The organism is Streptomyces sp. NPDC003379, assembly GCF_053589195.1.
Genome location: NZ_JBSFRK010000032.1, coordinates 1 through 55,845, shown reverse-complemented (window position 1 = coordinate 55,845; position 55,845 = coordinate 1). Strand labels below are relative to the sequence as shown.

The following is a 55,845-nucleotide window of genomic DNA, read 5'->3' as shown; positions in this document are numbered from 1 at the left end:
CGCGGCGCAAGATACGGGCCCTGAACAATGGGTTGGCCGCCGCGTACGGGAAGAGTGAGACCAGCGCCGATCCGGTTCGGTGTCGGCCGGTGGATCAGATGCTGTCGTACAGCTCCAGCCCCAAGCCGAAGGCCTTCCACCCGTACTCGGTCATCGAGAAGGGCTCCACGTACGACGAACCGAAGGGCAAGGAGCTCGTCATCGGCATCGCCGCGCACGACGAAGCCGGTGCCAAGAAGGTGCTGGCCGGACTGCGGACCGCGGTGGCCAAGTGCGGCAAGGGATTCGAGAGCGTCGAGGGTACGTACAACGAGGTCCGGCGCCGGCCCGACGGTGGCCTCGGCGACGAGGCCGTCTCGTACGTGGTGTACGGCGGCATACACGGCGAGGACGCGAGCGCCCGGTTCACCGTGGTCCGCAGCGGCTCGACCGTCGTCACCTTCAGGGCCGAGAACCAGGAGGCCCCCTGGGAGGCCACGGACCCCGACAATGCCTTGGTCAAGGCCCAGTTGGCGAAGGTGGCGAGGGTAGCGAAGGTGGCGAAGGCGGAAGCCAAGGCCTGAGCGCACCCGGCATGCCCGCGCGCATGCCCGCCGCGCTCAGCGTCCCGCCCGCCGCGCCTTCCCCAACCAGAAGATCGCCGTGATCGGCAGGATGACCGGGATGAACAGATACCCCATCCCGAAGTCCGACCACACCGTCGCGTCGGGGAAGGCGGACGGCTCCGCCAGCGTCCAGGCGCCCACGGCCAGCACGCCCACCAGCTCCGCGGCGCAGCACACCAGCGCCGCCTTGCGGGCCGTGTCCCCGCCGCGGACCAGCGAGTACGTGATGAAGCCGTAGACGAGGCCCGCGAGTGCCGACAGGGAGTACGCGAGCGGGGCCTTGTGGAAGTCCGTCGAGATCTGTACCGCCGAGCGCGACACCGCGCCGACGACCATCACGCCGTACAGCCACAGCAGCAGGATGCCCGGGCCGGTGATCAGCTTCTGGCGGGGGCCGCCGCCCGCGCTCTTCTCGGTCTCCGTCATCTCAACCACCCCAGATGTCGTAGAGCCGCACTTCGAGCACGGCGAGGACCACGCCGCCCGCGGCGACCGTCAAGGAGCCCCAGCGGGTGCGCTCGGCGAGCGACATGAAGCCCGCCGCCGGGACGCACGCGAAGGAGCCGAGCAGATACGCCACGAAGATGGTCGTGCCCTGTTCAGGGTCCTCGCCGCGCGCGAGCTGGACGATGCCGACGATCAGCTGGACCAGGGCGAGGAGGGTCACCACGCCCATGCCGATGAAGTGCCAGTCCTTGGTCGGCTGGTCGCGGTAGGCGGCGAAACCGCACCAGGCGGCGAGGGCGAGCGCGGCCACGGCGGTCGCGATCGTCAGGGCAACAAGCATGCCCGTGACTTTATTACGGGCCCTTTGACCCGATGCGCCTGCCCCTTGGTCGGACCCCTCCATGGAGTCGGTGGAGTTCCCCCGGGTCGAACCGCACGGCCGCCCCGCCGCCGAGACGGCCGCCGACCCGGCGCGCCGCGTCGTCTTCGAGGACGCGCCGGCGGGTCTCCAGGCCGGACGGGCCGCGGGCATGACGACCGTGGCGTTGGCCACAACCCACGACGCCTCCCAGCTGGTGGCGGACGTGCTCGTCAAGGACCTCTCCGCCGTGTCCGCGCAGGCCACGGCGGGCGCTGTGGAGATCACCGTCGCCGGCTGAGCGCCGCGTCCATGGCGCCCGGCCCCGTCCCACCGCTGTCCGCTATACGGACAGCGGTGGCGGACGGCGACCTCACGCGTGTTTTACTTGGGCCCATGACCACGACGAGCAGCCGCACCCTTGCGACCGAGGCGACGATGACGCCCGGTGCTCGTTGTATGTGTCGAATGTGCGCCTTCTGAGGGCCCCCGCACCACTGAAGAGCCTCGCGCCCCGAAGCGAAGCCGCTGTGCCGCGCCCCTGCACGACGTACGCGACGAAAGCCGTACTGACGCAGGAAGCGAGCCCGCCCCGCGCACACGTCCTCCGGTTCCTTTCGCCACCGCGAGAACCGTGCCGCGTTCCGAACGAATGCCCCGTGCCCGGCCACACCCGCGCCGCGCACTCGACAGTGACGGAATCCCCTGTGATCACCACTTCCGGCCTCACCAAGGTCTACCGCTCACGCGGTCGTGAAGTAACCGCCCTCGACGGAGTCGACCTGCACGTCCGCGAGGGCGAGGTGTACGGCGTCATCGGCCAGTCCGGCGCCGGCAAGTCCTCCCTGATCCGCTGCGTCAACCTCCTGGAGCGCCCCACCTCCGGCACCGTGAGCGTCGCCGGACAGGACCTCACCGCCCTGGCCGGACGCGGCCCCCGCGCGGGCAAGGAATTGCGCCGGGCGCGCAACCGCATCGGCATGGTCTTCCAGCACTTCAACCTGCTCTCCTCGCGCACCGTGCAGGACAACGTCGAACTGCCGCTCGAAATCCTCGGCCTCTCCGGCCAGGAGCGCTCCCGCAAGGCACTCGACCTGCTCGACCTGGTCGGCCTCGCCGACAAGGCCCGGTCCTACCCCGCGCAGCTCTCCGGCGGCCAGAAGCAGCGCGTCGGCATCGCCCGCGCCCTCGCCGGTGACCCGAAGGTGCTGCTCTCCGACGAGGCGACCAGCGCGCTGGACCCGGAGACCACCCGCTCCATCCTCCAGCTCCTGCGCGACCTCAACCGGCAGCTCGGCCTGACCGTCCTGCTCATCACGCACGAGATGGACGTCGTCAAGAGCGTCTGCGACTCCGCCGCCCTCATGGAGCGCGGCCGGATCGTCGAGTCCGGCACCGTCAGCGAACTCCTCGCGACGCCCGGCTCCGAGCTCGCCGCCGCGCTCTTCCCCGTCAGCGGCGACGCCACGGGCGAGGACCGCACCGTCGTCGACGTGACCTTCCACGGCGAGGCCGCGACCCAGCCGGTCATCTCCCAGCTGTCGCGCACGTACAACATCGACATCTCGATCCTGGGCGCCGCGATGGACACCGTCGCGGGCAGGCAGGTCGGCCGCATGCGCATCGAACTGCCCGGCCGCTTCGAGGAGAACGTCGTCCCGATCGGGTTCCTGCGCGAGCAGGGCCTCCAGGTGGAGATCGCGGGCCAGGACCCCGTGATCACGCCGAAGAACGCCACGCCGCTGGTCAAGGAAGGTGCCAAGTGACCTGGTCGGAGATGCAGCCCCTGCTGGAGCAGGCCTGTTGGGACACCCTCTACATGGTGGGCTGGTCGACGCTGATAGCCGTCGTCGCCGGACTGCCGCTCGGCATCCTGCTCGTCCTCACCGAGCGCGGCGGACTCCTGCAGAACTCCGTGCTCAACAAGGTCATCGGGCAGATCGTGAACATCGCCCGCTCGATGCCCTTCATCATCCTTATGGTCGCCCTGATGGGCTTCACGCGCTGGATCACCGGCACCACGATCGGCCGTGAGGCCGCCCTCGTGCCGCTCGCCGTCGGCGCCATCCCGTTCTTCGCCCGCCTGGTGGAGACCTCGATCCGCGAGGTCGACGGCGGGCTCGTCGAGGCCGTGCAGTCGATGGGCGGCTCCACCTGGACCGTCGTACGCAAGGTCCTCGTCCCGGAGTCGCTGCCCTCGCTGATCTCCGGCGCCACCACCACGATCGTCGCGCTCATCGGCTACTCCGCGATGGCCGGCACGGTCGGCGGCGGCGGCCTCGGCGACCTCGCGCTGCGCTACGGCTACCAGCGCTTCGAGACGGAGCTGATGTGGATCACCGTGGCGATCCTCGCCGTGGTCATCTCGATCATCCAGTTCGCGGGCGACTACGCGGCCCGCAGGCTGCACAAGCGCGGCGGCGGCTCTGGTCCGCTGCTGCTGTTCCGGCCGCTGCGCGGGGCGCTGCCCGCGCCCGTCGCCGCCGAGTCGACCACCAAGACCGGCTGACCGGCCCGCCCGGCCCACCCGGGCCGCACCGCAGACTTCCCCGCAGAGCACCGCGGGGCCGCACCACCCATGGAGAAAGGCACTTTTCGTGCGTAACACCGCCAAGATCACCACCGCTGTCCTCGCCGCCGGAGCCCTCACCCTCGGGCTCTCCGCCTGCGGCTCCGAGAAGGGCTCCGCGGGAGACAAGGACGGCGCGCTCGTCGTCGCCGCCACCCCGACGCCGCAGGGCCAGATCCTGGACTACGTCCAGAAGAACCTCGCCAAGAAGGCCGGCCTGGACCTCGAAGTCCGCGAGTTCACCGACTACGTCACGCCGAACACCGCCGTCCAGCAGGGCGAGGTCTTCGCGAACTACTTCCAGCACAAGCCGTACCTCGACGACTTCAACAAGAAGAACGGCACGGACATCGTGCCCGTCCCGAACGGCACCGTGCACCTGGAGCCCCTCGGCGTCTACTCCAAGGGCGTCAAGAAGCTCGGCGACCTGAAGGACGGCGCCACCGTCGCCGTCCCGAACGACACCACGAACGAGGCGCGCGCCCTCAGGCTCCTCGCGGACAACGGCGTCATCGAGCTCAAGAAGGGCGTCGGCTACGACGCCACCCCCAAGGACGTCGCCAAGAATCCGAAGAACCTCAAGTTCAAGGAGCTGGAGGCCGCGCAGCTGCCCCGCTCCCTCAGCGACGTCGACGCCGCGGTGATCAACGGCAACTACGCCCTTGAGGCCAAGCTCAGCCCCGCCAAGGACGCCCTCGTCGCCGAGAAGGCCAAGGGCAACCCCTACGGCAACTTCCTCGCCGTCAAGAAGGGCGACGAGAAGGACCCGCGCGTGAAGAAGCTCGCCAAGCTCCTCACCTCGCCCGAGGTCAAGAAGTTCATCGACGACGAGTACGACGGTGCCGTCGTCGCGGCGTTCTGATCATGCGTACGTCCGTCATCGCAGCCTGCGCGGGCGCCCTCGCCCTCACGCTGGGGCTCACCGCGTGCGGTGCCGGCTCGGACAAGGGCTCCGACGGCGACGAGCTCGTCGTCGGGGCCACCCCGACCCCGGCCGGCGAAGTCCTCACGTACATCAAGGAGAACCTCGCGAAGAAGGCGGGACTGGACCTGCGGATCACGGAGTTCACGGACTACGTCACGCCGAACACCGCGCTCCAAGTAGGCTCCCTCGACGCCAACCTGTACCAGCACACCCCGTACCTCAAGGACTTCAACGCGTCCAAGAAGACGGAGCTGGTGCCGGTCACCGAGGTGTACCTGCCGCCGATGGGCGTATACGCGAAGAACGACGAGAAGCTGAAGGACATCGGGAAGCTGCGGACGGGTGCGACCGTCGCCGTCCCCAACGACACGACCAACGAGGGCCGGGCGCTCCAACTCCTCGCCTCCAGGGGTGTCATCGGGCTCAAGAAGGGCGCCGGCTCCACCGCGACGCCCGGGGACATCACGTCCAACCCGAAGAAGCTGACCATCAAGCCGCTCGACCCGGCGCAGCTGCCGCGCTCGCTGGAGGACCTCGACGCGGCCGTCATCAACAACAACTACGCGCTCGACGCCGGGCTCAGCCCCAAGAAGGACGCCATCCTTCTGGAGTCGCCGAAGAGCAACCCGTACAACAACGTGCTCGCCGTCAAGAAGGGCGACGAGGACGACCCGCGGGTGAGGAAGCTGGCGAAGCTGCTCACCTCGCCCGAGGTGAAGCGGTTCATCGAGGACAAGTACAAGGGCTCCGTCCTGCCCGTCCAAGGGAACTGACGCACAGTCCGTTTCCGCCCGCGCACCGGGGTCCTCTCCTGCTGAAGGAGCGGACCCCGTGGTGCGTCCACGCGCCGACATGCTGCATGCTGGGCACTTCAGCAGGCCCGAGGGTTCCAGGTTACGGAGCAGCGCATGACAACCACCTTCCCGGACATCTCCATCAGCACGGAGCGGTTGGTGCTGCGCCCGTTCGAGGACGCCGACGTCCCCGCGTACGCGGAGATGATGAACGACGAGATGGTCACCGCCTGGACCTCCGTACCCCAGCCCTACACCGAGGCCGACGCCCGCGACTGGATCACCCGGATCGCCCCGGCCGAGCGCACCGAGGGCCGCGGGATCGCCCTCGCCGTCACGGAGTTCCTCACCCAGCGCCTGGTCGGCGTCGTCCACCTGCGCAACACCGACTGGCGGGTGCGCGCCAGCGAACTCAGCTACGTCGTCGCCCCCTGGGCCCGCGGCGAGGGCTACGCCTCGGAGGCGTCGCTCGCCACCGCCCAGTGGCTCTTCAACGACCAGGCGTTCGAGCGCATCGAGCTGCGCACCGCCGCCGACAACACCGCCGCCCAGCAGGTCGCCCAGAAGATCGGCTGCATCAGCGAGGGCGTCCTGCGCGGCGCCTGGATAGCACGTACGAGAAACGGCGGCGACCCGTTCGGCGGCTGGCTGGAGGTGCGCACCGACCTCATCGTGTGGAGCCTCCTCCCCGAAGACCTCGAAGGCGTGTCCGAAAGCTTCGCCGAGAGCGGCTTCTCCGCCTTCTCCGACTGGAACTGAGCCGGAGCCGCCGGGCCCGGCACGGCCCCGGCACCCCCCGACTTCCACCAGGTACGCTCGCCCCTGGCCGCGTGCGCGGTCGCTCACCGCAGCCACCGGCCCAGCACTGACGACCCGCGAGAACCCAGGAGACAGACGACGATGGCCGACCGGGTCACGGTGATCGGCTGGGACGGTACGCCGCTGACCGACGCGGCACGCTCCGCGCTCCGCGCCGCCACGCTCGTGGCGGGCGCCGCCCACCACCTGGCGCTGGACGAGCTGCCCGCCCGCGCCGAACGGATCCGCCTCGGCAGCGTCGGCCTCGCCGCCCGCCGCATCGCCGCCCACCGCGGCACCGCCGTCGTCCTCGCCGACGGCGACCCGGGCTTCTTCGGTGTCGTACGCACTCTGCGCGCCCCCGAATTCGGCCTGGAGGTCGAAGTGGTGCCCGCCGTCTCCTCGGTCGCCCAGGCGTTCGCCCGCGCGGGCATGCCGTGGGACGACGCCGAGGTGGTGGTCGCCCACCGCCGCAGCCTGCGCCGCGCCGTGAACGTCTGCCGCGCCCACACCAAGGTCGCCGTCCTCACCTCGCCCGGCGCGGGACCCGCCGAGCTGAGCCTGCTGCTCCAGGGCGTCCACCGCACCTTCGTCATCTGCGAGGAACTCGGCACCGAGCGCGAGCGGGTCTCCGTGGTCACCTCCGACAAGGCCGCCGACCACACGTGGCGCGACCCGAACGTCGTCATCGTCATCGGCGGCACCGCCGCCTCCTCCGACACCGGCTGGATCGCCGGGCGCGAGCCGTCCGTCGCGCCGCGCGGCTGGGCGCTGCCCGCCGCGGAGTACGGCGGCGACGTCTGGCTCGGCGAGGGCGAGAGCGACCGGCTGCGGGCGGCGCAACTCTCCCGTCTCGGGCCGCGCGTGGGCGACCTCGTCTGGGACATCGGCTGCGGCAGCGGGGCCTTCACCGCGGAGGCGGCCCGCTTCGGCGCCGCCGTGATCGCCGTCGACCACGACGCCGACGCCCTCGGCCGTACGACCGCCGCCGTGCGCCGCTTCGGAGTCCAGGCACAGACCGTGCACGGCGTCGCCCCGCACGTCCTGGAAGACCTTCCCGAACCCGATGTCGTACGCGTGGGGGGCGGGGGAGCGGCGGTCGTCTCCGCGGTCGCCGACCGCCGCCCGGAGCGCATCGTGACGCACGCCGCGACACGCGACGCGGCCGAACTCATCGGCAGGGGTCTGTCCGAGCACGGATACGCCGTCGAATGCGCCCTCCTGCAGTCCGTGGAGCTCGACACCCGCGCCTGGCGGGAGGAGAAGCGGACCGTGGCATTCCTGCTCTCCGGGCGGTTGCCGGTCCGTTCCCCCTGACCCTGTCGCGGCACGGCGCGGGGTAGGCTGGCCGATCGTTGTACCGCACCCGGATACCCGGCAATTCGTTGGTCAAGGTCCGGAAAGTCCGCCCGTTTTGGGGGTCAGTGTGGTACGGCAGGACCGGAGGACGCGCAACGTGGCGCAGTCCACAGCGGGCCGTGGCCGATCAAGCTGCCGCGGTGGCGGGCCGACGGGGACAATGCCTGTTGTCCGGTAAGCGGTTCGTGCCGCGCGGCGCGCACGCTCGTTGAGGATGACGGGCGGTTGGTGCGCCGCTCCGGTCAATGGGGCCTCCCCGGCCGAAGGGTGAGGGGCGGTCGAAGAAGCACTAACCGATGGGCGAGGGGTTACGCATGACCGACACCGGCCAGGTCCCGGGCGAGGGGCTGCCGGAGGGCGCAGGCAATGGTGTACCTTCCGGGCCCGTGCAGGGCATGGGGGCACAGCAGCCGGGCGTTCCCGCTCCGGGTGCGTATACCTTCGTGGACGCCGCCGACCCCTCCGACTCCTCCGACCCCTTCGAGAACCCCACCGACGACGATCTGCTGCTGATGCCGGGCGCCCAGGGGGCGTGGAGCGAGGCGCAGTCGGTGGCGGGCCAGGGTCAGGCTCCCGGGCACAGACCGCGTCCGGACCGGGCCGCTGAGGCCGTCCAGATGGCCCACTCGGCCGCCCAGTCCGCCCACTCGGCCCAGTCCGCCCACCCCACCCACCCCGTCCATCCCGTCCAGGCCGCTCATCAGCCGGGCCCGCACGAGACCTCGGGCCGCGACAGCGGCTCCGTCGACCTGACCGGCGTCCGCATGCCCGGCGCCGCGCCCGCCGCGTCCCACCCGGGCCCCGCCCGCCGCCCGCTGCACCATGGCCCCTCGGGGCCCGCGGTGCCCGACAGCTCGGGCAGCCCCGTGCGTTCGCTCGCCGACCGGGGCCCCGCCGGGGCGACGCCTGCGCGTCAGGCCGGGCCGCCGACGGCCGGGCCCGAGTACCTCGACATCCCGCACGACGAGGCGCCGCTGCCCGGACCGCAGCTCGGTGAGATTCCGCCGCAGGCGGGGGAGCCGTGGACGACCCCGGAGGCGCAGCCTCAGCCGCAGGCTCAGCAGGAGACCTCTCCCGCAGCAGCAGAAACGGTCGTCCCGGACGGCGCAGTAGCCACAGACGCCTCTGGCGTCACGCCTGCGTCGCAGCCGGGGGAGACCGAGGCTGCGGCGGAGGAGCCGCAGGGCGCGGAGGCGGCTCAGGTTGCGGGGGCCGTCGAGACAGCGGGGGCTCCCCAGGACGCGGAGGCTGCGGAGGCTGTTGATGCGGCGGAGCCGCGCCAGGCCGACGAGGTCGCCGACGGGGGTGGGGCTGCTCCCGCCACTGAGGCTACTCACGCCGCCGAAGCGGCCCACGCTGCCGGGGCGGTTGGGACTGCTCACGCCGCCGGAGCCGCTGGGGCTGCCGACGCGGCCCACGCCGGCCAGGGCGATCACGCGGCGGAGGTTCTTGAGGCGACTGAGCTTCTCCATGCTGCGGAGGTCGCTGAGACGGCGGAGTCTCTGCACGCTGGGGAGGCCCTCCAGGGCGCGGAAGCCGTCGACGCGGCGGAGCCCCTGCATGCCGCCGAGCCGCTCCAGGCCGCCGAGGTCGCCGACTCCGCCGAGGCCACTCATGCCGCTGGGGCCAGCCAGGGGGACCAGAGGGTCCGCGTCGCCGGGGCTGTTGGTGCCGACCAGGTGGCTCACGCTGCCGGGGCTGCTGACATCGACCAGGTGGTCCATGCCGCTGGGGCTATTGGCGCCGACCAGGTGGTTCACGCCGCTGGGGCTGTTGGCGCTGCTGGGGCCAGCCACGGGGACCAGGTGGTACACGCCGCCGGGGCTGTCGGCGCCGACCAGGCTGCGCACGCCGCTGAGGTTGCTCTTGCCGCCGAAGCCGCTCGCGCCGACCAGGATGCTCATGCCGCGGAAGTCCTTGAGGCGGCCGAGCCCTTCCATGCTGCCGAGGCCCCTGAGACGGCGGAGCCGCTGCACGCTGCGGAGTCCCTCCAGGTGGCGGAGGCCGCTGAGACGGCGGAGTCCCCGCAGGATGCTGAGGCCCTTCACACCGCTGAGGCCGCTCACGCCGGTGCCGAGCCCTTTCCCGCAGCGCACGTCGCCGAGGCTGCTCAGGCCGCCGGGCCTCTCCCTGCGACCCACGCCGCTCACGCCGATGCCGAGCCCCTTCCCGCAGCGCACGTCGCCCACGTCGCCGAGGCTGCTCAGGCCGCCGGACTTTTCCCTGCGGTCCACGCTGCTCAAGCCGGTGCCGGGCCTCTCTCCGCAGCCGAGGCCGCTCAGGCCGCCGGGCCCTCGTCGGCGGCTCACGCTGCTCACGCGGGTGCCGAGCCCCTCCCCACCGCTCAGGCTGCCCACGTCGCCGAGCCCCTCCCCACCGCTCACGCTGCCGAGCCCCTCCGCGCCACCCCAGCGCCGACAAGCGACGCCCCCTCCGAGCTGCCGATAGAGGCGCCGGAGCAGGCGCTCCACATCGTCCCGGACGCACCGCTCGCCGAAGCGGCACACACGGCCGCGCCGCACACGCAACCTGCCTCGGCCCCCGGCACCCCGGAGGCCACCCCGTTCCCGCACGCCGCAGGCGCCGCCGCCGTCCCCAACGCACAGCCCGGCGTCGAGGCCGACGCCAGACCGTTCCCGATGGCGGAGCAGCCCGCGTTCGCCGAGGCCATGCCCGCCGCCGTCGGGCAGTCCCCGTTCGTCGTCGCCTCCGCCCAGCCGTGGGGAAACGCGCACGCCCCGCACGCCGAGGGAGCGAGGCAGCTCGGTTTCGCCCCCGGCACCGCCCAGGGCGCGTACGCCGCAGCCATCGCCGCCCAGTCGGGCCACGCGCCGGACGGCGGTTTTCCGGCCGAGGCCCGGCACGCCGCGCCGGGTCCGCACCACCCCGAGCACCAGCACCCGCAGGACGCCGACGCGCCCGAGTACGCGCCGCTCCCCGGCGGGCTCGGCGGGGCCCAAATGGACACGCCCATCGGCCAGTTCGTACCGGTCGAGGGCTCGGTGCCGACCACGCCCCACCTCGCGCCGACGCCCCTGCGTCCCATGACCGTCCCGCAGGGCGACCAGGCCGCCGAGCCCGAGCCCACCCCGGAGGCGGAGCAGCAGGCCCCCGCCGCACCCGCCGAGCCCACGCAGCTCGGCGGCGCCCCCCTCCCCGTACCGCCGGTCGAACCGACAGAGGCGGAGACGGAGACGGAGACGGAGGCGACGGCAATCGAGACCGCTCCCGTCGAGGGCCGGGCTGTCACCGACGCGGCCCCCGACGCCACGCCGCAGCCCGCCGCCACCGTCCCCGCCCCGCGCGACGGCGCCGAGCCCGTCGCCCACGGCACGGCGCTGCCTCAGCAGCAGGCGCAGTCGCAGGCGCAGGCGCAGGCGGGCGCGGATTCCCCTGTACCCCCGGTGGTGGTCCCGGCCGAGTTCCCGGCCGCCCCCGGAATGGCCGACCTGGCCGAAGAGTTGGACGAGGCAGACGAAGTCATCTCGTTCGAACCGATCGAAGCGAACGAAGTGACCGAAGTGGCCGAAGTGACCGAAGTGGCCGAAGTGGTGGAAGCACCCGAGATGGCCGAAGCGCCTCAAGCACCCGACACGGCACAGGGCCCCGAAGCCCTCGCCCCCCAAAACGCCCCCGGCCTCCTCATCATCGAGGAGGACGCCGATCCCGCCGAGCCCGCGGAGCCCGCCGAGCCCGTGACATCCCCCGGCACCGCCGCCCCCGGCTACGACGACGCCGAGCGCGAGGCCGTCCTGCGCGTCATGCGCGAGCGCCGCGACATCCGCAACGGCTTCCGCTCGGACGCCATCCCGCACGAGGTGCTGCTCCGCGTTCTGGAGGCGGCCCACACGGCACCCTCCGTGGGCCACTCCCAGCCCTGGGACTTCGTCGTCATCAAGTCCGCGGAGACCCGGCGCACCATGCACGAACTGGCCGTGCGCCAGCGCGACGCGTACGCCAAGTCCCTCCCCAAGGGCCGCGCGAAGCAGTTCAAGGAACTGAAGATCGAGGCCATCCTCGACACCCCGGTGAACATCGTCGTCACCGCCGACCCCACCCGCGGCGGCCGCCACACCCTCGGGCGGCACACCCAGCCGCAGATGGCCCCGTACTCCTCGGCGCTCGCCGTCGAGAACCTCTGGCTCGCTGCCCGCGCCGAAGGCCTCGGCGTCGGCTGGGTCAGCTTCTTCGACGAGCGCGAGATGGTCCGCGCCCTCGGCCTGCCCGAGCACCTCGAAGTGGTCGCGTACCTCTGCGTCGGCTACGTCGACGAGTTCCCGGACGAGCCCGAGCTGATGCAGGCCGGCTGGTCCAAGCGCCGCCCGCTCTCCTGGGTCGTCCACGAGGAGACGTACGGCCGACGCGCGCTGCCCGGGGAGGACCCGCACGACCTGCTCGCCGAGACCGTGACCAACATCCGCCCGCTGGACGCCAAGGCGCTCGGCGAGGCGTGGGAACGCCAGAAGCGCATGACCAAGCCGCCGGGCGCCCTCGGCATGCTGGAGATCATCTCCGCCCAGCTGTCGGGTCTGTCCCGGATGTGCCCGCCGCCGATCCCGGAGCCCGCGGCCGTCGCGATCTTCGCGGGCGACCACGGCGTGCACGCCCAGGGCGTCACCGCCTGGCCCCAGGAGGTGACCGCGCAGATGGTCGCCAACTTCCTCGGCGGCGGCGCGGTCTGCAACGCCTTCGCCAACCAGGTGGGCGCCGAGGTCTGCGTCATCGACGTGGGCGTGGCGAGCGAACTCCCGGCCACACCGGGGCTGCTGCCCCGCAAGGTCCGCGCGGGCACGGCCGACATGACGACCGGCCCCGCCCTGACCCGCGAAGAGGTCAAGGCGGCCATCGAGGTGGGCATCGAGACGGCCCGAGACCTGGTGGCGGCGGGCAACAAGGCGCTGCTCACCGGCGAGATGGGAATCGCGAACACCACCGCGTCCGCGGCCCTGATCTCCGTCTACACGGACACGGACCCCGGCGAGGTCACCGGCCGCGGCACGGGCATCAACGACGAGATGCACGCCCGCAAGGTCGAGGTGGTCCGCCGCGCCCTGGACCTCCACCAGCCGGACCCGGCGGACCCGGTCGGCGTCCTCGCGGCGGTCGGCGGCCTGGAGCACGCGGCGATGGTGGGCCTCCTCCTCGGCGGCGCGTCCCTGCGTACGCCGGTGATCCTGGACGGCGTGAGCGCCGGCGCGGCCGCTCTGGTCGCCCGCGCCATCGCCCCCGAGGTCCTCGCGGCCTGCATCGCCGGCCACCGCAGCGCGGAGCCCGGCCACGTCGCGGCCCTGAACAAGCTGGGCCTGCGCCCCCTGGTCGACCTGGACCTCCGCCTCGGCGAAGGCACCGGTGCGCTGCTGGCGCTGCCGATCGTCCAGAGCGCGGCCCGCGCGATGCACGAGGTGGCCACGTTCGACTCGGCGGGCGTCACCGAGAAGTAACCGAGCCGGGGCGAAGTCCCAGCATTCGGGAAGGGGCGGGGCTCGGGGGAGAACCCCGACCCCGCCCCAGCCATACTGAACCAGCAAGTCGGTACGTCAAGGCGAACCGGCAAGTCGGTACGTCGAGACGAACCGGCAAGTCGGTACGCCGAGACGAATCAGCAAGTCGGTACGTCGAGACTGAACCGCACGTCAACGCAGCCGCTCCACCGCCGCAGCGGCCCGCACCCCTGAAACTCCCCCAACACTTCCGCCAAGACTCCGCCCGCACGAGGAGCCGCACAGCCATGGCCGAACACCCCGCCTACCCCGTAGGCCTCCGCCTCAACGGCCGCCGCGTCGTCGTCCTCGGCGGCGGCCAGGTGGCCCAGCGCCGCCTCCCCGCGCTGATCAAGGCAGGCGCCGACGTACTCCTCGTATCCCCCTCGGCGACGCCCTCCGTGGAGGCGATGGCGGACGCGGGCGAGATCAGCTGGGCCAGGCGCCGCTACGCGGACGGCGACCTCCAGAACGCCTGGTACGCCCTGATCGCCACCAGCGACGACGAGGCCAACACCCGGGCCTCCGCGGAGGCGGAGGCGAACCGCGTCTGGTGCGTACGCTCCGACGACGCCGAGGCGGCCACCGCCTGGACCCCGGCCACCGGTCGCTCCGAGGGCGTCACCGTCGCCGTGCTCAGCAGCGACGTACACGACCGGGACCCGCGCCGCACCGCCGCCATCCGCGACGCGGTCGTCGAGGGCCTGCGCGACGGCAGTCTCGTCGCCCCGCACCTGCGCACGCGCACCCCCGGCGTCGCCCTGGTCGGCGGCGGCCCCGGCGACCCGGACCTGATCACCGTCCGCGGGCGCCGGCTGCTCGCCGCCGCGGACGTCGTCATCGCCGACCGTCTCGGCCCCCGCGACCTCCTGGACGAACTTCCGCCGCACGTCGAGGTGATCGACGCGGCGAAGATCCCCTACGGCCGCTACATGGCCCAGGAAGCGATCAACAACGCCCTGATCGAGCACGCCAAGCAGGGCAAGGCCGTCGTCCGCCTCAAGGGCGGCGACCCCTACGTCTTCGGCCGCGGCATGGAGGAGGCCCAGGCGCTCGCCGAGGCGGGCATCGCCTGCACGGTCGTCCCCGGCATCTCCAGTTCGATCTCGGTCCCGTCGGCCGCGGGCATCCCGGTCACCCACCGGGGCGTCGCCCACGAGTTCACCGTCGTCAGCGGCCATGTGGCCCCCGACGACGAGCGCTCCCTCGTCGACTGGCCGTCCCTGGCCAAGCTCCGCGGCACGCTCGTGGTCCTGATGGGCGTCGACAAGATCGGCAAGATCGCCGAGGCGCTGATCGCCCACGGCCGTACGCCGGACACCCCGCTCGCCCTGATCCAGGAGGGCACGACGGCCGCCCAGCGCCGCGTCGACGCGACGCTCGGCACGGTCGCCGAGGCGGTCCGCGCCCACGAGGTGAGGCCCCCGGCGGTCATCGTCATCGGCGACGTCGTGAAGGTGGGCCCGGAGCCTCTCGCCCGGCCCGGCGAGCTCACAGACCATTCAAGTAACCAGCGGTAACGGAACACGCCCCCGACCGTTGGCACCACACCCAGGACAAGGCAGTATCACCCTGTGGCCGATCTCATCACCGTCGACGACCCCGACGACCCCCGCCTGCGCGACTACACGGGCCTGACCGACGTCGAGCTGCGCCGCCGACGCGAACCCGCCGAGGGCCTGTTCATCGCGGAGGGCGAGAAGGTCATCCGACGGGCCAAGGACGCCGGTTACGAGATGCGGTCGATGCTGCTCTCGGCCAAGTGGGTCGACGTCATGCGCGACGTCATCGACGAACTCCCGGCTCCCGTGTACGCGGTGACCCCGGAGCTCGCCGAGCGCGTCACCGGCTACCACGTGCACCGCGGCGCCCTCGCCTCGATGCAGCGCAAGCCGCTCCCCACGGCCGACGAACTCCTCGCGACGACTCGCCGCGTGGTCGTCATGGAAGCGGTAAATGACCATACAAATATCGGGGCGATTTTCAGATCCGCGGCGGCGCTCGGCATGGACGCGGTCCTGCTCTCCCCGGACTGCGCCGATCCGCTCTACCGCCGCTCGGTGAAGGTCTCGATGGGCGCGGTCTTCTCGGTCCCGTACGCCCGCCTGGAGTCCTGGCCCAAGGGCCTGGAGGGCGTGCGCGAGGCCGGTTTCAACCTCCTCGCCCTCACCCCCGACGAGAAGGCGAAGTCCCTGGACGAGACGGCCCCGCACCGTATGGACCGCGTCGCGCTGATGCTCGGCGCGGAGGGCGAGGGCCTCTCCACCCAGGCACTGGTCGCGGCCGACGAGTGGGTCCGCATCCCGATGGCCCACGGCGTGGACTCACTGAACGTGGGCGCGGCGGCAGCGGTCGCCTTCTACGCGGTGGCGACGGGCCGCCCGCAGTCCTGAGGAGCGGGCGCAGCCCTAGAGGGGGGCGCCCTCAGCTCCCGGCCACGGCCCCCGGCCCGGCGGACCGGCTCTGAGAGTGCTGGAATTGCTGCACTTCCTGCAATTGCTGGGAGTGCTGCGGCGGTACGTCCATGTCGCCGAGGCTCCGCGCGGGGCCCTGGCAGCCCTGCGCCGCGGCGATCCCCAGCGCCACGAGCAGCGTGACGACCACGAACACGAAGAGCCGCTGCCGCAGCAGCCGGGGATTGGCGGGCCCCCGCCGCCCCGTCCCCGTGGTGCGCGGCGCCTGCCGCCCGGTGCCGCTGCGCGGCGCGGGTCTGCGGCCGGAACGCGTCGTGTTCCGGGGCGCGGAGGGCCGTGCCCCGGAGCGTGGGGCGCTGGGCCTGGGCGGGGCAGGCCGGGACTGTCCGGGCCGCGGCGGGGGAGTGGCGCCGGGAGCGGGCCGCCGCTGGGTGCGCTGGTCCGCGTAGCTCTCGGCGAGCCGCCCCGTCGGCCGGTCGTGGTCCTGACGCGGCGCGGGCGGCCGCACCTCGCCGAGGCCCTGGGCCTCGCGGGCGGCGATCTCCTTGAGCCGGAGCGACAGTTGGAGCGTGCTGGGCCGCTCCTCCGGGTCCTTGGCGAGGCAGGCCCGGATCAGCGGGGCGAGGGCGTCCGGGACGCCGTGCAGCTGCGCCTCCTCGTGGACCACCCGGTAGAGCATGACCTCGGAACTGCCCTGCCCGAAGGGTGAATCCGCCATCCCCGCGTACGCGAGCGTGGCGCCGAGCGCGAAGACGTCGGTGGCCGGGGTGACGGCGGCGCCGCGCACCTGTTCGGGAGCGAGGAAGCCGGGGGAGCCCACGGCCGTCCCCACATGCGTCAGCGTCGAGGCGCCGGTCGCCCAGGCGATGCCGAAGTCGATGATGCGCGGCCCCTTCGGGGACAGCAGGATGTTCGACGGCTTCAGATCCCGGTGGACGACACCGGCCTCGTGCACGGCCACGAGCCCCTCGGCGAGCGCCGAGCCGACCACGGCCACGTCGGCCGCGGAGAGCGGCCCTTCGGCGGCGACCTTGTCGTGCAGCGAGGGCCCGGGAACGTACTGTGTCGCGAACCACGGCCGGTCCGCGTCGAGGTCGGCGGCGACGAGCCGCGCCGTGCAGCCGCCGCGGATGCGCCGGGCGGCCGAGACCTCCCGCGCGAACCGCGACCGGAACTCCTGATCCTCCGCCAGATCGGGCCGGATCACTTTCAGGGCGACGCGCTGCCCTCTCCGGTCCGACCCCAGATAGACGACCCCCATGCCGCCGGCGCCCAGGCGCCTGTGCAGCCTGAACGAGCCGACGACACGCGGGTCCTCGCGCCGGAGCCGCATCATCGCCATGTCCATCCCCGCTACCCGGTCCGTTTGACGAGCCACAGCTTACGTTTCCACGGGCGGGCACGTGCAGAGGCCGCGCCCTCGCGAGGCGACCGATTGTCAGTGCCGGGTGGGAAAATCGAAGGGTGGTCAGGGGACGTGGGGCCAGGGGCGGTTGACGCCACCCCGTTCTCCAACCATCCATCACTGAAGGGGGATTGATCCCGTGAAGGGTGATCGCGTGGAGATAGTCGTGGACGCGGGGGACACGACGAGGACGTACGAGGTGGTGGCGGGCCGGGCGGGCCGCCGGGTGGAGACGGCGGTGCGCAGGGGAGTGGTGGAAGTGAGCGAAGTCACCCGTACCGGCACAGCGGTGCGTACGGCCCGGTTCATGGCCACCCGCGTCCTGGCCCTGGTCGAACAACCGGTCCCCAGGGAGGACGCCTCCGAGGCCGCGGCCCGCCCCCTCCGGGAAGACCCTGAGTCCTAGGTCCCCGTCTCCACCCATGGGAGTACATGGGCGCGGGGCGGTCATCCTCCGGGAGGCCAGCCAATCGGTACGAGGGCATGACGCCCGGGGCCTTCCGCGCACCTAGATTTGAGGTCAAGCGGCGGGTGGCAGCACTCGTCCCCCGAGGTCAGACACCCGCCGCTGCCAGAACCACATCGAGATCGGTCAGGAGAGGAACCATGGCGGACACGGCACCGCGGACCATGGTCCGCACGCAAGGGCGCAGGTTCTCCGCGTTCGGCGCCCGCCCGTCCGGCACGCGCCATCCCTTGGTGGCGACGGCCATGGTCCTCCCCCTGGCAGCCCTGCTCGTGGTCGTCTTCGGCGGCTGGGAAGCAGTGGTCACACAAGCGTCGTCCGTGGGCGTGATGCTGGGGCGCTGAGCGGCGCCCCAGGCCCGGAAGAGCGGTCCGGGCGGGGACATCCGGCCAGGAAACCCCGTGGGGACGGGGGTGCGGCGGACGGCAAAATGCCCGCGCAGCTGGGGAGCTGCGCGGGCATTGCCATGCGGTCAGGCCCCCACGCCCGCAGGCCGGGCCCCACCAGCGGACCCCACCGCCCCCACGCTCGCGGCATCTTCCGAGGAGTCTGGGGCAAGCCCCGCCCAAGCCCAGCGGTTCCGTACGCTTCGTCCGTGCCGCCCATGGCCCGCAGGTGGGGATGGGGCCCGGGGGTTCCGAGGGGGTTCGGGGCGAGGTCCGGCCCTGCCCGAGCCGAGCGCGACGGTTGTGGATGCTTCTCCGTGCCGCCCATCGCCTGCGGATGGGGATGGGGCCCGGGGGCCCCGAGGGGGGTTCGGGGCGAAGTCCCGCGCACCCCACCCCGCCCAAGCCCAGTGCAGCGGTTCCGTACGCTTCGTCCGTGCCGCCCATCACCACACCCCCGGGGAGCCCGTGACCGCCCTCCTGCCCGCGCTCACCGCCAAGGCCCGCAGCGCGGCCCACCCGCCCGGAGGGCCCTGTGCCTGCGGCGAGGCCACCGGCGCCGTTCTAGCGGACCGGGCGGACGCCACCGTCATCCGCCACGGCGACATCGTCGCGAAGGCCCACGCCCAGGAGACGGACCCCGCAGAGCTGGCGGCACGCCTCACCGTGGCCGCCCGCCTCCCCCGCATCCTTCTCGCACCCCTGGACGCCACCCCGACCCCACTTCACGACCGCCTCGTCACCTTCTGGCCCCACGGCACGCCCGTGGACCGTGACGACCCGGACGCGGCCCCCTGGGAGGCCGCCGCCACCCTCCTGGCCCGCCTGCATGCCACCGACCGGGAGGCGATCCCGCAGCCGCTTCCGGCCATGCGTGGCCCGGCCAAGGCGGCCCGCGCCATCGAACGCCTCCGCGCGGCGGGCCCGCACCCCGCCGCGCCCCCGGTCCTGCGGGCCTGGCGGGACCTCCCGCCCTGGGCCCGCGCCGAGGCCCCCGCGCCGGGCCCGCCGCGCCTGTGCCACGGTGACCTCCACCTCGGCCAGCTCGTCCGCGCCCCGGACGGCACCTGGCTGCTGATCGACGTGGACGACCTCGGCGCGGGCGACCCCGCCTGGGACCTGGCCCGCCCCGCGGCCTGGTACGCGTGCGGCCTGCTCGCCCCCGAGGAGTGGTCCCGCTTCCTCGACGCCTACCGCGCGGCCGCGGGCCCGGCCGTCCCGCCCGACGGGGCCGACCCCTGGCCGGCCCTCGACGTCCCGGCCCGCGCCCTGACCGTGCAGACCGCCGCCCTGGCGATCACCAAGGCCGTCGCCGCCGACCGCCCCCTGGACGAGGTCGAGCAGGCGCTGATCGACGCCTGCGACCGGATGGGCCGGGTGTGAGCCGGGTCTGAGCCAGGTGTGCTCCGGTGCGCGCCCCGCCACCCGAGTCGGCCCCGCCACCACCCGAGTTGACCTGGGACGCGACGAAGTAGGGTGCAACGCACCGAAGCCGGGCAGAGATCCGGCGAAGCTTTCACCACCGGCGAGGAGTTGAGCCGTCCATGCAGTGCCCCAAGTGCCACGCACCGATGCACACGTACAACCGCAATGGCGTCCAGATCGAGCAGTGCAGTGGCTGCCGCGGGATATTCCTGGACTACGGCGAGCTGGAGTCCCTGACCCGCATGGAGGCCCAGTGGGGCGGCCCGCAGGCCCCGCCGCCGCCCGCACCCCCGGCCCCCCAGGCCTACCCCGCCGCGCCGGCTCCCGCCTGGGGCGCCCCGCACGGCGGTCACGGCGGTCACGGCAGCCACGGCGGTCACTACGGCCACGACAAGCGTCACAAGAGCTTCGGGCACATGCTCTTCTCCTCCTGAGAGACCCCGAACGAACGACGAAGCCCCCGACCGTGGGAACGGCCGGGGGCTTCGTGTGTGCGGTGCGCGATACTGGGATTGAACCAGTGACCTCTTCCGTGTCAGGGAAGCGCTCTCCCGCTGAGCTAATCGCGCGGGTCAACGTGCGTGACGTGTGCTGCTGCGTACTGCGTGCGCGATACTGGGATTGAACCAGTGACCTCTTCCGTGTCAGGGAAGCGCTCTCCCGCTGAGCTAATCGCGCGGGGTTCGACCCTCGTGGAGCAACCGCAAGGACGGCCGGTCTCCGTGAAGATCAGTGGACGATACTGGGATTGAACCAGTGACCTCTTCCGTGTCAGGGAAGCGCTCTCCCGCTGAGCTAATCGTCCTTGGAGGTGGAGACGGGATTTGAACCCGTGTAGACGGCTTTGCAGGCCGTTGCCTCGCCTCTCGGCCACTCCACCAGGAGTGCGGGGGTTCGGGAAGATCCCCCACTATCCTGCGAGCGGACGACCAGGTTCGAACTGGCGACCTCAACCTTGGCAAGGTTGCGCTCTACCAACTGAGCTACGTCCGCTTGTCTTTCCCGGGGTGCTTGCGCGTCCCGGCGACGTGTTGAACTCTAGCGGATTCCTGGGCCAGTACAAAAACGCGTTTGCGCAGCGTGCTGCCCTGTCGCCGGTCCGGGGCGCGGCCGGGACACCGGTCATAGACTCGCAGCCGTGCACAACCCCCCTCTGACGTCCTCACCGGCGCTCCCTCCCATGGCGCGCTTCGGCGGTCTTGTGGCCACCGGTCTACGCGACGTGACCAGCGACCCCGCGGCTCTGGACTCCACCGGCTTCTGGGCGGTGTCCGCGGACTTCGAGGGGGGCCTGGTCTGCGCCCGCTTCGACGACGTACACCGCGAGGCCGTGCCCGCTCCCGTACCCGGAAGGTGGCGGGGTCCGGCCGCCGGTGACTGGGTGTCGTCCCTGGATCGCGCCGCGTACACGGGGGGCGTGCGGCGGATACGCGCGTACATCGCGGCCGGTGAGGTGTACCAGGCCAACCTCTGCCGCGTCCTGTCCGCGCCCGTCCCCGCCGACGCCGACGTGGACGCCCTGACGGCCCTCCTCGCGCGCGGGAACCCCGCCCCGTACGCCGGAACGATTCGCCTGCCCGGGCACGGGGTGGAGGTGGCCACCGCTTCCCCGGAGCTGTTCCTGCGTCGCGGGGGCCGTGTCGTGGAGTCGGGGCCCATCAAGGGCACCGGGCGGACGGAGGCGGACCTCCTGGAGAAGGACTACGCCGAGAACGTCATGATCGTGGACCTCGTCCGCAACGACCTCGGACGCGTCTGTGCGACCGGCTCGGTGACCGTCCCCGACCTCTGCGTGGTCGAGAAGCACCCCGGCCTCGTCCACCTCGTCTCCACCGTCCACGGAGAGCTGCGTCCCGGCGCCGGCTGGCCGGAGCTGTTCGCGGCGACGTTCCCGCCCGGTTCCGTCACCGGAGCCCCCAAGTCCAGCGCCCTGCGGATCATCGGCGAGCTGGAGACGGTGCCCCGGGGCCCGTACTGCGGCGGCATCGGCTGGGTGGACGCCGACCGGGGCACCGGCGAGCTCGCCGTCGGCATCCGCACCTTCTGGATCGACCGCGCCGAGGGGATGCTGCGCTTCGGCACGGGGGCGGGCATCACCTGGGGCTCCGACCCCGAGGGGGAGTGGCGGGAGACCGAGCTGAAGGCCGCCCGACTGCTGGCGGTAGCGTCAGGGGCGTACGAAGCGAGCGGAGGAACCTCAACGTGAAGATATGGCTCAATGGCGGCCTGCGGGATGTCGACTCCGCACGCGTCTCCGTGTTCGACCACGGGCTGACGGTGGGCGACGGCGTCTTCGAGACGGTGAAGTCGACCGAGGGCAGGACCTTCGCCCTCACCCGGCACCTGGCCCGGCTCGCCCGCTCGGCGCGCGGTCTGGGGCTGCCCGAGCCCGACCTCGACGAGGTGCGCCGCGCCTGCGCCGCCGTCCTGGAGGCCAACCCGCTCCCGCTGGGACGCCTGCGGATCACTTACACCGGGGGCCTGTCGCCGCTCGGCTCGGACCGCGGCGACCAGGGCACCACGCTCGTCGTGGCCCTCGGCGAGGCCGTGCGGCGCCCCGACTCCACCGCCGTGATCACGGTGCCGTGGACCCGCAACGAGCGTGGCGCGCTGACCGGCCTGAAGACCACCTCGTACGCGGAGAACGTCGTCGCCCTCGCCCGCGCCCAGGAACAGGGCGCCTCGGAGGCCCTCTTCGCGAACACGGTCGGGCAGCTCTGCGAAGGCACCGGCTCCAACGTCTTCGTCGTGCTCGACGGCGAGATCCTCACCCCGCCGGTCGCCTCCGGATGTCTCGCCGGCATCACGCGCGAGCTGGCCGTCGAGTGGACCGGCGCCAGCGAGACCGATCTGCCGATGGACGTCCTGGACCGCGCCGACGAGGTCTTCCTGACGTCGACGCTGCGCGACGTCCAGGGCGTGCACCGCGTCGACGGGCGCCAACTGCCCGGAGCGCCGGGCCCGGTGACCACCAAGGCGATGCGGACCTTCGACGAGCGGGCCGGGGACGACCTGGATCCGTGAGCTCCAGGGCGGGTAGAACCCCTGTGATGACCACGACCCTGCGGCCGACCGGGCCGCTTCAGCGGAGCGCCGACGGCGCCAAGGCGCGCACGTACGACGTCTGTGTGAACAGCCGCCCCGTGGGTTCCATAGCGCTCGCCACCGACGAGGTCTTCGGCCCGGAGGTGTGCCGCGTCCACGACCTGCGGATCGCCGAGCCGGACCGCGGGCGCGGCCGCGGCACCGTGGCCGCGCTGGCCGCGGAGGAGGTCGCACGCGGCTGGCGCTGCCGGCGCATCGAGGCGGCCGTCCCCGCCGAGGCGGCCGGGGCGCTGCGCCTCGCGACGGCGCTCGGCTATGTGGAGCGCGGCCGCCGGCTGGCGAAGCCGGTGGCGGACGAGCCCGCCGCGCTTCCCGCGGGTGTCGCGGGGCGGCCGATGACCGGGGACGAGTACGAGGTGTGGCTGGCGCGGGCGAAGCGGGAGTACGCGCGCGACTGGATCGACCGCGGTGTGCCCGAGGCGCAGGCGTACGCCAAGTCGGAGGCAGACCACACCAAGGGCCTGCCCCAGGGCCTCGCCACCCCCGACGTCCTGCTGAGTGTGCTCACCCACGACGACGCGAAGGTCGGCGTCCTGTGGCTCGCGCTCGGCGACGACGACGCGTTCGTCTTCGACGTCGAGGTCGACCGGCTCCACCGGGGGCGCGGTCACGGCCGCTCCCTGATGCTCCTGGCCGAGGCGCAGACCCGCGCGGCGGGGCGCGGCCGCATCGGCCTCAACGTCTTCGCGGGCAACGCCCCGGCCCTGTGCCTGTACGACTCCCTCGGCTACGAGCCGGTCTCGTACTCCCTCTACAAGCCGCTGCTCTAGGAGCCCTCGCCCGCGAGAAGCCGGTCGGCGATCTCCTCGACGCGCTCCCGCAGGCCTTCCTGGCTCTTGCCGCCGTCCAGGCGCTCGCCGTCGATGACGTACGTCGGTGTGCCGGTGACGCCGATGGCCTTGCCCTCCGCCTGGTCGGCGTCGACGATCAGGATGTGCCGGCCGTCGATCAGGGCGGTGTCGAACTCCTCGGCGTCCAGGCCGAGTCCACGGGCGGCCTCCACCAGGAAGGGCTCGCCCTTACGGTCCAGCTCCTCGACCTCGGCGAGCACCGCCTCGACGTACGGCCAGCCCTTCCCCTGCTCGAAGGCCTCCTCGGCGGCCTGGGCGGCGGCGAAGGAGTGCTTGTGCTTTTCGAGGGGGAAGTGGCGCAGGCGCAGCTCGACGCGGTCGCCGTAGCGGGCGCGCAGGGCGCGCACGTCTTCCAGGGCGGTACGGCAGTCGGGGCACTGCAGCTCACACCAGACGTCGAGGACGACGGGGCGGGCAGGGCGGTCGGCAGGGGAGTCGCTCATGGGCCCAGTCTCCCAGGCCACGGGCCGGCCCCCCAACCGGACGCGAGGGCACCGACCGGCACCTGGGGAGGAGCCGGGACCCCGAGATGACCCGGATATGTCCCTGAGGTCCGCCCAGGACGTGGCTTCGCGGCACCCACCCGGTGCAGGATGGAAGGGACGACAGTGCCATTACGCTACGTACGGCTGTACGCCTGTATGCATGGAGGACCGGATGATTGCCGAGACCGTCTGTTCCGCCGTATCCGCGGCCGGGCTCGGCATCGCCGCGGTCACGGCCTACCGCAAGCGCTTCCTCGCGGGGGCCCGTCTCGCCGCGTACTCCCTGGTGCCGGTGGGCCTCGTGCTGACGGGCGTCGTCGGATGGGCCGCCGACACCGCGTTCAGCCTCAAGGCGTGGGTCGGCTTCGGCGTGCTCGGCGCGGCCTGGCTGATGTTCCTGGGCACGCGCGCGGTGGAGCGCCGCACGGGCGGCACCCGCAAGGAGCGCAGGGCCGCGAAGGCCGCACAGCGCGAGGCGGTGGCCCCCGCGGCGTCGGCGCCCTCGCTCGGCCAGGGCGCACACCCGGCCGCCGCGAAGCCCGCCGCCAAGCCGAAGGCGGCCGCGCCGACGGAGGACTTCAGCGACATCGAGGCGATATTGAAGAAGCACGGCATCTGAAAGGGGCTTCCCGCCGCCGGTTCCGGGGCGGAGACCGCGCGGGGTTCCGGGGTCAGGGGCCCAGCCGCACCTCGCCGAGCACGTTCACCCCCGTCCACCCACGTCACCGAGGCGTTCGCGCACCGCACCGTCCGCCCCGCCGCGATCACCTGGGCTACCGGCTGAAGGTGCGGGCGGCTCCCGGTGGACGGCGGCCAGTGCGCTCGCGCCGAGCGCGGTCGTCAACAGCCGTCTGCGTTCCATGAACCTGGCGGCTCCCTCGTTAGAGTGCGGACGGGGCCGCCGAGTGTCGCGAGGGTGTACGGCGGTGGGCCATGGACGGAACGTACCGGGCGCTGGACTTTTGCCTGTTCACGGGATCCGGCGAACTCCCGTCTCGTTCTCGCGTGTTGGTCGGCGGTGGCCGCTCGCCTGCGTCATCATCACCGCGAGATGCTGGACACCACCCCACAGGGCGACGCGGCGCCGTCGGACGACGGACGGCAAGCGGCACCGGCCCAAGAGCGACGACCTGCCGACGAAGAGCGGCACGCCACCGACGAAGAACCGCGAGGCTGCCTCTTCGCCCTCTCCCAGCCACCACTGATGATCTTCCTGACAGTGATCGGCATGCTGATCCTGCTGGCGTCGCTGCACGATCTGCTGCTGCTCTAGCCGGGCTCGCCCGGAGCTAGGCCGTGTCCGCGGCTTCCTTGCGGCGGGCGCGGTACGCGGCGACATGCAGACGGTTGCCGCAGGTGCGGCTGTCGCAGTAGCGGCGCGAGCGATTGCGGGACAGGTCGACGAAGGCACGCCGGCAGTCCGGTGCCTCGCAGCGCCGCAGCCGCTCCTGCTCCCCGGCGACCACGAAGAAGGCCAGCGCCATGCCGCAGTCGGCCGCCAGGTGGTCCGCGATGGACGCGCCCGGCGCGAAGTAGTGGATGTGCCAGTCGTAGCCGTCGTGGTCGGTGAGCCGGGGCGTGGTGCCCGCCGCCGCGATCAGCTCGTTGATGATCGTCGACGCGGCCTTGGGCTCGGGGTGGGCGAAGACCTCCGCGAAGCGGCCACGGATCCGGCGCACGTCGGCGAGGTCACGCTCCGAAAGCACGCCGACGTCGCTCACTTCGTGGGTTCGTACGAATTCACCGAGCGACGCCACGTCCGCGAGCCCGTCGGCCCCGTCATCCTCCGGTGCGGTGTTCACCAGATCGACCACGGCGTCGAGGGAACACCGGGTGTCGTGGGTGATCAGCACGATGCGCTCCCTGGGATGGGGGTCGGGCCGGTGCCCGCCGATGCTGGCCGATGCTAGCGGCTTCCCCACGGGACGCACCGGCGCCGTCGCCGCGGGGTTCCGCGGTGACGGCGCCGGTACCTGCTTTCTCTTCGCCTTGTGTCGTCGTGTCCTGCGTGTGTCCCGTGTGTCATGCCGTGACTGCCTGCGCCGTCGCCCCGAGTCGGACGGCGTGAGGGGATCTCGACACTCCCGCGCCGCTAACTTTCGGCCAGGATGTGTGACAGCTCCGTGTCGAGATCGAAGTGGCGGTGTTCCGTGCCGGGGGGCACGGCCGCGTCGGTTCGCTTCAGGAAGGACTCCAGGGCCCGCGCCGGGGCCTCGAGCAGAGCCTCGCCCTCCGGCGAGCTCAGGGCGATGCAGACGACGCCCTGACCGTGGCTCCGGGACGGCCAGACTCGGACGTCGCCGGTTCCGGTGGGCCGGTGCAGGCCCTCGGCGAGGAGGTCGCGGGCGAACACCCACTCGACCGTTTCCTCGGCTCCGGTATGGAAGGTGGCGTGCACGGCGTAGGGATCGGCCGTGTCATACCGCAGTCCCGCGGGAACAGGCAGTGAGGACTCGCTCGACACAACGAGGCGCAGGTGCAGCTCGCAGCTGACCGTGGTGTTCATAAGCGCCAGGGCCTTTCGCTCAGTGTGCGCTCGGGGATTCGCACGTCGGCGAAATCGACATGCCACCTACGGTGCCGTTGTAAACCCCTCTGGGAGTTTTGCGTGTCTTTAGGTAGCTCGTATGGCGGGTTGTCTCTCCTGTTCGTACGCCCATTCCGGTGACGGGTTTCCGTCCGGTAGGGTTTGGCCGCATGAATACGGGGAGTAACGAGCCCACGGGGGTCGCGGAACCGGCCGTCGGGGCGCAGGCCGAGCCGCCGCTCGGATCGAGGGCACCGCAGTACGTCCAGGCTCGCAGGATGCTGCACCTGAGCTGGCAGGTGGGCGTCTTCATCGTGGGCCTTGCGGTCGTCGTCGCGGGCATCATCATGCTGCCGCTGCCCGGTCCCGGGTGGCTGGTGATCTTCGGCGGCATGGCGATCTGGGCGACCGAGTTCGTCTGGGCCCAGCTGGTGCTGCGCTGGACGAAGCGCAAGGTCACCGAGGCGGCGCAGCGTGCGCTCGACCCCAAGGTGCGGCGCCGGAACATCATCCTGACGACCGTCGGCCTCGTCATCGTCGCGGTGCTGGTCGCCATCTATGTCTGGAAGTTCGGCATCGCGATGCCGTGGAAGGTCAAGGAGTGACCGGAGGCGGCTCCGGGGCGGTCGGAAGCACCCGCTGACATGCGGTAACGTTCTCTGTGCGCCCGGGCGATTAGCTCAGTGGGAGAGCGCTTCGTTCACACCGAAGAGGTCACTGGTTCGAACCCAGTATCGCCCACCCCGGATTGCGGCCCGGAGGCTTTTGAGCCTCCGGGCCGTTGTCGTATTCCCTTGCCTTTCAAGGAAATTGACGGGTCTTCATGACCTGCGGCGGGCCCCCTCATTTCCGTGCGTTCAGTGCATTCGGTGGAGGGCATTCCGGAACCGGCGTGCGTCGCGCAGGCGTTGCTCGTACGTGGCGCCCACGGCGAGGAGCAACAGACCCGCGAGCGCGGGCGGCAGCCAGCGGGGCAGGGAACCCGCCACCTGCACGATGTAGGGGGCCAGCTCGTGCAGCGCGTCCAGGGCGAGGACCGTGCCGCCGAGGACCAGCGGGGCACGCAGGCGGTGCCGGGCGCCCGCCAGGGTCAGTACGAGCGCCGCGACACCGAGCAGCAGCGGACGCTGCCAGTGCGGGTCGCTCCAGGCGGCGGCGAGGCTCGGCAGCAGTGTCGCGGCGAGGCCGGGGCCGTACGCCGTCCAGGACGAGGTCTCGGAGTCACGGCGGCGGCGCAGCAGGCCGAGGAGCAGCGCGGGGACGGTGACCGGCAGGGTGTATGCCTCCGGTGCCGACACCTCCCAGGACCCGAGGCGCACCCAGCTCGCCAGGATGAACAGCGCCCCGGCCGCGTACCCCACGAGGCGGCGGTCCGGACGGAGCGCGGTGACCGCCGCGATGAGCCCGCCGAGCGCCAGGGCGAGCGCGAGCGTAGGGGCGTGGCCGGAGGCGAGGACGATGGCGAGGGCCCCGGAGGCGCCCGCCGTGATCTCGATGGGCAGGGTCAGCGGGTGCTGCCCCAGACGGGCGGCGGCGAGCGCGGCGAGGGCAGGAACGGCGACGACGAGCAGCCCGATGTGCTCCGGGCGCAGCCCCCATGCGGCGCCGACGGCACAGGCGAGCGCGGTGGCATGGGCGAGGCCCCCGCAGGCCACGAGGGCGCCCGCCCGACCCGGCAGGCCGGCCATCTGGACGCAGGCGGCCACGAACAGAACGGTGAGCGCCCCGAGAGTGGCGAGAGTCGCTGTCTCGGCCGTCAGGGAGAGGAACGCGACGCTCACCGAGGACACCAGGGCCAAGGCCGAGGCCACCAGGGCCGGGACGGCCGACGCGACACGGGCAGCCACGGCCAGCAGAGCCACGATCACCAGGACCTGGGCCGACAGCCCGACGACGTACGGAAGCCGAAGCGCGGCGGGCAGAGCGACGGCGGCACACCAGGCGAGGACTGCCGCGCCGTACCGGGCGGCGTTCCGGCCTGCCGGGCTGAGAGAGGCGCCCGTCGTGGCGAGCCACCCGCTCGCCGTCCACAGCACCGCCGCGACCGTCGCGAGCGTCAGTGGGGAGAGGAGCGGGTGTGTCAGGGGGAGGTCGGTGAGCAGGGCGGTCCGGATGTTGGACGGGGTGCCCGTCCAGGGGTGGGTGGTCCAGCGCAGGGGGCCCAGGAGGGTTACGGCCGTGACCGGCAGCGCCCACAGCACCGCCAGGGCCTGGACCACGACCGACGCCCCGGCGATCCCGCGCCGCACGGGGCGGGGGAGTGCGGTGCGGGCGGCTGCCAGCAGGGCGATGCCGCACGCCAGGTGGGCGGGGACGGTCCAGGCCGCGGGGAGGGTGGTCCGGAGTACGCCGCCGGACGCGGCCACCGCGAGCAGGCCCCCCGCGCACGCCGCGCCGGTGGCGATCTCCGGCCCCTTCGCCCGCCACGCCACCACCAGGGCGATCACCGCGGCGAAGAGCAGCAGTACGCCCGCGCGTGCCGCCGCCGTCGGGTCCGTCGCCCGCGCGGAGAGCCAGCCGGCGCTCGCCGCGCCCCAGAGGCCGAGCGTGCAGCCGCCGACGGCCGCGACCACGCGCACCGACCTGGCGGCCGCCCACAGCGCGAGCGCGGTGTCGAACGCCGCCGTCACGAGCAGCGCCGCCGTCATCGTGTGATCGCCCGCCTGCGCGGCCCCCGCCCAGAGGATCAGGGGGAGTTGGGCCGTGGCCACCGCCGTCGGCAGCGGCAGGCGCAGCTCGCCGAGCAGGAGGCCGTACCCCGCCCACAGCGTGGCGAGGACCGCCGAGGCGCCCGCCGCATAGCCGAGGGTGTCCGCGTCGGGGAGGGCGAGATGGCGCAGCGCGTACGCGTCGAGGACCGTCAGTGCGAGCCCCAGGCCCGCCACCGCCTCCGCCGTCGAGCGCAGAGAACGCCGCAGCAGAAGAGCGGGGGCGCCCAGCGCCGCCAGCGTCACCGCCCCCAGCACCGCGCTGCGTCCACCGATGCCCAAGTGCCCCCAGCTCACCACCGTGAAGGCGATCGCCGCGATGGTCAGCAGCACGCCGCCCAGCGTCAGCAGGACGTTCTGGGCGCTCGGCGGAGCGGCCTCGGGGGCGGGCGGCCCGGCCGGGCGAGGGGGTGGCCCGGCCGGGCCCGCCGCGCGCAGGACACCGAGCAGCCAGGTGCGGCGCTGCAGCAACTGCGTCCTGCGCGCTTCCAGTTGGCGCAGCTCCCAGTCGAGGTGGCGCAGCTCCTCGGCCGGTGGCGGAATGTTCGTCATGGCTGAGGAGTGTGGTCCGCGCCACGTCGCACGGCATCGGCGCGGATACTCAGGACGTACTCAGATCCGGTGCACACCGGACCCACCGGGCAGACTCGTCCCATGAACTGGTGCCACTACCGCTTCCGCAGCCTCTGGGACCTGCCCTGCTCGCCCGCCGACGCCTACGCCGCCCTGGAGCGGGTCGAGGACTATCCGCTGTGGTGGCCCCAGGTGCGCGAGGTGACGACGGCCGACGGCCGCAGCGGCGTCGCCCGCTTCCGGTCCTTCCTCCCGTACGACCTTCTGGTCACCGCGCACGAGCGGCGCCGCGACCCCGACGCCGGGGTCCTGGAGATCGGCATGACGGGCGACCTGGACGGCTGGGCGCGCTGGACGGTCACGGCCGGGCCCGAAGGGACGCGGGCCCGCTACGACCAGGAGGTCGAGGTGCGGCGACCGCTGCTGCGACGCCTCGCCGTCCCGGGGAGGCCCGTGTTCCTGCTCAACCACGCCCTGATGATGCGGGCGGGCCGCAGGGGTCTTACGGCGCATCTGGAAGCGGTTTGAAGGAAAGGCGCCCGGACCTGTATTGTTCAGTGCGTTCCCGGGCGATTAGCTCAGTGGGAGAGCGCTTCGTTCACACCGAAGAGGTCACTGGTTCGAACCCAGTATCGCCCACCCGGAGAATGCCGGTCCGTCAGCAGACGGACCGGTTTTTTCTTGCCCCGTGCGCCCCGTGCGCCCCGTGCGCCCCGTGCGCCCCGCGCAGCCCGTCCGGCCCGTCCGGCCGCTCAGGCCGCCGCCCGGTATTCGGGACGCAGCGGCCACGCCGGATCCACGGCCTCCGGCGAACCGCTCTTGGCGAACCACGCCTGCAGACCGCGCGCCTGCGCCGCGTGCCAGACGGCCTGCAACGTATGCAGCTCGGCCGGCGAGAGCCGCTCCAGGCGGGCGGCGAAACGGCGCCCCACCGCGCGTACGACATCGAGGGCGGCCTGCGCGTCCGCCGCCGCGTCGTGGGCCTCGGCCAGCTCCACCTCGTAGTGCGCGCACAGATCGGTGAGCGTGCGGCGGCCCTTGCGGTAGCGGTCGAGCTGCTTGTCGAGGACCCGCGGGTCGATCACACAGAGGGACGAGCCCTCCATGTAGCGGGCCAGCGACGAGGCGCGGTGCCTGCGCAGCTCCCGGTCCAGGACGGTCAGGTCGAACGGCGCGTTCATGACGACGATCGGCCGTCCCGCCGCGCCCTGCTCGGCCAGATCCCGTGCTATCTCCTCCATCACCGGCGCGGGCCAGCGGCCGTTGCGCTGAAGGTGTTCCTCCGTCAGTCCGTGTACGTCCGTGGCTGCTTCGGGCACCGGAACGCCCGGGTTCACCAGCCAGCGGGTGATGCGCGGTCGGGTTCCCGCGCCCTGCTGGACGACGACGGCGGCCGACACGATCCGGTCGGTCTCGACGTCGACGCCCGTGGTCTCCGTGTCGAATGCGGCCAAGGGCCCCTCGTACCAGCACGTCATGGGGTGCAACTCCTCGATCAGCTCCGGCAGTTGACGTCGGTCCCCTGCCCACGCTGGTGATACCCGGGCCGTTTGCGCTGTACGCGGCCCGGAGACAACAGAGGTACGGGGCCCTGGCATCGACGGCCCGAGCGGGGAAGCACCGGGTACGGAAGGCTCGTTGGACATGGCGCTCGCGCAGCCCGAACAGGGTGGGCTGCTGCCCGAGCGGATCGCACCGCCGCGCGGCACACTCGCCACCACCGCCTGTATGGAGACCCTCCAGGTGGGCTATCTGCACGCCGTCGCGGCGGCCGCGGGGTGCTCGCTCTCCCAGCCCTTCCCGGACAACGGCATCGACTGGCACGTCAGCCACAGCGCCCCCGGCCACACGGTCGACGACGAGGTCACCATCAAGGTGCAGCTGAAGTGCACGTACCAAATACCGCCGAACCCGGCGGGGCCCGCCTTCTCCTTCGCGCTCGACAACGCGCACCTGGAGAAGCTCGCCCGCACGCCGGTCTCGGTCCACAAGATCCTGGTCGTGATGCTCGTGCCCCGGTCGCGGGACGACTGGCTGCGCGCCGGTCACGACGGGCTCGATCTGCGCCACTGCTGCTACTGGACCAATCTGGCCGGACACCCGGTGACCGGCCGGCGCAGGACCACCGTGCGCGTCCCGACCACGCGGATCTTCGACGACCGCGCGCTCTGCGAGATCATGACGCGGGTCGGGACGGGAGGGAGACCCTGATGCACCGCCCCCACGAAGAGCCCCTGCCTCCCGTCCGCCCGCACCCCGCCCCGCGCCCCGTTCCGCGCCCGGCCCCGGCCGCGGACCCGTGGGCGCGGCCACCCGAACCCGGCACGGTCGACCCCGCGGTGCTCGGCGCGCTGCTCGCCCGGCACGGCTGGCAGCGGCGCGGCGGAGCCCCGGGCCGCTACGCCCGCTGGACGCCCCCGGAGCCCGTCGGCAGGGGCACCAGCCTCCTCGTACCGGAGAGCCGGGCCTTCCCCGACTGCGACGACCTGATCGGCGAGGCCCTCGTCGCGCTCGCCCGCAGCGCCTCGCCGGCCGCCCGCGACGTGCTCGTCGGGCTCACCGTGCCCAGCGACGAGATCCGCTGGTGGCGCGATGTGCCGATGGGGCCCGCCGGGGCGGCGTCCTGGCCGGTGGAGGAGCAACTGCGCTCCGCGGCCCGGCAGATGCTCCTCGCGGGGGCGCTCGCCGCGCGCGGCCGCGCCGGGTACTACGGGGCGCGGCACCGCGGGCCCGCCGCCGCGGCCCTGGAGGACGTTCTGGTGGGGCCCGCGCCAGGTGGACGGCGGCTGACCGCGTTCGTGCCCGTCAGGACAGGGCGGCCGCTCGCCGTCCGGCTGCACCAGGCGCTGTGCGCGGCCCGGGAGGCCGTCGACTACCAGCGGGCCACCGGCGGCATGGACGCCTTCGACGGCGCCGTCCGGGCGGGCGTCAGCCATGAGCTGACCGAGGCGATCGTGGCCCTGGTGCGAGGCACGGAAGGGGCGCGTATCGCCGTGGAGTGGGCGCCCGTCGCGGGGGTGCCCGAGGGGTGCGCGGCGCACGCCGGGCCCGTCGAGTTCTCGCCCGGCGACCTGACCGTGCTGCGCGAGGCGGGCGCCCGCTATCTGCGCGACGAGCCGTCGGTGCCGGTGCGGATCACCGGGACCGTGGTGCGGATGCGCCGCTCCTCGACGCGCGGGGCGGGCGCGGTGCGGCTCCGGGTGATCGCCGGGCCGGAGGTCCCGCACGTCCGGATGGTCCTGGACGAGGAGTCGTACCGCGTCGCGGGCCACGCGCACCTAATCGGGCTGCCGATCCGGGTGCACGGGCGCCTGGAGAGCCGGGGCGGCTTCCGCAGGCTCACCGGGGCGACCGGGGTGGTCCCGGTGCAGGTGGACGAGGCGGACAGGGACCGGCTCATGAAGTCGCTCCAGGAGAACATCGGCTTCTTCGAGGAGGCGTGCGGGACCGACTGAGCGGGCGGCCGGACGGAGGGGCCGCTTCCGGGTGGTCGGGAACAACCGTTTCGCGGCGGGAGCCCCCGGCTCGGTACGATCCCTAGTGCGCGCGCATCAGAAAGCGCCGCACCCCCCTTCTGCAAGGAGAGACCGGTGTCTGACGTCCGTGTGATCATCCAACGCGATTCCGAGCGGGAAGAGCGCGTGGTGACGACGGGCACTACGGCCGCCGAGCTCTTCCCCGGTGAGCGCACCGTCGTCGCCGCCCGCGTGGCCGGCGAGCTGAAGGATCTGGCGTACGCCGTCGGCGAGGGCGACGAGATCGAGCCCGTCGAGATGTCCTCCGAGGACGGCCTGAACATCCTGCGCCACTCGACCGCGCACGTCATGGCGCAGGCCGTGCAGGAGCTCTTCCCCGAGGCCAAGCTGGGCATCGGCCCGCCCATCCGGGACGGCTTCTACTACGACTTCGACGTCGCCGAGCCGTTCACCCCCGAGGACCTCAAGCGCGTCGAGAAGAAGATGCAGGAGATCCAGAAGCGGGGCCAGCGCTTCTCGCGCCGCGTCACCACGGACGACGACGCTCGCGTCGAGCTCGCCGACGAGCCGTACAAGCTGGAGCTCATCGGCCTCAAGGGCAACGCCGCGCAGGCCGCCGACGGCGCCGACGCCGAGGTCGGCTCCGGCGAGCTGACCATCTACGACAACCTCGACGCGAAGACCGGCGACCTGTGCTGGAAGGACCTCTGCCGCGGTCCGCACCTGCCCACCACCCGGAACATCCCCGCGTTCAAGCTGATGCGCTCCGCCGCCGCCTACTGGCGCGGCAGCGAGAAGAACCCGCAGCTCCAGCGCATCTACGGCACCGCCTGGCCCTCGAAGGACGAGCTGAAGGCGCACCTGGAGTTCCTCGCCGAGGCCGAGAAGCGCGACCACCGCAAGCTCGGTTCCGAGCTGGACCTCTTCTCCTTCCCGGAGGAGCTGGGCCCGGGCCTCGCGGTCTTCCACCCCAAGGGCGGCGTGATCCGCAAGGAGATGGAGACCTACTCCCGCAAGCGGCACGAGGACACGGGCTACGAGTTCGTGAACACGCCGCACATCTCCAAGGAGCGCCTCTTCGAGATCTCCGGGCACCTGCCGAACTACTCGGACGGCATGTTCCCGGCCATCGAGTTCGACGAGCAGAACTACCGCCTCAAGGCGATGAACTGCCCGATGCACAACCTCATCTTCAAGGCGCGCGGCCGCTCCTACCGCGAACTGCCCCTGCGGCTCTTCGAGTTCGGCACGGTCTACCGCTACGAGAAGTCGGGCGTCGTGCACGGCCTGACCCGCTCGCGCGGCTTCACCCAGGACGACTCGCACATCTACTGCACCAAGGAGCAGATGGCGGGCGAGCTCGACTCGCTCCTCACCTTCGTCCTCGATCTGCTGCGCGACTACGGCCTGAACCAGTTCGAGCTGGAGCTGTCCACCCGCGACCCCGAGTCGGACAAGTTCATCGGCGAGGACGCAGAGTGGGAGGAGGCCACCGAGGCGCTGCGCCAGGCGGCCGCCAAGCAGGACCTCCCGCTCGTCGCGGACCCGGGCGGCGCCGCGTACTACGGTCCGAAGATCTCCGTGCAGGTCAAGGACGCGATCGGCCGTTCCTGGCAGATGTCGACCATCCAGGTCGACTTCCAGCAGCCGAAGCGGTTCGGCCTGGAGTACACCGCCTCCGACGGCACGAAGCAGCAGCCCGTCATGATCCACCGGGCGCTCTTCGGCTCCATCGAGCGGTTCTTCGCGGTGCTCCTCGAGCACTACGCGGGCGCCTTCCCGGTGTGGTTGGCCCCCGTGCAGGCGACCGGCATCCCGATCGGCGACGCGCACGTGCCCTACCTCCAGGAGTTCGCCGCCAAGGCGAAGGAGCGGGGGCTGCGGGTCGAGGTGGACGCCTCGTCGGACCGCATGCAGAAGAAGATCAGGAACGCTCAGCGGAGCAAGGTGCCGTTCATGATCATCGCGGGCGACGAGGACATGGCCAATGGCGCCGTCTCCTTCCGCTACCGCGACGGCTCGCAGGAGAACGGCATCCCGGTCGACGAGGCCCTCGCCAAGATCACCAAGGCTGTCGAGGACCGCGCTCAGGTCTGAGCCGCGGCCTCATGAGGCCCCCGGGGCGGCGTCCCGGGGGCCTCTCGCCGTCCGGGCCCGGCGGATCCGCCCCACCGGCACGCTCCGAACGGGCGAAGTCATATGCTGCACCTCATGACGAGTGAGCCGGAGCAGCAGATCGGAGTGGGTACGCAGGACGCGTTCCAGCGCCTGTGGACGCCCCACCGGATGGCGTACATCCAGGGCGAGAACAAGCCCACGGGCCCGGGGGCCGACGACGGCTGCCCCTTCTGCTCCATCCCGGCCAAGTCCGACGAGGACGGCCTGGTGATCGCGCGCGGCGAGCACGTGTACGCGGTCCTGAACCTCTACCCGTACAACGGCGGCCACTTGATGGTCGTCCCCTACCGCCACGTCGCCGACTACACCGACCTGACCGGCCCCGAGACCGCCGAACTGGGCGAGCTCACCAAGCAGGCGGTGACGGCCCTGCGTACCGCGTCCGGCGCGCACGGCTTCAACATCGGCATGAACCAGGGCGCCGTCGCGGGCGCCGGCATCGCGGCGCACCTGCACCAGCACGTCGTACCGCGCTGGGGAGGCGACACCAACTTCATGCCGGTCGTGGGGCACACGAAGGTGCTGCCGCAGCTGCTCGCCGACACCCGCAAGATGCTCGCGGACGCCTGGCCCGTCACCCTTTAGCGCTGTCGGCCCGCGGCCCTCCAGCACTGCCGGGCCGCGGGCTCCCTACGCGTTGTACACGTCCGCCTGCCTCGGCATCGGGTCCTGGATCGCCCCGCTGAGGAAGCCGGAGCGGTTGCCGAACTTCTCGGTGTTCACGCCGTTCTCCGCGAGGACCTTGATCGCCGCCGAGTGCACCACGCGCAGCACGGGCGTGGCGGCGCGCAGCGCGTCGTCGGCCATGAAGCGGTGCCGCCACGGCTTGTCGGCCCAGGCGTGCCGCAGGCCGAAGGGCTCGGGCAGGACCAGCTTGCCGCCGAGGTGGTCCAGGAGCGGCGGATACCACGTGAAGGGCGCGCGGACCGCGAGGCGCACCACCTCGTCGGCGTCGATCAGCGGCAGATTGCGGTCGACGGTCTCCCAGAACTTGATGGGCTTGGCGACCGTCTTCGTCTTGGGCTCGGGCTTGGTGGTGAACAGGGGGTGCACCGGTCCGAGGGCGTGGCCGGTGACCTCGATGCGCAGCGTCTCGTGCAGCACGGTCACGGTGATCAGCATCGTGATGACCAGCTGGCCGTCCCAGAGCGTGAACTGCACGCCCAGGTAGTGCCGGTCGCCGCTGCCGAACTGCTGTTCGTTGCAGATCCGCTGTATCTCGTGGCCGCGGACCTGGAAGGCCTCGACGTCCGTGCCGGTGGGGCGGGCCACCGCCTTGGCGTTCTCCCCGATCGGGGAGACGATCCAGTGGTTTATCGACGGGGTGGGGAAGCCGCCGGTGTGCAGGGGGCCGCGCTCCAGCATGCGGAGCTGGTCGTGCACCGCCCGTATGACGTCCCAGCTGCGGAAGGGGTGGATCTCCTTGCCGTCCTCGGCGGGCACCAGCTCCTCGGCCAGCTGCCAGCTGCCCCAGCGCGTGCCCATGCCCAATATGCCCTTGGGCCCGGCGTAGAAGACGGAGTTGCTCCGCTGCTCGGCGGAGAGCCTGGCCAGGCCCTGGCGGAGCCGCTCGGCGGCCGTCTCGCCGGGGCTGCCGGGCACCGCCTCCGGGATCTTGGCGCCGATGCCGCCGCCCGAGAGCAGGCTCGACCAGCGCTCGCGCATGTCTCTGGCGGTGCGCTCGGCGATCTGCTTCGACCAGAACCAGCCCACCACGGGCAGCACGATCGCCGCGCGCAGATACCACGCCCAGAAGCCGTCGAACGGCAGCTTGAGGAGGGCGACGGCGGCCAGCACGCCCATGGCGACCAGGACGGCCGTGGCCAGCGCGCCCGCGCGCTTATTCTCGTTCTTGGCGACCTGCCGCCTGATGGTGAAGACGAGCAGCCACACGAACAGGCCGGGCAGGAAGAGCACCCCGCACAGGACCATCACGGCCGTCAGCCAGCTGTCGCGCTCCTTGCGGATGCGGTTCGCCGCGAGGCAGTGCTCCACCACCGACTGCGGCTCCGTCCCGAAGGACTGGATGAGCGGCTTGCGGCCGCCGCCGAGCATCCGCACCTGCACGGTCCGCGCGAACGCCTCACCCAGGCTCGGCTTGAACAGCGACCAGAGGCCGGGCTTCACCACGGACTTGTGCCATTCGTTGTTGGCCTTCAGGATCTCGTCGACGTCTCCGTCGCGATACGCCGCCGAGGCCAGGGCGTGCGTCGCCGCCGTCTGTCCCGCGGCGCCCGAGAGCGGCACCTGGGCCCCGGGCCTGAAGTCGAATCCATCGTCCGCCACTGCCGCCCCCTCGCCGCGACGCCTTCGCTGCTGCGGCTCTTCCCGACTTCCCTGTCCGGCACACCTGTTGCCGTCCGGCGCATCCGTTGATCAGGTCATCAGCGTATCCGGGCGCACCGACATCCGGCAGGGGGCGCCGGAATGCCGCCCGCCCGGATGAGCCGGGACGGGCGGCCGTCGCTCACCCGTTCAACTATGAGGAGCCCCGCGCCTGTTCGCGGATCCGCTCCGACAGCTGCGGGGGCATCGGCTCATGGCGGGCGTACGTACGGCTGAAGCGTCCCGTGCCCTGGGAGAGGGAGCGCAGATCCACCGCGTATCGGCCGATCTCGATCTCGGGGACCTCAGCTCGTACGAGCGTGCGACCGCCGGGTGCCTGCTCGGTGCCGACCACCCGGCCGCGACGGCCCGACAGATCGCTCATCACCGCGCCGACGTGGTCGTCACCGACCAGTACCCGCACTTCGGCCACCGGTTCGAGCAGATGGATCCTCGCCCCGGCCGCCGCCTCGCGCAGCGCGAGCGCGCCCGCCGTCTGGAACGCGGCGTCGGAGGAGTCCACCGAGTGCGCCTTGCCGTCGAGCAGCGTGACGCGTACGTCGATGAGCGCGTGCCCGGCGGCGACGCCCCTCGCCGCCTGCGCCCGTACGCCCTTCTCCACGGACGGGATGAACTGCCGCGGGACCGCGCCGCCGACCACCTTGTCGACGAACTCGATGCCGCTCCCGCCGGGCAGCGGCTCCACCTCGATCTCGCAGATCGCGTACTGGCCGTGCCCGCCGGACTGCTTCACATGGCGCCCGCGCCCCGCCGACCTGTCCGCGAACGTCTCCCGTAGGGAGACGCGGTGCGGCACGACGTCGACCTGCACGCCGTACCGGCTGCGCAGCCGCTCCAGGGCCACGTCGGCGTGCGCCTCGCCCAGACACCACAGGACCACCTGGTGGGTGTCCTGGTTCTGCTCCAGGCGCATGGTGGGGTCCTCGGCCACCAGACGCGAGAGGCCCTGCGAGAGCTTGTCCTCGTCCGCCTTGCTGTGTGCCTGGATGGCGAGCGGCAGGAGCGGGTCCGGCATGTCCCAGGGCTCCATCACGAGCGGGTCGTCCCTGCTCGACAGCGTGTCGCCCGTCTCGGCGCGGTGCAGCTTGGCCACGCACGCCATGTCTCCCGCGACGCACCGGGTGAGGGTGCGCTGCTGTTTGCCGAAGGGGGCGGAGAGCGCGCCGACGCGCTCGTCGACGTCGTGGTCCTCGTGGCCGCGGTCGGCCAGGCCGTGCCCGGAGACGTGCACCGTCTCGTCGGGGCGCAGGGTGCCGGAGAAGACGCGTACGAGCGAGATCCGGCCGACGTACGGGTCGGAGGCGGTCTTCACGACCTCGGCGACCAGCGGGCCCGCCGGGTCACAGGCCGGCGTGGGGCGCGCCGTGCCGCCCGGCGTGGTCACGGCCGGTGCGGGGTGCTCCAGCGGGGTCGGGAAGCCACCCGTGATCAGCTCCAGGAGCTCCACCGTGCCGATGCCCTGGCGGGCGCCCTCCGCGGCCGGCGCGGCGGCGAGCACGGGGTGGAAGATGCCACGCGCCACGGCCCGCTCCAGGTCGTCCACGAGCGTCTTGTAGTCGATGTCCTCGCCGCCGAGATAGCGGTCCATGAGGGACTCGTCCTCGCTCTCGGCGATGATTCCCTCGATGAGTTTGTCGCGCGCCTCCTCGATCAGCGGCAGCTGGTCGTCGCCCGGCTCCGACTCCTTGCGCTCGCCGGAGGCGTAGTCGTAGATCCGCTGCGAGAGCAGCCCGATCAGGCCGGTCACCGGCGCGTGCCCGTCCGGGCCCTGCTCGCCGTGGAGCGGCAGGTACAGCGGCAGTACGGCGTCCGGGTCGTCGGCGCCGAACGCCTCGGCGCAGTTCCGCGTCATCCCGGCGAAGTCCGCGCGGGCCGACTCCAGATGCGTGACCACGATGGCGCGCGGCATGCCGACCGCCGCGCACTCGTCCCACACCATGCGGGTCGCGCCGGTGATGCCCTCGGTGCCCTCCGCCGCCGAGACGACGAAGAGGGCCGCGTCCGCGGCGCGCAGACCGGCCCTCAGCTCGCCGACGAAGTCGGCGTACCCAGGGGTGTCCAGAAGATTGACCTTGATGCCGTCCCATTCGACGGGCACCAGGGACAGCTGCACCGAGCGCTGCTGCCGGTGCTCGATCTCGTCGTAGTCGGAGACGGCGGTGCCGTCCTCCACCCGGCCCGCCCGGTTCACCGCCCCCGCGGTCAGGGCGAGGGCCTCCACCAGAGTCGTCTTGCCGGATCCGCTGTGGCCGACCAGCACCACATTCCGTACGGACGCGGGGTGGTCGGCCGTCGCTGCCCTGCCGGCGGCTCCGGGGTGTGCGTTCGCCTTGTCGCCCATGCCTTGCCTCCCGGTCACGTGCACGGTTGAGGAGGCTCAGCCCCCTCGGGGATGCTGGCTGCTCGCGGACGCGCGGGGCCCAGTGCGGGGCGGCTCCGACGGCGCCCGTGGTGCTTTCGAGCTTTCCACTCGCGTCACGGTGCGTCCATACGTCGTACGCGATCGTGAGGGGGCGAGCCGGTCCGTCAAGGGCGTGACTACGATGGCCCAGTCGGTGGCCAACGGGGCCACGCGGCGCACCGACCCCTCGGGAAGGCCATGCTGAACAAGTACGCGCGTGCATTCTTCACGCGTGTCCTCACACCGTTCGCCGCGTTTCTCATCCGCCGCGGGGTCAGCCCCGACGCGGTCACCTTCATCGGCACGGCCGGTGTGGTGGTGGGAGCGCTGGTCTTCTTTCCCCGTGGCGAGTTCTTCTGGGGCACGGTCGTCATCACCCTGTTCGTGTTCTCGGACCTCGTCGACGGCAACATGGCCCGCCAGCTCGGCCGCTCCAGCCGCTGGGGCGCCTTCCTCGACTCGACGCTCGACCGGGTGGCCGACAGCGCGATCTTCGGGGGCCTCGCCCTCTGGTACGCCGGGTCCGGCGACGACAACATCCTCTGCGCCGTCTCCATCTTCTGTCTGGCGAGCGGCCAGGTGGTCTCGTACACGAAGGCGCGCGGCGAGGCGATCGGCCTGCCGGTCGCCGTCAACGGCCTGGTGGAGCGCGCCGAGCGCCTGGTGATCACGCTGGTCGCAGCGGGCCTCGCCGGGCTCCACACCTTCGGCGTCCCGGGCATCCAGATCCTGCTGCCCATCGCCCTGTGGATCGTCGCGGTCGGCAGCATGGTCACCCTCGTCCAGCGGGTCGTGACCGTGCGCCGCGAGTCCGCGGAGGCGGACGCCGCCACGGGCGCCCCGGGCCAGGAGAGTGAGGCCGCGCAGTGAAGGACCGACTCACCGACGCGCTGTACGGCCTCGGCTGGAGCACCGTCAAGAAGCTCCCGGAGCCGGTCGCCGAGCGGCTCGGCCGGACCATCGCCGACACGGTCTGGAAGCGCCGCGGCAAGGGCGTGCTGCGCCTGGAGTCGAACCTCGCGCGCGTGGTGCCCGACGCCACCCCGGAGAGGCTCGCCGAGCTCTCCCGGGCGGGCATGCGCTCGTACCTGCGCTACTGGATGGAGTCCTTCCGGCTGCCGTCCTGGAGCCGGGAGCGCATCAAGGACGGCCTCGACGTCAAGGACGTCCACCACCTCACCGACGGGCTCGCCACCGGCAAGGGCGTGATCATCGCCCTGCCGCACCTGGGCAACTGGGACCTCGCGGGCGCCTGGGTCACCACCAAGCTGGAGACCCCCTTCACGACCGTCGCCGAGCGCCTCAAGCCCGAGACGCTCTACGACCGCTTCGTCGCCTACCGCGAGAGCCTCGGCATGGAGGTCCTGCCCCACACCGGGGGCTCCGCCTTCGGCACGCTGGCCCGGCGGCTGCGCGCCGGCGGCCTTATCTGCCTCGTCGCGGACCGCGATCTGTCGGCCTCCGGCGTCGAGGTGAAGTTCTTCGGAGACACCGCCCGGATGCCCGCCGGACCCGCGATGCTGGCCCAGCAGACCGGCGCGCTCCTGCTGCCCGTGACGCTCTGGTACGACGGGCCCCTGATGAAGGGCCGGATCCACCCGCCCGTCGACGTCCCCGAGACAGGTACCCGGCCCGAGAAGACGTCTGTCATGACGCAGGCGCTGGCAGACGCCTTCGCCACCGGTATCGCCGACCACCCGGAGGACTGGCACATGCTGCAGCGACTGTGGCTCGCCGACCTGGAGCCCCGCCCCGACGCGGCTCCGGCACGGGAGCCGTCGTGAGGATCGGCATCGTCTGCCCGTACTCGTGGGACGTGCCGGGCGGCGTCCAGTTCCACATCCGCGATCTGGCGGAGCATCTGATCCGCCTCGGGCACGAGGTGTCCGTCCTGGCCCCGGCCGACGACGAGACCCCGCTGCCGCCGTACGTCGTCTCGGCGGGCCGCGCCGTCCCGGTGCCGTACAACGGCTCGGTCGCGCGGCTCAACTTCGGCTTCCTGTCGGCCGCGCGGGTGCGCCGCTGGCTGCACGACGGCACGTTCGACGTCATCCACATCCACGAGCCGACGTCGCCGTCGCTCGGGCTGCTCGCGTGCTGGGCGGCGCAGGGCCCGATCGTCGCGACGTTCCACACGTCCAACCCGCGCTCCCGGGCCATGATCGCCGCGTATCCGATCCTCCAGCCCGCCCTGGAGAAGATCAGCGCGCGCATCGCCGTGAGCGAGTACGCGCGCCGCACCTTCGTGGAGCACCTGGGCGGCGACGCGGTCGTCATCCCCAACGGCGTCGACGTCGACTTCTTCGCCAAGGCCGAACCCGAGCCCGAGTGGCAGGGGCAGACCATCGGCTTCATCGGCCGCATCGACGAACCCCGCAAGGGACTCCCGGTCCTGATGAAGGCACTGCCGCAGATCTTCGCCGAGCGGCCCGACGCGCGCCTCCTGGTCGCCGGGCGCGGCGACGAGGAGGAGGCGGTGGCCTCGCTCCCCGCGGAGCTGCGCTCCCGGGTGGAGTTCCTCGGCATGGTCAGCGACGAGGACAAGGCGCGGCTGCTGCGCAGCGTCGACGTGTACGTCGCGCCGAACACCGGCGGCGAGAGCTTCGGGATCATCCTGGTCGAGGCCATGTCCGCGGGCGCGCCCGTGCTCGCCAGCGACCTGGACGCCTTCGCGCAGGTCCTCGACCAGGGCGCGGCGGGCGACCTGTTCGGCAACGAGGACGCGGACTCCCTCGCCAAGGCCGCGGTGCGCCTCCTCGCCGACCCCGAGCGCCGAGAGGGCCTGCGGCAGCGCGGCAGCGCGCATGTGCGGCGCTTCGACTGGTCGACCGTCGGCGCGGACATCCTCGCGGTGTACGAGACGGTGACGGACGGCGCGGCGTCGGTCGCGGAGGACGAACGGGTGGGGCTGCGGGCGCGGTTCGGGCTGGCCCGCGGCTGACCCCCTGGCTCCTTGGGCCGCCCGGCGGTGAGCCGGACATCCCGAGGGGACTAGCCTTTGGGCCCGTGACCTCCACTTTGATCTGGATCGCGGTAGTCCTCTTCGCGGTAGGCCTCTACCTGAGCTGGACCGCGGGGCGGCTCGACCGGCTGCACGCGCGGATCGACGCCGCCCGCGCCGCCCTCGACGCGCAGCTGCTGCGCCGCGCCTCGGTCGCCCAGGAGCTGGCCACCTCCGGAGTGCTCGATCCCGCCGCCTCGATCGTGCTCTACGAGGCGGCGCACGCGGCCCGGCAGGCGGAGGAGGAGCAGCGCGAGGTCGCCGAGAGCGAGCTGAGCCAGGCGCTGCGGGCGATCTTCGGCGAGATCCAGCAGGTCGAGGCGGTGCGCGAGGCCCCGGGCGGGGACGAGGCGGCGACCGAGCTGGCCGCGGCCGTACGCCGGGTGCCGATGGCCCGGCGCTTCCACAACGACTCCGTACGCGCCGCCCGCGCCCTGCGCAGGCACCGCAAGGTCCGCTGGTTCCGCCTCGCGGGGCACGCGCCGTTCCCGATGGCGTTCGAGATGGACGACGAGCCGCCGGTGGCGCTGGCCGACCGGGCCACGGGGTAGCGGGGGCGCCGACCCGCACTTCGTACGGCGTTGACCAGGGGCGTCCGGGAAAAATGAGCCACCGGTCATCCATTGGCCCTTGCTGTGGCCTGGTCGCCGGGCGTTTCCTGGGAGCTGTAGTAATCCTCTTCAGCGAGTGAGGTCAACTCCGTGTCCAGCACCCCCTCCATCAGCAACCCGACGCCCGAGACCGGCACCGCCCGCGTGAAGCGCGGCATGGCCGAGCAGCTCAAGGGCGGCGTGATCATGGACGTCGTCAACGCCGAGCAGGCGAAGATCGCCGAGGACGCCGGCGCCGTCGCCGTCATGGCGCTGGAGCGGGTGCCCGCCGACATCCGCAAGGACGGCGGCGTGGCCCGGATGTCCGACCCGAACATGATCGAAGAGATCATCGAGGCCGTCTCGATCCCGGTCATGGCCAAGTCCCGCATCGGCCACTTCGTCGAGGCCCAGGTCCTGCAGTCCCTCGGTGTCGACTACATCGACGAGTCCGAGGTCCTCACCCCGGCCGACGAGGTCAACCACAGCGACAAGTTCGCCTTCACGACCCCGTTCGTGTGCGGCGCCACCAACCTGGGCGAGGCCCTGCGCCGCATCGCCGAGGGCGCGGCCATGATCCGCTCCAAGGGCGAGGCCGGCACCGGCAACGTCGTGGAGGCCGTCCGCCACCTGCGCCAGATCAAGAACGAGATAGCCAGGCTGCGCGGCTACGACAACAACGAGCTGTACGCCGCCGCCAAGGATCTCCGCGCCCCCTACGAGCTGGTCAAGGAGACCGCCGAGCTGGGCAAGCTGCCGGTCGTGCTCTTCTCCGCCGGTGGCGTCGCCACCCCGGCCGACGCCGCCCTGATGCGCCAGCTCGGCGCCGAGGGCGTCTTCGTCGGCTCCGGCATCTTCAAGTCCGGCGACCCGGCCAAGCGCGCCGCCGCCATCGTGAAGGCCACCACCTTCTACGACGACCCGAAGATCATCGCGGACGCCTCCCGCAACCTCGGTGAGGCCATGGTCGGCATCAACTGCGACACCCTGCCCGAGACCGAGCGCTACGCGAACCGAGGCTGGTAATGACCACTCCCGTAGTGGGCGTCCTCGCCCTTCAGGGGGACGTACGGGAGCACCTGATCGCCCTGGCCTCGGCGGACGCCCTGGCCAGGCCGGTCCGGCGCCCCGAGGAGCTCGCCGAGGTCGACGGCCTGGTCATCCCCGGCGGCGAGTCCACCACCATCTCCAAGCTGGCCACCCTCTTCGGCCTGATGGAGCCCCTCCGCGCGCGCGTGCGGGACGGTCTGCCGGTCTACGGCAGCTGCGCGGGCATGATCATGCTCGCCGACAAGATCCTCGACCCGCGCTCGGGCCAGGAGACGGTGGGCGGCATCGACATGATCGTGCGGCGCAACGCGTTCGGACGGCAGAACGAGTCGTTCGAGGCGGCCGTCGACGTCAAGGGCGTCGAGGGCGCCCCCGTCGAGGGCGTCTTCATCCGCGCTCCCTGGGTGGAGTCGATCGGCGCCGAGGTCGAGGTGCTCGCCGAGCACGAGGGTCACATCGTCGCCGTGCGCCAGGGCAACGCGCTCGCCACGTCGTTCCACCCCGAGCTGACGGGCGACCACCGGATCCACGCGCTCTTCGTGGAGATGGCACGGGGGTAACCCGCGCGCGGGATCCTAGTAGGATCTCCCGGGATCCCCCCGGGGCCTTAAGGTCTGGGAGAGTTCTTACTGGTTGTTGGGTAACGCGAAGGAGACAGGCAGATGTCCGGCCACTCTAAATGGGCTACGACGAAGCACAAGAAGGCCGTGATCGACGCCAAGCGCGGCAAGCTCTTCGCGAAAATGATCAAGAACATCGAGGTCGCGGCCCGCACGGGCGGCGCCGACGTGTCCGGTAACCCGACCCTCTTCGACGCCATCCAGAAGGCCAAGAAGAGCTCGGTCCCCAACAAGAACATCGACTCCGCGGTCAAGCGCGGCGCCGGTCTCGAAGCCGGCGGCGCCGAGTACGAGACGATCATGTACGAGGGTTACGGCCCGAACGGCGTCGCGGTGCTCATCGAGTGCCTCACCGACAACCGCAACCGCGCCGCGTCCGACGTACGCGTCGCTATGACGCGCAACGGCGGCTCGATGGCCGACCCGGGCTCCGTCTCGTACCTCTTCAACCGCAAGGGCGTCGTCATCGTCCCCAAGGGTGAGGGCGGGCTGAGCGAGGACGACGTGCTCGGCGCGGTCCTGGACGCCGGTGCCGAAGAGGTCAACGACCTCGGCGAAAGCTTCGAGGTGCTCAGCGAGGCCACCGACATGGTCGCGGTCCGCACCGCGCTCCAGGAGGCCGGCATCGAATACGACTCGGCCGACGCCAACTTCGTCCCGACCATGCAGGTCGAGCTGGACGAAGACGGCGCCCGGAAGATCTTCAAGCTGATCGACGCCCTGGAGGACAGCGACGACGTGCAGAACGTCTTCGCCAACTTCGACGTCTCCGACGAGGTCATGGCCCAGGTGGACGCCTGAGCCGCGCCTTCGCCGACGGAGTGACGCGCTTCACCGACGGGCCGGCAGGGACACGCTCCCCGCCGGCCCGTCGCGTTGTCAGTGCGAGCCGATAGCCTGCACAAACAGGTGAGCGGAGAAGTGGGGGCTGTCGTGCGGGTGCTGGGCGTGGACCCGGGGCTGACCCGGTGCGGTGTGGGGGTCGTCGACGGAGTCGCCGGTCGCCCCCTGACCATGCGCGCCGTCGGGGTCGTACGCACGCCCGCCGACGCGGAGTTGGGCCACCGCCTCGTCGCCATCGAGCAGGGCATCGAGCGGTGGCTCGACGAGTACAGCCCCGAAGTCCTCGCCGTGGAGCGGGTGTTCAGCCAGCACAACGTCCGCACGGTCATGGGCACCGCCCAGGCCAGCGCCGTCGCCATGCTCTGCGCCTCGCGCCGCGGCATCCCCGTCGCCCTGCACACCCCCAGCGAGGTCAAGGCCGCCGTCACCGGCAGCGGCCGCGCCGACAAGGCCCAGGTGGGCGCCATGGTCACTCGCCTCCTGCGGCTCGACGCACCACCCAAGCCCGCCGACGCCGCGGACGCCCTGGCCCTGGCCATCTGCCACATCTGGCGCGCCCCCGCGCAGAACCGTCTCCAGCAGGCCGTCGCGCGAAACCGCCTCCAGCAAGCCGCGGCCCCGCACACGTCGAGAACCCCCACAGCCCAGAAAGGCCGTACCGCATGATCGCCTTCGTGAGCGGCCCCGTCGCCGCCCTCGCCCCCGATGCCGCGGTGGTCGAGGTCGGCGGCATCGGCATGACCGTCCAGTGCGCGCCCAACACCCTCTCCACGCTCCGCGTCGGCCAGCAGGCCAAGCTCGCCACCTCTCTGGTCGTACGAGAGGACTCCCTGACCCTGTACGGCTTCGCGGACGACGACGAGCGCCAGACCTTCGAGCTGCTGCAGACCGCGAGCGGCGTCGGCCCCCGCCTGGCCCAGGCCATGCTCGCCGTGCACAGCCCCGACGCCCTGCGCCGCGCGGTCGCCACCGGCGACGAGAAGGCGCTGACCGCCGTGCCCGGCATCGGCAAGAAGGGCGCCCAGAAACTGCTCCTGGAGTACAAGGACCGCCTCGGCGAGCCGCTCGGCACCGGCGGCCCGGCCATCGGCACGGCGGTCACCTCCGGCTGGCGCGACCAGCTGCACGCCGCGCTCATCGGCCTCGGGTACGCCACACGCGAGGCCGACGAGGCCGTCGCCGCCGTCACCCCGCAGGCCGAGGCCACCGAGGGCACGCCGCAGGTCGGCCGACTCCTCAAGGCCGCGCTCCAGACCCTGAACCGCACCCGCTAGCCACTCCCGTACGCATCCGCCGGCCCCCTTGAACCGCATCGCGAGGCACACCGCATGAACTGGGACGACACGACCGACGACACCGCCGGGGCGGCCGAGCGGCTCGTCGGTGCGTCGGCCGACGGCGAGGACCAGGCCGTCGAGGCCGCCCTGCGCCCCAAGGACCTGGGCGAGTTCATCGGCCAGGAGAAGGTCCGCGAGCAGCTCGACCTCGTCCTGCGGGCGGCCCGCGCGCGTGGGGCCACCGCCGACCACGTCCTGCTCTCCGGAGCCCCCGGCCTCGGCAAGACGACCCTCTCGATGATCATCGCCGCCGAGATGGGCGCCCCGATCCGCATCACCAGCGGCCCCGCCATCCAGCACGCGGGCGACCTCGCCGCGATCCTCTCCTCCCTCCAGGAGGGCGAGGTCCTCTTCCTCGACGAGATCCACCGCATGTCGCGGCCCGCCGAGGAGATGCTCTACATGGCGATGGAGGACTTCCGCGTCGACGTCATCGTCGGCAAGGGCCCCGGCGCCACCGCCATCCCGCTCGAACTGCCGCCCTTCACCATGGTCGGCGCCACCACGCGCGCGGGCCTGCTGCCGCCACCGCTGCGCGACCGGTTCGGCTTCACCGCGCACATGGAGTTCTACGAACCCGCGGAGCTGGAGCGGGTCATCCACCGCTCCGCCCAGCTGCTCGACGTGGAGATCGACCCGGCCGGCGCCGCCGAGATCGCGGGCCGCTCGCGCGGCACGCCCCGCATCGCCAACCGTCTGCTGCGCCGCGTGCGGGACTACGCCCAGGTCAAGGCCGACGGCGTGATCGACCGCGACATCGCGTGCGCGGCCCTCGCGGTGTACGAGGTCGACGGACGCGGCCTGGACCGCCTCGACCGCGCGGTCCTGGAAGCCCTGCTCAAGCTGTTCGGCGGCGGCCCCGTCGGCCTGTCGACCCTCGCGGTCGCCGTGGGGGAGGAGCGCGAGACGGTCGAGGAGGTGGCGGAGCCCTTCCTGGTGCGGGAGGGCCTGCTCGCCCGCACCCCGCGGGGCCGCGTCGCGACGCCCGCCGCATGGGCGCACCTCGGCCTGGTGCCCCCGCGGCAGACGGGCGGAAAGGGACAGCAGGACCTGTTCGGGACGTGATATCGGCGGGACGGCGCCGCGGCCGAAGGACAACGGCGCGGATAGTCGACCCGTCAGGAACTGCGGTGCCATGCTGAGCGTTGTTCCTTAGGCGCGGACTCGCTTAGACTCCGCCGACGCCGCCTTTGCGGGCGGCGTGCCCACCCCCATCCATCAGGCCGCTTACCCGCGCGGTCGTGCGAAGGAAACTCCGTCCCGTGAATATCGTGACCCTCCTCCCGTTCATCGTGCTCATCGGGGCCATGTTCCTGATGACCCGGTCTGCCAAGAAGAAGCAGCAGGCCGCCGCGCAGATGCGTAACGACATGCAGCCCGGCACCGGCATCCGCACGATCGGCGGCATGTACGCCACCGTCAAGGAGGTCCACGACGACGCCGTCCTCCTTGAGGTGGCCCCCGGTGTCCACGCGGTTTACGCGAAGAACTCGATCGGCGCGGTCCTGGCCGACGACGAGTACAACCGCATCGTGCACGGCACCGAGGACAACCTGAACGAGGACGCCCCCGTCGTTCCGGACGACGCCTCCTCCCTGACCGAGACCGACGAGCCCGCCGCCGACGCCTCCGACGACTCGCGCATCGACCTCGGCAAGAAGGACGCGGCCGACGAGGCCGGCACCGCCGACGACGCGAAGCCGAAGAAGACCGACGGCGAGTCCGACGCGAAGTAGTCACGACCGGGGCCCGTGGGGTGCGCCGCTCGCGCACCACGGGCCCCGGACCACGTGCATTTCGCGCCGAATCTCGACACCACTTCATGGCCGCCCGCCCGGTTCCTCCCCGCACGGTTCGGGGCCGGACCGGACGCCGGGCGGTTGGACAGGGAGAACGAGAAGGTGGCAGCACCGAAGAAGGGCCGAAGGCAGAGCGCGCCGGGCAAGCCGGGTCGCGCACTGGCCTTCATCCTGATCGCCCTCGTGGCGCTGACCGGGGGAATGTTCCTTTCCGGACACACCACACCGCGCCTGGGCATCGACCTCGCGGGTGGTACGAGCATCACGCTCGAGGCGAGGAACGAGCCGGGCCAGGCGAACGCGATCAACCCGACCAACATGAACACGGCCGTTGACATCATCAACAACCGTGTCAACGGCCTGGGTGTCTCCGAGGCCGAGGTCCAGACCCAGGGCGATCGCAACATCATCGTCAACATCCCCAAGGGGACGGACGAGAAGCAGGCGCGCGAGCAGGTCGGCACGACCGCTCAGCTCTACTTCCGTCCGGTGATCACTCAGGCCCCCAGCGGCCCGGCTCCCGAGCCGTCCCCGAGCTCCTCATCCGGAACGGACAAGGAGAAGGACAAGGAGAAGGACAAGGACAAGGTCACCGACAAGGCCACCGACAAGGCGACGGACAAGCCCACCGACAAGGCCACCTCCCCGACCGCCACCGCGACCCCCCAGGGCCGCGCCGTCAGCGACGCCCTGAAGGCCGACCCGACTCCTTCGGGCGACGCCAAGGACGACAAGAAGAACGACGAGAAGCCCTCGCCCACGCCGTCCACCGACCCGGCCACGGCCAAGCTCCAGGAGCAGTTCGCCAAGCTGGACTGCACGGACAAGAAGGCCCGCGCCGAGGCCGGCAAGGGCGTCAAGCCGTCCGAGCCGACCATCGCCTGTGGCAAGAGCCCCGACGGCAAGACGTGGGACAAGTTCATCCTTGCCCCGGCCGAGGTCAACGGCAAGGACGTCGACAAGGCCCAGGCGACGATCAACCAGCAGAACGGTGCCTGGGTCGTCAACATGGACTTCACCAAGGGCGGCGGAAAGAAGTTCGGGAAGGTCACGAGCAAGCTCTCGACGCAGCAGCCCCCGCAGAACCAGTTCGCGATCGTCCTGGACCGCGAGGTCGTCTCGGCCCCCAGCGTCAACACGACCCTGACCACCAACGCCGAGATCTCCGGCAGCTTCAACCAGGACTCCGCCAAGGACCTCGCGAACATCCTGTCGTACGGCGCCCTGCCGCTCACCTTCCACGAGCAGAGCGTCACCACGGTCAGCCCGGCCCTCGGCGGCGAGCAGCTGGAGGCGGGCCTGATCGCGGGCGCCATCGGCCTCGCGCTGGTCGTCATCTACCTGGTGGTGTACTACCGCGGCCTGTCGCTCATCGCCATCGCGAGCCTCCTGGTCTCCGCGGCGCTGACGTACACGATCATGACGCTGCTCGGCCCGACCATCAACTTCGCGCTGAATCTGCCCGCGGTCTGCGGCGCCATCGTCGCCATCGGCATCACAGCGGACTCGTTCATCGTCTTCTTCGAACGCGTCCGCGACGAGGTACGCGAGGGACGCACGCTGCGCCCCGCCGTCGAGCGGGCCTGGCCGCGTGCCCGGCGCACCATCCTGGTCTCCGACTTCGTGTCGTTCCTCGCCGCCGCCGTGCTCTTCGTCGTGACGGTCGGCAAGGTGCAGGGCTTCGCGTTCACGCTCGGTCTGACCACGCTGCTCGACGTCGTCGTGGTGTTCTTCTTCACCAAGCCGCTGATGACGCTGATGGCACGCAAGAAGTTCTTCGCGGGCGGCCACAAGTGGTCCGGCTTCGACCCGAAGCGGCTCGGGATCAAGCCCCCGATCCGCCGGACCCGCCGTGCCCCCGGTGCATCCGCCGGCCCCGTCGACCCGAAGGAGGCCTGAGGTGTCGAAGCTCGGTAATCTCGGCGCCCGGCTCTACCGCGGCGAGGTCGGCTACGACTTCGTCGGCAAGCGCAAGATCTGGTACGCCGTCTCGATACTGATCACCATCACGGCCATCGTGGGCCTGGCGGTGCGCGGCCTGAACATGGGCATCGAGTTCGAGGGCGGCGCCGTCTTCAACACCCCGAAGACGAGCGTCTCGGTCGCGCAGGCCGAGGAGGCCGCGGAGAAGGCCTCGGGCCATGACGCGATCGTCCAGAAGCTGGGCGACAACGCCATGCGCATCCAGATCGCCGGCGTGGACATCGACAAGTCCGACCAGATCAAGAAGGCGCTGGCCGAGGACCTCGACGTCAAGGCCGACGACATCGGCGCCGACCTGGTCGGCCCCAGCTGGGGCGAGCAGATCGCCGCCAAGGCCTGGCAGGGCCTGGCGATCTTCATGGTCCTCGTGGTGATCTACCTGGCCATCGCCTTCGAATGGCGCATGGCCCTCGCGGCACTGATCGCGCTGATCCACGACATCACGATCACCGTGGGTGTGTACGCGCTGGTCGGCTTCGAGGTCACACCCGGCACGGTGATCGGTCTGCTGACCATTCTCGGTTACTCGCTCTACGACACGGTGGTGGTCTTCGACAGCTTGAAGGAGCAGTCGAAGGACATCACCAAGCAGACCCGGTTCACCTACAGCGAGATCGCCAACCGCAGCATCAACGGCACCCTGGTGCGCTCCATCAACACCACGGTCGTCGCGCTGCTCCCGGTGGCGGGCCTGCTGTTCATCGGTGGCGGTGTCCTCGGCGCCGGCATGCTCAACGACATCTCGCTGTCGCTCTTCGTCGGCCTCGCGGCCGGCGCGTACTCCTCGATCTTCATCGCCACGCCGCTCGTCGCCGACTTCAAGGAGCGCGAGCCGCAGCTGAAGGCCCTCAAGAAGCGGGTGTTCGCCAAGCGCGCGGCGGCCGCGGCCAAGGGGGAGTCGGCGGAGGCGCCGGAGTTTGAGGACGACGACGAGCCGCAGGACGGCGTCCCCGACGACACCGCACCGGCCGTCGTGGGCCCGCGGGCCCAGCCCGCCTCGCGCAGCCGCGGCCGGGGCCGTCCGTCGGGGAAGCGCCGATGACCGAGTCGGCAGACGTCACGGAGCTGCTGCTCAGCCGCATCCGTGACGTCCCGGACTACCCGGTGCCGGGCGTAATGTTCAAGGACATCACCCCGCTCCTGGCCGACCCGGCCGCGTTCGCGGCGCTCACGGAGACACTGGCCGACCTCAGCGTGCGCCACGGCGCCACGAAGATCGTCGGCCTGGAGGCACGCGGTTTCATCCTGGGCGCCCCCGTCGCGCTCCGCGCCGGGCTCGGCTTCATCCCCGTACGCAAGGCGGGCAAGCTCCCCGGCGCGACGCTCAGGCAGAGCTACGACCTGGAGTACGGCAGCGCCGAGATCGAGGTGCACGCCGAGGACCTGGAGGCGGGCGACCGGGTCATGGTCATCGACGACGTCCTCGCCACCGGCGGCACCGCCGGGGCCTCGCTGGAGCTGATCCGGCGCTCGGGCGCCGAGGTGGCCGGGGTCGCCGTCCTCATGGAGCTGGCGTTCCTCGGCGGACGGCGGCGACTTGAGCAGGCCCTCGACGGGGCCGCGCTCGAGGCGCTGATCACCGTCTGAGACGGCGCGCAGGACAGGACGACGGGCGTCCCGGCACCGGCCGGGGCGCCCGCCGCCGTTCCCGGCCGGTCCTGTCCCGGTCCTGTCCCGGCCCTGTCCCGGCCCTGTCCCGGCCCAGGACGGCCCCGGACGGCGGCCGTAAGGGGAATCGTCGCTTCGTCCCACGTGTTTCTCCAGTACAGAGCTGTCTCACCGGCCGAAGAGCAGCCGAGGGCCCAGGATCGATACCATGGGTTCTTCGGGGCCTGTCCGGGGGACCCCGATCGCGCACAGGGAGCGCTCTTGCCAGACGAGTCCCAGCCACTCACCGCCGCCAAGGCCGCCCAGACGGGCAAGGAGGCCTCGGCGGGCTCCGGCGCGCCCGCAGTGCCCGCGAAGAAGGCGGAGGGCACGCAGGGCGGCACGTCCGCGCAGCGCGCCCAGTCAGAGGTCTCCCGGGGCGACAAACCGGCCGAGCAGCCCCGCCCGCAGCCGCCCGCGGACCACCACCCGACGGCTCCCGCGATCCGCCCCGCCACCGGCCAGCCCGCGCGCTACGGCTCCTCCAACCGCGTGCGGGCCCGTCTCGCCCGGCTCGGCGTCCAGCGGTCGAACCCGTACAACCCGGTCCTGGAGCCCCTGCTGCGGATAGTGCGCAGCAACGACGCCAAGATCGAGACGTCGACGCTCCGCCAGATCGAGCGGGCCTACCAGGTCGCCGAGCGCTGGCACCGCGGCCAGAAGCGCAAGAGCGGCGACCCGTACATCACGCACCCGCTCGCCGTGACGACCATCCTCGCCGAGCTCGGCATGGACCCGGCCACCCTGATGGCCGGGCTGCTGCACGACACCGTCGAGGACACCGAGTACGGCCTGGACACCCTCAAGCGGGACTTCGGCGACCAGGTCGCCCTGCTCGTCGACGGCGTCACCAAGCTCGACAAGGTCAAGTTCGGCGAGGCCGCGCAGGCCGAGACCGTGCGCAAGATGGTCGTCGCCATGGCCAAGGACCCCCGCGTCCTGGTCATCAAGCTCGCCGACCGCCTGCACAACATGCGCACGATGCGGTATCTCAAGCGCGAGAAGCAGGAGAAGAAGGCCCGCGAGACCCTGGAGATCTACGCGCCGCTCGCCCACCGCCTGGGCATGAACACCATCAAGTGGGAGCTGGAGGACCTCGCCTTCGCGATCCTCTACCCCAAGATGTACGACGAGATCGTGCGGCTGGTCGCCGAGCGTGCCCCCAAGCGCGACGAGTACCTCGCCATAGTGACCGACGAGGTCCAGGCCGACCTCCGGTCCGCCCGTATCAAGGCCACCGTCACCGGACGCCCGAAGCACTACTACAGCGTCTACCAGAAGATGATCGTCCGCGGTCGCGACTTCGCGGAGATCTACGACCTGGTGGGGATCCGTGTCCTCGTCGACACGGTCCGCGACTGCTACGCGGCGCTCGGCACGGTCCACGCGCGATGGAACCCGGTCCCCGGCCGGTTCAAGGACTACATCGCGATGCCGAAGTTCAACATGTACCAGTCGTTGCACACGACGGTCATCGGACCCAACGGCAAGCCCGTCGAACTCCAGATCCGTACGTTCGACATGCACCGCCGCGCCGAGTACGGCATCGCCGCGCACTGGAAGTACAAGCAGGAGGCCGTCGCCGGCGCCTCGAAGGTGCGTACGGACGTACCCAGGAAGACCGGCAAGGACGACCACCTCAACGACATGGCGTGGCTGCGCCAGCTCCTGGACTGGCAGAAGGAGACCGAGGACCCCAGCGAGTTCCTCGAATCGCTGCGCTTCGACCTGTCGCGCAACGAGGTCTTCGTGTTCACGCCGAAGGGCGACGTCATAGCGCTTCCGGCGGGCGCCACCCCCGTCGACTTCTCGTACGCGGTGCACACCGAGGTCGGCCACCGCACCATAGGGGCGCGGGTCAACGGCCGCCTCGTACCGCTCGAATCGACCCTGGACAACGGCGACCTGGTGGAGGTCTTCACCTCCAAGGCCGCCGGCGCCGGCCCGTCCCGCGACTGGCTGGGCTTCGTCAAGTCGCCGCGGGCGCGCAACAAGATCCGCGGGTGGTTCTCCAAGGAGCGCCGCGACGAGGCCATCGAGCAGGGCAAGGACGCCATCGCGCGCGCCATGCGCAAGCAGAACCTGCCCATCCAGCGGATCCTGACCGGCGACTCCCTGGTCACGCTCGCCCACGAGATGCGCTACCCCGACATCTCGTCGCTGTACGCGGCGATCGGTGAGGGACATGTCACCGCGCAGTCCGTCGTGCAGAAGCTCGTCCAGGCCCTCGGCGGCGAAGAGGCCGCCAACGAGGACATCGCCGAGAGCGCGCCGCCCTCACGCGGACGCAGCAAGCGCCGCTCCAGCACCGACCCGGGCGTCGTCGTCAAGGGCGTCGAGGACGTGTGGGTCAAGCTGGCCCGCTGCTGTACGCCCGTCCCCGGCGACCCCATCATCGGCTTCGTCACGCGCGGCAGCGGTGTATCGGTGCACCGCAGCGACTGCGTGAACGTCGACTCGCTCTCACGCGAGCCCGAGCGGATCCTGGAGGTCGAGTGGGCGCCCACCCAGTCCTCCGTCTTCCTGGTCGCCATCCAGGTGGAGGCCCTCGACCGCTCCCGCCTGCTCTCCGACGTCACACGCATCCTCTCGGACCAGCATGTGAACATCCTGTCGGCGGCCGTGCAGACCTCGCGCGACCGCGTCGCCACGTCCCGCTTCACCTTCGAGATGGGTGACCCCAAGCACCTGGGGCATGTGCTCAAGGCAGTCAGGGGCGTGGAAGGCGTATACGACGTGTACCGGGTGACGTCGGCGCGCAGACCCTGACTCCTGTCACACATGGGTCCGCCCCCGGCGCGCACCGGCGAGTCCGCCGCCGTGTCGCGCAGATACGTCTCCCAGGCGCGGTCCGCGCAGATCAGCGCGGTCACGTCGGCGTCGGCGAGGACGTG

51 protein-coding genes, 7 tRNA genes and 1 pseudogene (1 of these 59 only partly in view) are annotated in these 55,845 nt (G+C 71.8%); 43 read left to right on the top strand and 16 right to left on the bottom strand.

The window, feature by feature from the left end; all coding sequences use genetic code 11:
* Nucleotides 1-563, top strand: the 3' portion of a protein-coding gene (locus tag ACWDVB_RS27720) for a hypothetical protein (protein ID WP_451517307.1). 202 nt of this gene lie to the left of the window's left edge; only the last 563 of its 765 coding nucleotides appear in the window; the start codon falls outside the window, past its left edge; its stop codon occupies nucleotides 561-563.
* A gap of 36 nt (nucleotides 564-599) precedes the next feature.
* Here ACWDVB_RS27720 and ACWDVB_RS27715 read toward each other — a convergent pair whose 3' ends face one another.
* Together ACWDVB_RS27715 and ACWDVB_RS27710 are read right to left on the bottom strand one after the other, a co-directional pair.
* Nucleotides 600-1,031, bottom strand: a complete 432-nt coding sequence (locus ACWDVB_RS27715) for a hypothetical protein (RefSeq protein WP_451517308.1) — start codon at nucleotides 1,029-1,031, stop codon at nucleotides 600-602.
* Nucleotide 1,032: 1 nt separating this feature from the next.
* Nucleotides 1,033-1,392 carry a hypothetical protein gene (locus ACWDVB_RS27710; protein ID WP_451517309.1) on the bottom strand — a complete coding sequence of 120 codons (360 nt, stop codon included), beginning with the start codon at nucleotides 1,390-1,392 and terminating at the stop codon, nucleotides 1,033-1,035.
* A gap of 79 nt (nucleotides 1,393-1,471) precedes the next feature.
* Here ACWDVB_RS27710 and ACWDVB_RS27705 point away from each other — a divergent pair.
* The 7 genes and pseudogenes from ACWDVB_RS27705 to cbiE all read left to right on the top strand — a co-directional run.
* Nucleotides 1,472-1,711, top strand: a pseudogene (locus ACWDVB_RS27705) (HAD family hydrolase); the annotation flags it as partial.
* A gap of 406 nt (nucleotides 1,712-2,117) precedes the next feature.
* Nucleotides 2,118-3,176, top strand: a complete 1,059-nt coding sequence (locus ACWDVB_RS27700; RefSeq protein ID WP_451517310.1) for a methionine ABC transporter ATP-binding protein — start codon at nucleotides 2,118-2,120, stop codon at nucleotides 3,174-3,176.
* Complete coding sequence (locus ACWDVB_RS27695; RefSeq protein ID WP_451517311.1) at nucleotides 3,173-3,919, top strand: methionine ABC transporter permease; 747 nt, start codon at nucleotides 3,173-3,175, stop codon at nucleotides 3,917-3,919. The genes ACWDVB_RS27700 and ACWDVB_RS27695 overlap by 4 nt, the downstream gene beginning before the upstream one ends.
* Before the next feature lie 88 nt (nucleotides 3,920-4,007).
* Nucleotides 4,008-4,841 carry a MetQ/NlpA family ABC transporter substrate-binding protein gene (locus tag ACWDVB_RS27690; protein WP_451517312.1) on the top strand — a complete coding sequence of 278 codons (834 nt, stop codon included), beginning with the start codon at nucleotides 4,008-4,010 and terminating at the stop codon, nucleotides 4,839-4,841.
* Between the two features lie 2 nt (nucleotides 4,842-4,843).
* On the top strand, nucleotides 4,844-5,677 hold the full coding sequence (locus tag ACWDVB_RS27685; RefSeq protein WP_451517313.1) for a MetQ/NlpA family ABC transporter substrate-binding protein: 834 nt from the start codon (nucleotides 4,844-4,846) through the stop codon (nucleotides 5,675-5,677).
* A 135-nt stretch (nucleotides 5,678-5,812) separates the two neighbouring features.
* Complete coding sequence (locus ACWDVB_RS27680) at nucleotides 5,813-6,457, top strand: GNAT family N-acetyltransferase (RefSeq protein ID WP_451517314.1); 645 nt, start codon at nucleotides 5,813-5,815, stop codon at nucleotides 6,455-6,457.
* A 141-nt stretch (nucleotides 6,458-6,598) separates the two neighbouring features.
* Nucleotides 6,599-7,813, top strand: coding sequence for a precorrin-6y C5,15-methyltransferase (decarboxylating) subunit CbiE (gene cbiE / locus ACWDVB_RS27675; RefSeq protein WP_451517315.1), 1,215 nt, complete (start codon nucleotides 6,599-6,601; stop codon nucleotides 7,811-7,813).
* A 350-nt stretch (nucleotides 7,814-8,163) separates the two neighbouring features.
* Here cbiE and ACWDVB_RS27670 read toward each other — a convergent pair whose 3' ends face one another.
* Nucleotides 8,164-10,239, bottom strand: a complete 2,076-nt coding sequence (locus tag ACWDVB_RS27670) for a hypothetical protein (RefSeq protein ID WP_451517316.1) — start codon at nucleotides 10,237-10,239, stop codon at nucleotides 8,164-8,166.
* A 255-nt stretch (nucleotides 10,240-10,494) separates the two neighbouring features.
* On the opposite strand from ACWDVB_RS27670, the gene cobT reads away from it, so the two are divergent.
* The 3 genes from cobT (at nucleotide 10,495) to ACWDVB_RS27655 (ending at nucleotide 15,728) form a co-directional block, all read left to right on the top strand.
* Nucleotides 10,495-13,296, top strand: a complete 2,802-nt coding sequence (cobT, locus tag ACWDVB_RS27665; RefSeq protein WP_451517317.1) for a nicotinate-nucleotide--dimethylbenzimidazole phosphoribosyltransferase — start codon at nucleotides 10,495-10,497, stop codon at nucleotides 13,294-13,296.
* Nucleotides 13,297-13,583: 287 nt separating this feature from the next.
* Nucleotides 13,584-14,855 carry a uroporphyrinogen-III C-methyltransferase gene (gene cobA, locus ACWDVB_RS27660; RefSeq protein WP_451517318.1) on the top strand — a complete coding sequence of 424 codons (1,272 nt, stop codon included), beginning with the start codon at nucleotides 13,584-13,586 and terminating at the stop codon, nucleotides 14,853-14,855.
* A 54-nt stretch (nucleotides 14,856-14,909) separates the two neighbouring features.
* Nucleotides 14,910-15,728 (top strand): TrmH family RNA methyltransferase, encoded by an 819-nt coding sequence (locus ACWDVB_RS27655; protein WP_451517319.1) that lies wholly within the window; start codon nucleotides 14,910-14,912, stop codon nucleotides 15,726-15,728.
* A 31-nt stretch (nucleotides 15,729-15,759) separates the two neighbouring features.
* On the opposite strand, the gene ACWDVB_RS27650 is transcribed toward ACWDVB_RS27655, so the two are convergent.
* Entirely contained in the window at nucleotides 15,760-17,097 is a 1,338-nt protein-coding gene (locus tag ACWDVB_RS27650; protein ID WP_451517354.1) for a serine/threonine-protein kinase, read from the bottom strand.
* 196 nt (nucleotides 17,098-17,293) lie between these two features.
* Between ACWDVB_RS27650 and ACWDVB_RS27645 the strand changes: the two genes are divergently transcribed.
* The 4 genes from ACWDVB_RS27645 to ACWDVB_RS27630 all read left to right on the top strand — a co-directional run bounded on the left by ACWDVB_RS27645 (nucleotide 17,294) and on the right by ACWDVB_RS27630 (nucleotide 19,865).
* Nucleotides 17,294-17,560: a hypothetical protein gene (locus ACWDVB_RS27645; protein WP_451517320.1), complete on the top strand. Its 267-nt coding sequence runs from the start codon at nucleotides 17,294-17,296 to the stop codon at nucleotides 17,558-17,560.
* 200 nt (nucleotides 17,561-17,760) lie between these two features.
* Nucleotides 17,761-17,964, top strand: coding sequence for a hypothetical protein (locus ACWDVB_RS27640; RefSeq protein WP_451517321.1), 204 nt, complete (start codon nucleotides 17,761-17,763; stop codon nucleotides 17,962-17,964).
* 510 nt (nucleotides 17,965-18,474) lie between these two features.
* Complete coding sequence (locus tag ACWDVB_RS27635; protein WP_451517322.1) at nucleotides 18,475-19,389, top strand: aminoglycoside phosphotransferase family protein; 915 nt, start codon at nucleotides 18,475-18,477, stop codon at nucleotides 19,387-19,389.
* Between the two features lie 161 nt (nucleotides 19,390-19,550).
* On the top strand, nucleotides 19,551-19,865 hold the full coding sequence (locus tag ACWDVB_RS27630; protein WP_451517323.1) for a TFIIB-type zinc ribbon-containing protein: 315 nt from the start codon (nucleotides 19,551-19,553) through the stop codon (nucleotides 19,863-19,865).
* A 63-nt stretch (nucleotides 19,866-19,928) separates the two neighbouring features.
* On the opposite strand, the gene ACWDVB_RS27625 is transcribed toward ACWDVB_RS27630, so the two are convergent.
* The 5 genes from ACWDVB_RS27625 to ACWDVB_RS27605 form a co-directional block, all read right to left on the bottom strand.
* Nucleotides 19,929-20,000, bottom strand: a tRNA-Val gene (locus tag ACWDVB_RS27625).
* 37 nt (nucleotides 20,001-20,037) lie between these two features.
* Nucleotides 20,038-20,109: transfer RNA gene (locus ACWDVB_RS27620), tRNA-Val, on the bottom strand.
* Between the two features lie 55 nt (nucleotides 20,110-20,164).
* Nucleotides 20,165-20,236: transfer RNA gene (locus ACWDVB_RS27615), tRNA-Val, on the bottom strand.
* Nucleotide 20,237: 1 nt separating this feature from the next.
* A tRNA-Cys gene (locus tag ACWDVB_RS27610) sits at nucleotides 20,238-20,311 on the bottom strand.
* Between the two features lie 40 nt (nucleotides 20,312-20,351).
* Nucleotides 20,352-20,424 (bottom strand) — tRNA-Gly (locus ACWDVB_RS27605).
* Nucleotides 20,425-20,611: 187 nt separating this feature from the next.
* Between ACWDVB_RS27605 and ACWDVB_RS27600 the strand changes: the two genes are divergently transcribed.
* The 3 genes from ACWDVB_RS27600 to ACWDVB_RS27590 are packed head-to-tail and all read left to right on the top strand — an operon-like array spanning nucleotide 20,612 to nucleotide 23,306.
* Entirely contained in the window at nucleotides 20,612-21,637 is a 1,026-nt protein-coding gene (locus ACWDVB_RS27600; protein ID WP_451517355.1) for a chorismate-binding protein, read from the top strand.
* On the top strand, nucleotides 21,634-22,455 hold the full coding sequence (locus ACWDVB_RS27595; RefSeq protein WP_451517324.1) for an aminotransferase class IV: 822 nt from the start codon (nucleotides 21,634-21,636) through the stop codon (nucleotides 22,453-22,455). Before ACWDVB_RS27600 ends, ACWDVB_RS27595 begins: the two co-directional genes overlap by 4 nt.
* Before the next feature lie 26 nt (nucleotides 22,456-22,481).
* Complete coding sequence (locus ACWDVB_RS27590) at nucleotides 22,482-23,306, top strand: GNAT family N-acetyltransferase (protein WP_451517325.1); 825 nt, start codon at nucleotides 22,482-22,484, stop codon at nucleotides 23,304-23,306.
* Here the strand turns inward: ACWDVB_RS27590 and ACWDVB_RS27585 are convergent.
* Entirely contained in the window at nucleotides 23,303-23,830 is a 528-nt protein-coding gene (locus ACWDVB_RS27585; protein WP_451517326.1) for a DsbA family protein, read from the bottom strand. The two genes, ACWDVB_RS27590 and ACWDVB_RS27585, sit on opposite strands and share 4 nt — an antisense overlap.
* Before the next feature lie 214 nt (nucleotides 23,831-24,044).
* On the opposite strand from ACWDVB_RS27585, the gene ACWDVB_RS27580 reads away from it, so the two are divergent.
* Both ACWDVB_RS27580 and ACWDVB_RS27575 read left to right on the top strand, forming a co-directional pair.
* Nucleotides 24,045-24,491, top strand: a complete 447-nt coding sequence (locus ACWDVB_RS27580; RefSeq protein ID WP_451517327.1) for a hypothetical protein — start codon at nucleotides 24,045-24,047, stop codon at nucleotides 24,489-24,491.
* Nucleotides 24,492-24,923: 432 nt separating this feature from the next.
* A complete protein-coding gene (locus ACWDVB_RS27575) occupies nucleotides 24,924-25,145 on the top strand; it encodes a hypothetical protein (protein ID WP_451517328.1) in 222 nt (73 codons plus the stop codon).
* Nucleotides 25,146-25,161: 16 nt separating this feature from the next.
* Here ACWDVB_RS27575 and ACWDVB_RS27570 read toward each other — a convergent pair whose 3' ends face one another.
* On the bottom strand, nucleotides 25,162-25,725 hold the full coding sequence (locus ACWDVB_RS27570; RefSeq protein ID WP_451517329.1) for a CGNR zinc finger domain-containing protein: 564 nt from the start codon (nucleotides 25,723-25,725) through the stop codon (nucleotides 25,162-25,164).
* 239 nt (nucleotides 25,726-25,964) lie between these two features.
* Nucleotides 25,965-26,378 (bottom strand): SsgA family sporulation/cell division regulator, encoded by a 414-nt coding sequence (locus ACWDVB_RS27565; RefSeq protein WP_003959770.1) that lies wholly within the window; start codon nucleotides 26,376-26,378, stop codon nucleotides 25,965-25,967.
* Nucleotides 26,379-26,569: 191 nt separating this feature from the next.
* Here ACWDVB_RS27565 and ACWDVB_RS27560 point away from each other — a divergent pair, with 191 nt between their 5' ends.
* Together ACWDVB_RS27560 and ACWDVB_RS27555 are read left to right on the top strand one after the other, a co-directional pair.
* The gene (locus tag ACWDVB_RS27560; RefSeq protein WP_451517330.1) at nucleotides 26,570-27,004 is read left to right on the top strand and encodes a TIGR02611 family protein; all 435 of its coding nucleotides are present in this window, start codon (nucleotides 26,570-26,572) and stop codon (nucleotides 27,002-27,004) included.
* A 64-nt stretch (nucleotides 27,005-27,068) separates the two neighbouring features.
* Nucleotides 27,069-27,140 (top strand) — tRNA-Val (locus ACWDVB_RS27555).
* Between the two features lie 116 nt (nucleotides 27,141-27,256).
* Here the strand turns inward: ACWDVB_RS27555 and ACWDVB_RS27550 are convergent.
* Entirely contained in the window at nucleotides 27,257-29,659 is a 2,403-nt protein-coding gene (locus tag ACWDVB_RS27550) for an SCO7613 C-terminal domain-containing membrane protein (protein ID WP_451517331.1), read from the bottom strand.
* A gap of 102 nt (nucleotides 29,660-29,761) precedes the next feature.
* On the opposite strand from ACWDVB_RS27550, the gene ACWDVB_RS27545 reads away from it, so the two are divergent.
* Complete coding sequence (locus tag ACWDVB_RS27545; protein WP_451517332.1) at nucleotides 29,762-30,208, top strand: SRPBCC family protein; 447 nt, start codon at nucleotides 29,762-29,764, stop codon at nucleotides 30,206-30,208.
* Between the two features lie 39 nt (nucleotides 30,209-30,247).
* Nucleotides 30,248-30,319 (top strand) — tRNA-Val (locus ACWDVB_RS27540).
* Nucleotides 30,320-30,432: 113 nt separating this feature from the next.
* Here ACWDVB_RS27540 and ACWDVB_RS27535 read toward each other — a convergent pair.
* Entirely contained in the window at nucleotides 30,433-31,158 is a 726-nt protein-coding gene (locus ACWDVB_RS27535; protein WP_451517333.1) for an exonuclease domain-containing protein, read from the bottom strand.
* Between the two features lie 166 nt (nucleotides 31,159-31,324).
* On the opposite strand from ACWDVB_RS27535, the gene ACWDVB_RS27530 reads away from it, so the two are divergent.
* From ACWDVB_RS27530 to ACWDVB_RS27515, 4 genes are all read left to right on the top strand, one after another.
* Nucleotides 31,325-31,891 carry a DUF4365 domain-containing protein gene (locus ACWDVB_RS27530; RefSeq protein WP_451517334.1) on the top strand — a complete coding sequence of 189 codons (567 nt, stop codon included), beginning with the start codon at nucleotides 31,325-31,327 and terminating at the stop codon, nucleotides 31,889-31,891.
* A complete protein-coding gene (locus tag ACWDVB_RS27525) occupies nucleotides 31,888-33,135 on the top strand; it encodes a hypothetical protein (protein ID WP_451517356.1) in 1,248 nt (415 codons plus the stop codon). Before ACWDVB_RS27530 ends, ACWDVB_RS27525 begins: the two co-directional genes overlap by 4 nt.
* Before the next feature lie 135 nt (nucleotides 33,136-33,270).
* Nucleotides 33,271-35,253 (top strand): threonine--tRNA ligase, encoded by a 1,983-nt coding sequence (thrS, locus tag ACWDVB_RS27520; RefSeq protein WP_451517335.1) that lies wholly within the window; start codon nucleotides 33,271-33,273, stop codon nucleotides 35,251-35,253.
* A gap of 102 nt (nucleotides 35,254-35,355) precedes the next feature.
* Nucleotides 35,356-35,919, top strand: coding sequence for an HIT family protein (locus tag ACWDVB_RS27515; protein WP_451517336.1), 564 nt, complete (start codon nucleotides 35,356-35,358; stop codon nucleotides 35,917-35,919).
* Nucleotides 35,920-35,964: 45 nt separating this feature from the next.
* Here ACWDVB_RS27515 and ACWDVB_RS27510 read toward each other — a convergent pair whose 3' ends face one another.
* Nucleotides 35,965-37,620 (bottom strand): hypothetical protein, encoded by a 1,656-nt coding sequence (locus ACWDVB_RS27510; protein ID WP_451517337.1) that lies wholly within the window; start codon nucleotides 37,618-37,620, stop codon nucleotides 35,965-35,967.
* Between the two features lie 193 nt (nucleotides 37,621-37,813).
* Nucleotides 37,814-40,021 (bottom strand): elongation factor G-like protein EF-G2, encoded by a 2,208-nt coding sequence (locus ACWDVB_RS27505; protein WP_451517338.1) that lies wholly within the window; start codon nucleotides 40,019-40,021, stop codon nucleotides 37,814-37,816.
* A 258-nt stretch (nucleotides 40,022-40,279) separates the two neighbouring features.
* Here ACWDVB_RS27505 and pgsA point away from each other — a divergent pair, with 258 nt between their 5' ends.
* The 15 genes from pgsA to ACWDVB_RS27430 all read left to right on the top strand — a co-directional run bounded on the left by pgsA (nucleotide 40,280) and on the right by ACWDVB_RS27430 (nucleotide 55,720).
* Entirely contained in the window at nucleotides 40,280-40,951 is a 672-nt protein-coding gene (pgsA, locus tag ACWDVB_RS27500) for a phosphatidylinositol phosphate synthase (protein WP_451517339.1), read from the top strand.
* Nucleotides 40,948-41,865 (top strand): phosphatidylinositol mannoside acyltransferase, encoded by a 918-nt coding sequence (locus ACWDVB_RS27495; protein ID WP_451517340.1) that lies wholly within the window; start codon nucleotides 40,948-40,950, stop codon nucleotides 41,863-41,865. The genes pgsA and ACWDVB_RS27495 overlap by 4 nt, the downstream gene beginning before the upstream one ends.
* The gene (locus ACWDVB_RS27490) at nucleotides 41,862-43,022 is read left to right on the top strand and encodes a glycosyltransferase family 4 protein (RefSeq protein WP_451517341.1); all 1,161 of its coding nucleotides are present in this window, start codon (nucleotides 41,862-41,864) and stop codon (nucleotides 43,020-43,022) included. Before ACWDVB_RS27495 ends, ACWDVB_RS27490 begins: the two co-directional genes overlap by 4 nt.
* A gap of 65 nt (nucleotides 43,023-43,087) precedes the next feature.
* Nucleotides 43,088-43,633: a hypothetical protein gene (locus ACWDVB_RS27485; RefSeq protein ID WP_451517342.1), complete on the top strand. Its 546-nt coding sequence runs from the start codon at nucleotides 43,088-43,090 to the stop codon at nucleotides 43,631-43,633.
* 150 nt (nucleotides 43,634-43,783) lie between these two features.
* Entirely contained in the window at nucleotides 43,784-44,698 is a 915-nt protein-coding gene (pdxS, locus tag ACWDVB_RS27480) for a pyridoxal 5'-phosphate synthase lyase subunit PdxS (protein ID WP_451517343.1), read from the top strand.
* Nucleotides 44,698-45,282 (top strand): pyridoxal 5'-phosphate synthase glutaminase subunit PdxT, encoded by a 585-nt coding sequence (gene pdxT, locus ACWDVB_RS27475; RefSeq protein WP_451517344.1) that lies wholly within the window; start codon nucleotides 44,698-44,700, stop codon nucleotides 45,280-45,282. The genes pdxS and pdxT overlap by 1 nt, the downstream gene beginning before the upstream one ends.
* A 102-nt stretch (nucleotides 45,283-45,384) precedes the next feature.
* A complete protein-coding gene (locus ACWDVB_RS27470) occupies nucleotides 45,385-46,143 on the top strand; it encodes a YebC/PmpR family DNA-binding transcriptional regulator (RefSeq protein ID WP_451517345.1) in 759 nt (252 codons plus the stop codon).
* 132 nt (nucleotides 46,144-46,275) lie between these two features.
* Nucleotides 46,276-46,851 carry a crossover junction endodeoxyribonuclease RuvC gene (ruvC, locus tag ACWDVB_RS27465; protein ID WP_451517357.1) on the top strand — a complete coding sequence of 192 codons (576 nt, stop codon included), beginning with the start codon at nucleotides 46,276-46,278 and terminating at the stop codon, nucleotides 46,849-46,851.
* Nucleotides 46,848-47,459 carry a Holliday junction branch migration protein RuvA gene (gene ruvA / locus ACWDVB_RS27460; RefSeq protein WP_451517346.1) on the top strand — a complete coding sequence of 204 codons (612 nt, stop codon included), beginning with the start codon at nucleotides 46,848-46,850 and terminating at the stop codon, nucleotides 47,457-47,459. Before ruvC ends, ruvA begins: the two co-directional genes overlap by 4 nt.
* Before the next feature lie 54 nt (nucleotides 47,460-47,513).
* Nucleotides 47,514-48,587 carry a Holliday junction branch migration DNA helicase RuvB gene (gene ruvB, locus ACWDVB_RS27455; RefSeq protein WP_451517347.1) on the top strand — a complete coding sequence of 358 codons (1,074 nt, stop codon included), beginning with the start codon at nucleotides 47,514-47,516 and terminating at the stop codon, nucleotides 48,585-48,587.
* 197 nt (nucleotides 48,588-48,784) lie between these two features.
* Nucleotides 48,785-49,258 carry a preprotein translocase subunit YajC gene (gene yajC, locus ACWDVB_RS27450; RefSeq protein ID WP_451517348.1) on the top strand — a complete coding sequence of 158 codons (474 nt, stop codon included), beginning with the start codon at nucleotides 48,785-48,787 and terminating at the stop codon, nucleotides 49,256-49,258.
* A gap of 165 nt (nucleotides 49,259-49,423) precedes the next feature.
* Nucleotides 49,424-51,220 (top strand): protein translocase subunit SecD, encoded by a 1,797-nt coding sequence (gene secD / locus ACWDVB_RS27445; RefSeq protein ID WP_451517349.1) that lies wholly within the window; start codon nucleotides 49,424-49,426, stop codon nucleotides 51,218-51,220.
* Between the two features lies 1 nt (nucleotide 51,221).
* On the top strand, nucleotides 51,222-52,346 hold the full coding sequence (gene secF / locus ACWDVB_RS27440; RefSeq protein WP_451517350.1) for a protein translocase subunit SecF: 1,125 nt from the start codon (nucleotides 51,222-51,224) through the stop codon (nucleotides 52,344-52,346).
* Nucleotides 52,343-52,891 (top strand): adenine phosphoribosyltransferase, encoded by a 549-nt coding sequence (locus tag ACWDVB_RS27435; protein WP_451517351.1) that lies wholly within the window; start codon nucleotides 52,343-52,345, stop codon nucleotides 52,889-52,891. The genes secF and ACWDVB_RS27435 overlap by 4 nt, the downstream gene beginning before the upstream one ends.
* Nucleotides 52,892-53,173: 282 nt before the next feature.
* A complete protein-coding gene (locus ACWDVB_RS27430; RefSeq protein ID WP_451517352.1) occupies nucleotides 53,174-55,720 on the top strand; it encodes a RelA/SpoT family protein in 2,547 nt (848 codons plus the stop codon).
* Nucleotides 55,721-55,845 lie beyond the last annotated feature (125 nt).

What these genes read in the sequence shown, in the direction of transcription:
- ACWDVB_RS27630 (WP_451517323.1), top strand. Translation starts at nt 19,551, where the DNA reads ATGCAGTGCCCCAAGTGCCACGCACCGATGCACACGTACAACCGCAAT.
- ACWDVB_RS27535 (WP_451517333.1), bottom strand. Translation starts at nt 31,158, where the DNA reads ATGACGTGCTGGTACGAGGGGCCCTTGGCCGCATTCGACACGGAGACC.
- ACWDVB_RS27550 (WP_451517331.1), bottom strand. Translation starts at nt 29,659, where the DNA reads ATGACGAACATTCCGCCACCGGCCGAGGAGCTGCGCCACCTCGACTGG.
- ACWDVB_RS27560 (WP_451517330.1), top strand. Translation starts at nt 26,570, where the DNA reads ATGAATACGGGGAGTAACGAGCCCACGGGGGTCGCGGAACCGGCCGTC.
- ACWDVB_RS27575 (WP_451517328.1), top strand. Translation starts at nt 24,924, where the DNA reads ATGCTGGACACCACCCCACAGGGCGACGCGGCGCCGTCGGACGACGGA.
- ACWDVB_RS27680 (WP_451517314.1), top strand. Translation starts at nt 5,813, where the DNA reads ATGACAACCACCTTCCCGGACATCTCCATCAGCACGGAGCGGTTGGTG.
- ACWDVB_RS27640 (WP_451517321.1), top strand. Translation starts at nt 17,761, where the DNA reads ATGGCGGACACGGCACCGCGGACCATGGTCCGCACGCAAGGGCGCAGG.
- ruvA (WP_451517346.1), top strand. Translation starts at nt 46,848, where the DNA reads ATGATCGCCTTCGTGAGCGGCCCCGTCGCCGCCCTCGCCCCCGATGCC.
- pdxT (WP_451517344.1), top strand. Translation starts at nt 44,698, where the DNA reads ATGACCACTCCCGTAGTGGGCGTCCTCGCCCTTCAGGGGGACGTACGG.
- ACWDVB_RS27545 (WP_451517332.1), top strand. Translation starts at nt 29,762, where the DNA reads ATGAACTGGTGCCACTACCGCTTCCGCAGCCTCTGGGACCTGCCCTGC.
- cobA (WP_451517318.1), top strand. Translation starts at nt 13,584, where the DNA reads ATGGCCGAACACCCCGCCTACCCCGTAGGCCTCCGCCTCAACGGCCGC.
- ACWDVB_RS27600 (WP_451517355.1), top strand. Translation starts at nt 20,612, where the DNA reads ATGGCGCGCTTCGGCGGTCTTGTGGCCACCGGTCTACGCGACGTGACC.
- ACWDVB_RS27470 (WP_451517345.1), top strand. Translation starts at nt 45,385, where the DNA reads ATGTCCGGCCACTCTAAATGGGCTACGACGAAGCACAAGAAGGCCGTG.
- ACWDVB_RS27580 (WP_451517327.1), top strand. Translation starts at nt 24,045, where the DNA reads ATGATTGCCGAGACCGTCTGTTCCGCCGTATCCGCGGCCGGGCTCGGC.
- ACWDVB_RS27715 (WP_451517308.1), bottom strand. Translation starts at nt 1,031, where the DNA reads ATGACGGAGACCGAGAAGAGCGCGGGCGGCGGCCCCCGCCAGAAGCTG.
- pgsA (WP_451517339.1), top strand. Translation starts at nt 40,280, where the DNA reads ATGCTGAACAAGTACGCGCGTGCATTCTTCACGCGTGTCCTCACACCG.
- ACWDVB_RS27590 (WP_451517325.1), top strand. Translation starts at nt 22,482, where the DNA reads ATGACCACGACCCTGCGGCCGACCGGGCCGCTTCAGCGGAGCGCCGAC.
- ACWDVB_RS27515 (WP_451517336.1), top strand. Translation starts at nt 35,356, where the DNA reads ATGCTGCACCTCATGACGAGTGAGCCGGAGCAGCAGATCGGAGTGGGT.
- ruvB (WP_451517347.1), top strand. Translation starts at nt 47,514, where the DNA reads ATGAACTGGGACGACACGACCGACGACACCGCCGGGGCGGCCGAGCGG.
- ACWDVB_RS27650 (WP_451517354.1), bottom strand. Translation starts at nt 17,097, where the DNA reads ATGGACATGGCGATGATGCGGCTCCGGCGCGAGGACCCGCGTGTCGTC.
- cobT (WP_451517317.1), top strand. Translation starts at nt 10,495, where the DNA reads ATGGCGGAGCAGCCCGCGTTCGCCGAGGCCATGCCCGCCGCCGTCGGG.
- cbiE (WP_451517315.1), top strand. Translation starts at nt 6,599, where the DNA reads ATGGCCGACCGGGTCACGGTGATCGGCTGGGACGGTACGCCGCTGACC.
- ACWDVB_RS27565 (WP_003959770.1), bottom strand. Translation starts at nt 26,378, where the DNA reads ATGAACACCACGGTCAGCTGCGAGCTGCACCTGCGCCTCGTTGTGTCG.
- ACWDVB_RS27435 (WP_451517351.1), top strand. Translation starts at nt 52,343, where the DNA reads ATGACCGAGTCGGCAGACGTCACGGAGCTGCTGCTCAGCCGCATCCGT.
- ACWDVB_RS27585 (WP_451517326.1), bottom strand. Translation starts at nt 23,830, where the DNA reads ATGAGCGACTCCCCTGCCGACCGCCCTGCCCGCCCCGTCGTCCTCGAC.
- ACWDVB_RS27710 (WP_451517309.1), bottom strand. Translation starts at nt 1,392, where the DNA reads ATGCTTGTTGCCCTGACGATCGCGACCGCCGTGGCCGCGCTCGCCCTC.
- ACWDVB_RS27685 (WP_451517313.1), top strand. Translation starts at nt 4,844, where the DNA reads ATGCGTACGTCCGTCATCGCAGCCTGCGCGGGCGCCCTCGCCCTCACG.
- ACWDVB_RS27530 (WP_451517334.1), top strand. Translation starts at nt 31,325, where the DNA reads ATGGCGCTCGCGCAGCCCGAACAGGGTGGGCTGCTGCCCGAGCGGATC.
- ACWDVB_RS27505 (WP_451517338.1), bottom strand. Translation starts at nt 40,021, where the DNA reads ATGGGCGACAAGGCGAACGCACACCCCGGAGCCGCCGGCAGGGCAGCG.